Genomic DNA, 57,671 nt, shown 5'->3' with positions numbered 1-57,671 from the left:
TCTCCAGCGCCTCCCCGGCCAGCAATTCGAGGCTGTCCACCAGGCTGCGATTGTCGGCCTTCATTTCGAGATGGGATCGTACCAGCACCCGCGCCGGCTCGGGCAAGGAACCGGCGACATAGTGCGCCATCAATGCATCGATCGTGTCGATCTGCTCGTGAATCATACCGGTTTCGGTCACGCCCTGTTGCCGCGCTCCGTTTTCGCTTTGTCGTCATCCGTACGGGGAAAGTCAATCTTCGGATCACCCCACACATGGCGGGATTGCGGGCGATGCATCATTTCAGGGGAGGAAGGCCAAATTTTATCGTGCCCGACAGGGGCGTGGAATAGCATTTCTTGCCAACTCAGCCTTGTGAAGGGAAAAGACCGTTCCTAAAGTAAGAGTTCGAATAGAGGCAGATTCCATGACCTTCCACCCTTCCGTCCTCGAAGCCATCGGCAATACGCCCCTGATCAAACTCAAGGGGGCGTCGGCGGCGACCGGCTGCACCATTCTCGGCAAGGCGGAGTTCCTGAACCCCGGCCAGTCGGTGAAGGATCGTGCCGCGCTCTACATCATCCGCGACGCGGAACGGAAAGGGCTGCTTCGGCCCGGCGGCGTCATCGTCGAAGGCACGGCCGGCAATACCGGCATCGGGCTGACGCTGGTCGCCAAGGCGCTCGGCTACCGCACCGTCATCGTCATTCCGGAAACGCAGAGCCAGGAAAAGAAGGACGCGCTGAAACTGCTCGGCGCCGAACTCGTCGAAGTGCCGGCCGTTCCCTACAAGAACCCCAACAACTACGTGAAGGTCTCAGGCCGGCTCGCCGAGCAACTGGCGAAGACAGAGCCGAACGGGGCGATCTGGGCGAACCAGTTCGACAACGTCGCCAACCGCCAGGCGCATATCGAAACCACCGCTCGGGAAATCTGGAACGATACCGACGGCAAGGTCGACGGCTTCATCTGCTCCGTCGGTTCCGGCGGCACGCTGGCCGGCGTCGCTGCCGGCCTGAAGGCATTCAATGCGGACGTCAAGATCGGCATCGCCGATCCCGAAGGTGCTGCTCTTTATGAGTTCTATCAGAACGGCACGCTGAAATCCGAGGGTTCCTCGATCACCGAGGGCATCGGCCAGGGCCGCATCACCGCCAATCTCGAAGGCTTCACGCCTGATTTCTCCTATCGGGTCTCCGATGCCGAAGCGCTGCCCTATCTCTTCGACCTCGTCGAAAACGAAGGCCTGTGCCTCGGCGGCTCGACGGCGATCAACATTGCCGGCGCAGTCAAGCTCGCCCGGGATCTCGGACCCGGCCACATGGTGGTGACGATCCTCTGCGACTACGGCAACCGCTATCAGTCGAAGCTCTTCAATCCGGATTTCCTGACCTCGAAGGGACTGCCCGTTCCGGGCTGGATGGCCAAGTCGCCCGAGATAGACGTTCCCTACGAACCCGCGTGAGACCCCATGCCCGTCAATGCCCTCTATCGTGACGACTTTTATCTCTCGACATGCGAGGCGGTCGTCACCGCCGTCCACGAAGACGGGGGCATCGAACTCGACCAGACCTGCTTCTATGCGACATCAGGCGGTCAGCCGGGTGATACCGGCGAGCTTGAACGCGCCGACGGCACCAAGATTGTGTTGGGCCAGACGAAGCACGGCTCGAGCAAGGATATCGTCATCCACGTGCCGCTCGAAAACGAGCCGCGGCCTCTGGTTGGCGAAACGCTGGTGCTGCACGTCGACTGGCAGCGCCGCTACAGGCTGATGCGCATGCACACGGCCTGCCATCTGCTGTCCGTCGTCTGCTCCTATCCGATCACCGGCGCTGCCGTCGGCGAGGAGGAAAGCCGTGTCGACTTCGACATGACCGAGACGATCGACAAGGACGAAGTGACGGCCAAGCTGATGGAACTGGTCGGCGAGAACCATCCGGTCTATCTGCAATGGATTACCGACGAGGAGCTTGCGGCCAATCCCGACATCGTCAAATCGAAGAACGTGCGCCCGCCGATCGGGCTCGGGCGCGTCAGCCTCGTCTGCATCGGCGAAAACTCCTCGATTGACAGCCAGCCCTGCGGCGGCACACATGTCTCCGAGACACAGGAAGTCGGGCAGATTCACATCGCCAAAATTGAGAAGAAGGGCAAGGAGAACCGGCGCTTCCGCATCCGTTTCGGCACGTCCGGCGACGAAGCCTGACCATCAAGGGAGAGCATCATGAGTGAGACCAAGAGCCGTTTCGTCGTCTCCGCCGACTGGCTGCAGGCCGAGCTCGGCAAGCCGGATCTGCGCGTACTGGACGCCTCCTTCTATCTGCCGGCGCAGAAACGCGATGCCGATGCCGAATATGCGGCCGGCCATATTCCCGGCGCCATCCGCTTCGACCAGGACAAGATCGCCGACCATTCGACGTCGCTGCCGCACACGATCCCCTCGCCCGATTATTTCGCCACTGAGGCCGGCCGGCTCGGCATCAGCGAGAACGATCGCATCGTCGTCTATGACGGCATCGGCCTGTTCGCCTCGCCGCGCGTCTGGTGGCTGTTCCGGGTGATGGGCGCAAAGAACGTCTTCGTGCTCGATGGCGGTCTCGACGGCTGGAAGGCCGAAGGCCGCCCGCTCGAAACCACTGTGCCCAGCTATTCGCCGGCGCGTTTCACGCCCGATTTCGACGAGAGCCGCGTGGTGACGCTCGATCGCATGCGCGACATCGTCTCCAGCGGCGCGATGCAGATCGCCGACGCCCGCAGCGCCGGCCGCTTCGCCGCCGCCGAGCCCGAGCCGCGCGCCGGCATGCGCTCTGGCCATATGCCCGGCGCCCGCAACTTGCCCTCCGGCGTTTTCGCCAACCAGGGCCGGTTCAAGTCGCTGCCCGAACTGCGCCAGACGATCGAGGATGCCGGCATCGATCTTTCCAAGCCCGTTGTGACCTCCTGCGGTTCGGGCATCACCGCCGCGATCATCACGCTGGCGCTGGAATCGCTCGGCCATCACGACAACAAGCTCTACGACGGCTCGTGGAGCGAATGGGGCAGCCGTGACGATACGCCGATCGTCACCGGTCCGCCGACGCCGGTTAAAGCCTGATCGCCATGGGGAAGACACCCGCTTCTTTGAAAGCTCACATCACCCGGCTCGAAATGACGGCGGCGCCGAAGGCGAGCATGCCGGTGCCCGTCAATATCCAGACGGCGATCATGCGCGCGCCTGCGATCCCACTGCCCTTCTATCGCTACCTCTACCGGCAGGTGGGTGCGCGCTGGCAATGGGTGGATCGGCTGCGGATGAGCGACGAGCAGCTTACCCAGACGCTGAACGACAAGCGCAACAATATCAGCGTCCTCTACGTCAACGGCGCGCCCGCCGGCTTCTACGAATATTTCTGCGAGGACGAGGATACGATCGAGCTCAGCCATTTCGGCCTGATCGAACATGCGCTCGGCCTCGGCATCGGCAAATGGTTCCTGCTGCAGGCGCTCTACGCCATCTGGACGCTCAATCCGAAGCAGGTGATCACCACCACCAACAATCTCGACCATCCGCGGGCGCTGCAGCTTTACCAGATGTTCGGCTTCTCCCCGGTCTCGACCGGCACCGGCATCGTTCGGCCGCTCAGCGACAAGGAGCTGCTGGAGTTGGCGCGGAAAGGCTGAGAGGTTGGTTTGCTTTTCCGGTGCATGTGTCTGCGTGCTGACCACCTCAGGTACCCAGCTACGCGATGAAACCGCCCCACCCCGCCGCCGTCATCCCTGTGACGAGCACATGTGAGGGCGTAGCAACTGCCGGCCTAATGAAGCACCCGCTGTGGTGTGTCTCTCTACGCTGGCGGCGAGTTTGGCGAGAACGCCCACCACACTCTCCGTCATCCCAGGCCTTGAGCCACTGCTGTCCGGTTTAGCAAAAACGGTTGCGGAAGCTTTGGAGACTCGCAGTAGATGTGCCGCTTTACTGTTTTGACTCATTATTTTCGCGACAAGACGAATGATGGCGAGACTTGCCATAGGCGTCGGAGAGAGTTCCGAGGCGAAAATTTTGCTAAGCATTCGGTTTTTGCCTACGTCACGCACTATAAAGTCGATACTTATTTCCCTGTAACCATTTGTTTTAAAAGGCTTTCAGAAGGGAAAATTTAAACCGGACAGCAGTGGCCTTGAGCCTGGGATCCATGCGGCTGCCGCCGATGCATGCGGCGTGGATGCTCGGCTCAAGGCCGAGCATGACGGAGGGTGGGGTGGGCAGGAGAAACCCGTTCAGAGCGCAGATGCCGTCACGGCCCAAACTGACTTGGTGGGGAAGAGAGGTGGAATTCCCTCAAACGTTGATGAATTGGCATGCCTGACGTTTTGCAGCGCTGATCTGGACAAACAATAGCACACGCAAGAAACGGGTGGCTTGGACTGCGGTCCGGGCGCAATTTCATGGCGATCACAAAGGAGATTTTCCATGACCGCCATTCGTTTTGCCGCCATGCCGACTGCCGATGCGAGAGCTCTCTGGAACGGTGGCCGCGACGCCTATGACAACCTGCCCGAGACGGTGGTATCCGACGGTGACGGCAACCCTTGCCGCCATTGCCTGCAGAATATCGAAGAGGGCGAGGACATGTTGGTCTTCGCCTACCGGCCGTTCCCCGCGCTGCAACCCTATGCCGAAACCGGGCCGATTTTCCTGCACAAACAGCCTTGCCGGCGTTATGCCGCCGAGGAGATCCAGCCGCCGATGCTGACGATGAGCCCCGACTTCATCGTCCGCGGCTATGGCGCCAATGACCGTATCGTCTACGGCACCGGCGTGGTGACCGGGATCGCCGATATTCCGGCCTATGCCGAGACATTGCTGGCGCGGCCGGAGATCGCCTATGTGCATGTGCGCTCGGCGCGCAACAACTGCTTTCAGTGCCGGATCGACAAGGTAAAGGCGCCAGCCCCTGCAGAGACTGGCGCCCTCGCCTAACGCAGAGTCAGGCAGCTTACGCTACGTTCAGCACGCTTTCCGGCGCGAAAGCCTCGTAGCCGAGCGCGTCGGCGACGGGCTTGTTGGTGATGCGGCCCTTGTGAACGTTCAGACCGTTCCTCAGATGCTTGTCTTCGGCGATGGCGCGCAGGCCGCGATCGGCAAGCGCCAGGCCGTGGACGAGCGTCGCATTGTTCAGCGCATGCGCCGAGGTGACGGGAACCGCGCCCGGCATGTTGGCGACGCAATAATGCACCACCCCGTCGACCTCATAGGTCGGATCGGAATGGGTGGTTGCATGCGAGGTCTCGAAGCAGCCGCCCTGGTCGATGGCGACGTCAACAATGACGGAGCCCTTCTTCATGCCGGACAGCATCTCGCGGGTGACGAGCTTCGGCGCCGCCGCACCGGGGATCAGCACGGCGCCGATGATGAGATCGGCCGAGAAAACCTCCTCCTCCAATGCCTGGATGCTGGAATAACGGGTGTGAACGCGGCCTGAGAAGATGTCGTCGAGCTGGCGAAGGCGCGGCAGCGACCTGTCGAGGATGCTGACATCGGCGCCGAGGCCGGCGGCCATCCTGGCGGCATGCAGACCGACGACGCCGCCGCCGATGACCGTGACCTTGCCCGGCAGCACGCCCGGCACGCCGCCGAGCAGGACGCCGAGGCCGCCATTGGCTTTCTGCAGGGCGGTCGCGCCCGCCTGGATCGACAGGCGGCCGGCAACCTCCGACATCGGTGCCAGCAGCGGCAGGCCGCCGCGCTCGTCGGTAACCGTTTCATAGGCGATCGCGGTCACGCCGGAGGCGATCAGACCCTTGGTCTGTTCGGGATCGGGCGCCAGATGCAGATAGGTATAGAGAAGCTGACCGTCACGCAGCTGCGCCCATTCGGCGGGCTGCGGCTCCTTCACCTTGACGATCATGTCGCATTTTTCGAAGATATCCTTGGCGGAGGCGGCGATCTTCGCGCCAGCCGCGGCATAGGCAGCGTCATCGGCGCCGATCCCGGCGCCCGCCTTGGTTTCCACCCAGACCTCGTGGCCATGGGCGACGTATTCGCGCACCGAAGCCGGCGTCAGGCCGACGCGATATTCATGGTTCTTGATTTCCTTCGGGCAACCGACACGCATTGGCGTTCCTCTCATGTCATCTCCGCAATCGCGGATCTCCTCAGATGATGAATCCAACCACCAAGGCGATGAAATGTCCTTGCAAAGACGATTTGCGGAAACGCGATTTTTCGGAGATTATTGCGTTGTCATCGTTATTTTTCGAAAGTTCTTCGAATGGCCGATCTCGACACCATCGATCTTGCGATTCTTAAGGTGCTGCAGGCCAATGCCCGCATCACCAACGCCGAGCTTGCCGAAAAGATCGGACTGTCGCCTTCGGCCTGTTCCCGCCGGCTCAACATTCTGGAGAGAAGCGGCGTCATCGGCGGCTATCATGCGCGGCTTTCGCATAAGGCGCTCGACTATAAGATGATCGCCATCGTGCATATCTCGCTCTCCGGCCAGTTCGCCAAGACGCTGGCGGAATTCGAGGCGGCGGTGAAGCTCTGCCCCAACGTGCTCGTCTGCTACCTGATGTCGGGCGAATATGATTATATCCTCAGGGTCGCCGCCCGCGATCTCGAGGATTATGAGCGCATCCATCGCGACTGGCTGTCGGCCCTTCCCCATGTGGTCAAAATCAATTCGAGCTTTGCCCTCAGAGAAATCATCGACAGGCCGAATGTCGGGCTTTGAGACCTTGCATCTTCGCTGAAAGCCTGACCAGACTCTCGGTGTTTCCCGCTCAACGGCATATCATGACATCGAAGACCCACGGTTATGTTTTCGCTCTGCTGGCGATTACCATCTTCTCTCTCCAGGACGCCATCTCGAAACATCTGGCGTCTGCCTACCCGCCGATCTTCGTGACGATGATCCGCTACTGGGCCTTCGCGCTGTTCACGATCATCCTCGCTTCGAAGATGCGCGGCGGCCTCAAGGCAACGGCCCGCACCAAACGCCCGCTTCTTCAGGTGGTGCGCGGCGTCCTGCTCGCCGTCCAGGTGGTTCTGGCCATCACTTGTTTTGCCATAATCGGCCTTGCCCGTTCACAAGCGATCTTTTCAGCGACGCCGATCCTCATCGCGTTGCTGTCAATGCCGATCCTTGGCGAGCGTGTGGGATGGCGGCGGTGGATGGCAATCGGCGCCGGACTTTTCGGGGTGTTGCTGATCCTGAAGCCGGAAGGCGAGTTTTTCGATGTGAAACTGCTTCTGGCTATCACTTCCTGCTTCAACTTCGCCTTCTATGTCATCGCGACCCGTCTCGTCAGTCGTGACGATTCGGCGATGACCAGCTTCTTCTATACCGGCGTCATCGGCGGCATCACCATGACCATCATCGGCCCGTTCTATTGGAGCTGGATGTCGCCCGGAGACTGGGGCTGGATGGCGCTTGTCTGCATGACCAGCATTTCCAGCCACTATTTCCTGATCCGCGCCTATGATCTTCTCGATGCCGCCGCCGTCCAGCCGCTGACCTATTTGTCACTGGTCTACGCCTCGATCATCGGCGTGACAATCTATGACGAAACGCTCAGTCTCAACACGATCATCGGCTCGATCGTCGTCGTTGCCGCCGGCATCTTCACCGTCTGGCGCGAGCATGTGGTGGGGCGAAGGGCCACCGTTGCCAACTGAAGTTTCATTGCAATTTTAGCCAAGCCACTAAAACCATTTCAATTTTCCGGCGCTATGCTCCCCTGATGTATCCAAGGGAGACAGTATGACCCGCAACTTGAAAATCACGGCGCGAAAGGCCGACCGGCAAAACTGCCGGGTCTTCGGCAGCGTCAAATATCTGAACAGCGAAATTGATGCCCGCATTCTCAATCTGTCGGTGACCGGCGCCGCCCTGGAGACGAAGACGCCGCTCCATGCTGCCTCCGGCAGCAAGGTGCGCATCGAAGCTGAAAATCTCGGTCTGCTCGAAGGCATTATCCGCTGGAAGCACAACGGCCGGGTCGGCATCCAGTTCGACGTGAATTCGAATGCGCGGGCACAGGTCTCCTCCTATTTCCGCTTTTTCCATAAGGAAATACGGCCGGTGCTGGCGGTGCGTCAGCTTAGAGCCGCGACCAGCGGCGACCGCCCATCTCCCTTGGCGCCGTCGACGCTGAAATCGTAAGGCTGCGCCGCTTTTGCGCCGAAGGAGCGGCCGAGATCGCTCGAGTCGTTGCGGTTGACATTGACGTCGAGCGCAACGGGGCCTTGCGTCGGCGGCAGCCTGGCGCCGATGTTCCTGATGTCGATAGCGGCGTTACGCGATGACGCCCTCTGCTCATGATACCTGTTGGATTTAAGCCGGAACGCTGCACCATAAATTGCATTTCATTACCACATCGCCCTTGCAACTCATTGTTTTGCCGTCCTGTCATTTTTGCAGTGTACTCCTCGCCAAATCGTCCTAATTCTGACGGGCCGGACGATGCATGATCCTTCAAGGAGAGTTTCGATGTCTTCCATTTTCGATGAGGGTGTGATGAGCCGCCGTTCCCTGCTTGGCGGCCTTGCCGCCACCTCCGCCCTGGTGCTGCTGCACCCCTTCAGCGCGCGCGCCAGCGCCAACCAGGCGCATCTCCGGCTGATGGAAACGACGGATATTCACGTCAACGTCTTCCCCTATGATTATTACGCCGACAAGCCGAACGACACGATGGGGCTTTCCCGCACCGGGACGATCATCGACAATATCCGCGCCGAGGCCGTCAACTCGCTGCTGATCGACAATGGCGACGTGCTGCAGGGCAATCCCATGGGCGACTACATGGCCTACCAGCACGGCATGAAGGACGGCGACGTCCATCCCGTGATCAAGGCGATGAACACACTCGGCTACACGGTGGGAACGCTCGGCAATCACGAGTTCAATTACGGGCTCGACTTCATGTTCAAGGTGCTATCAGGCGCGAACTTCCCCTTCGTCTGCGCCAATCTGACCAAAGGCCAGCTCGCCTCGGACCCGAAGCAGGACGATCTGTTCTTCAAGCCCTATGTCATCGTGGAAAAACAGATCAAGGACGGCGCCGGCAATGAGAGCCCGGTCAAGATCGGCTTCATCGGCTTCGTGCCGCCGCAGATTATGCTCTGGGACATCAAGAACCTCGAAGGCAAGGCGCAGACACGTGATATCGTCGAGGCCGCCAAGGCCTGGGTTCCGGCCATGAAGGAAGCCGGCGCCGATATCGTCATCGCGCTTTCCCATTCCGGCATCGACGGAGCCGCGCCGTCCGAAAAGATGGAAAACGCCTCGCTGCATCTCGCCGCCGTCGAGGGGATCGACGCGATCTTCACCGGCCATCAGCATCTCGTCTTCCCCGGCCCGAAGAGCTGGGACGGCATTGCCAATGCCGATCCGGTCAAAGGTACGCTTCATGGCAAACCCGCCGTGATGGCAGGCTTCTGGGGCTCGCATCTCGGCCTTATCGATCTGCTGCTCGAAAAGGACGGCAACAGCTGGAAGATCGTCGATTTCACCTCGGAAGCACGGCCGATCTATCATCGCGACGACAAGAAGAAGGTGGTTGCAGACTACGCCGACAAGAAGGAAGTGGTCGAGGCGGCAAAGGCCGAACACGAGGCGACGCTCACCTATGTCCGCACCCCCGTCGGCAAGACGTCGGCGCCGCTCTATTCCTATTTCGCGCTCGTCGCCGACGATCCTTCGGTGCAGGTCGTCAGCCAGGCCCAGACCTGGTACATCAAGCAGATGCTGGCCGATACCGCGTTCAAGGATCTGCCGGTGCTTTCAGCGGCGGCGCCCTTCAAGGCCGGCGGCCGCGGCGGCGCCGATTACTATACCGACGTTCCGGCCGGCGATATCGCCATCAAGAACGTCGCCGACCTCTACCTCTACCCGAACACGGTGCAGGCGGTCGCCATCACCGGCGCTCAGGTGAAGAACTGGCTGGAAATGTCGGCCGGCATGTTCAATCACATCGAGGCCGGCTCGAAGGATGCGCCGCTGCTCAACAACGACTTCCCGTCCTATAATTTCGACGTCATCGACGGCGTGACCTACCAGATCGACCTGTCGCAGCCACCGAAATATGATTCCTTCGGCAAGGCGATCAATCCGGATGCCAACCGCATCCAGAACTTGGCCTTCAGCGGCAAGCCGATCGATCCCGCCCAGAAATTCGTGGTCGTCACCAATAACTACCGCGCCGGCGGCGGCGGCAATTTCCCGGAGATCGCTGCTGATAAGGTGATCTTCCAGGCGCCGGACACCAACCGCGACGTCATCGTCCGCTATGTCCACGACCAGGGCACTATCAATCCGTCGGCCGATGCGAACTGGACCTTTAAGCCGCTGCCGGGCACGACCGCGACCTTCGAGAGCGGCCCGAAGGCCAAGCAGTTCCTCGCTGCGGTCAAGAGCGTCAAGATCGAAGATGCCGGCGACGGTGCCGACGGCTTCTCGAAGTTCAGGCTGGTGCTTTAAGAATAAAAGGAAGGTGCGTCGGCCGCGCCTTCTTTATTCAGCCGCGAGCGGGATTGCGGGTTCACGCAGTTCCGCGATCTGGGCGTGGAAATCCGCCTGGCTCGGGCAATGGGTAAGCCGGGCGCGGAAGGCGTCGATCATCCAGGTGGCGGCAGGTCCGGGCGGGTTGGCGAGCCGGCGCATCGAATAGATGGGATACTCCCCCTGTTCGTAGGCATCGAGATCAAGATGGACGAGCGCGCTGCTCAGGAGATCGTCATGGATGAGCGACGCCGGGAGGCCGCCCCAGCCGAGGCCGGCCTTGATCAGTTGATGCTTCGTGGTGATATCGCTGACGCGCCATGTCTTGTAGGACAGCACGTTGAAATCGCGCCCCTTCGTCAGGCCCGACGCATCGGTGACGACGAGCTGCACCTCATCGCGCACGTCGCCGAGGGTCAGCGACCGGTCGAGCCCGGCAAGCGGGTGGTTAGGCGCGGCGACAGGCATCATGAAGGAGTGGCCGATGCGCTCGGTGACGACCGAATCGTCCTGCTTCAGAACCGCTCCGCCGATCCCGATCGTCGCCTTGCCACTCATGACCAGATCCATGACCATTCCGAGCTCACCGACATTGAGGTTCAACGAGACGGACGGGAACATCTCGCGGAATTCGTGGAGCACGTCGACCACGGCCTTTGACGGCACCATGACGCTGATGGCGACGGAGACCTCCGCTTCGAGCCCTTCCTTCAGGCTCTTGACGCGCGCCCGCATGACTTGGAGATCGCCGAGGATACGGCGCGCATCCTCCAGCATCGCCTTGCCTGCCTCCGTCAGCTTTGGCTGGCGGGCGCCGGAGCGCTCGAAAAGCGGCACTTCAAGCTGCGCCTCCAGATTGGCGATCGTATAGCTGACCACCGACTGAGCCCGGTTCAGCGCCCGCGACGCAGCCGAGAAGCTGCCGGTCTCGGCAACGGTCAAAAACACCTGCAATTGGTCCAAGGTCGGGTTCGGAAGCATATCCATCCATTCCATCGATAGTTTCGATCGACATTATCACCGTTTTTTCGATAGCAAGCCAGACCTATTTTCCGCTTCGAGACTGCGGCTCACCTCCCAAAACGGGCCGACAAATCCAATTCGAAAGGAAATGCACCATGTCGTCCATCCTTCTTCTGACGTCCAGCCCGCGTGCCGAATCGCTCTCGACGCCGATCGCCGTCGAACTCGCCGAGAAGCTGAAGAACCAGAATCCGGGCAGCGTTCTCGTTCGCCGCGACCTTGCCGCCAGCCCGCTGCCGCATATCGACGACCTCTTCACCGGCGCGATCCGTAAGCCGGCCGAGGCCCGCACCGCCGAGGAAGTCGCCGCCGTCAAGACCTCCGACGAACTCGTCAATGAACTCTTTGCCGCCGACACGATCGTCATCAGCACCGGCCTCATCAACTTCAATATCTATTCGTCGCTGAAGACCTGGATCGACAACGTCGCCCGCGCCGGCCTGACGTTCAAGTACACGGAAAGCGGCCCGGTTGGCCTGCTCACCGGCAAGAAGGTTTACGTGGTGCTCACCTCGGGCGGCGTCTACTCGCAGGGACCGGCTGCCCCCTTGAACCACGCCGTACCGTACCTGAAGTCGGTTTTCGGCTTCCTCGGCATCACCGACATCGAGACCATCTATGTCGAAGGCCTCGCCTTCGGTCCTGAAGCTGCCGAAAAGGCCATCGACGCTGCCAAGATGCGCGTCCAGGAAATTGCGCTGGCCGCTTAATCGGTTCTTCAACGCTTATTATAGTGCAGCGGCCGGCATTCGCCGGCCGTTGTCATTTGTCGATAGCAGCGACAAAATCCCGGACCGTCTCGAGGATTTCGGCCGACAGAGCCTCATCGGAGGAAATCCTGGCAAGGCCGACACCGCCGGCCATCATCGCGAAGGCGATGACCGCCTTGCGCCGTCTTTCCGCGTCGGCCCCCGACGCCTTGCTCGCCAAAGCCTGGAAATTGCGCTGGAGCCGCTGCGTCGCAATCCCCCGCGCCTTGTCGCCGCTGCGGGAGATGTCGGAGGTCAGCGCGGCGAAGGGGCAGCCTTCGCCGGGATTGTCGCGATGATAGGCGCTCAGATAACGGTCGGCGACATCGGCGGCCGTCATCTTCGCCGGGTCTATCCCTTCAGCCTCCAGCTTGCGTCCCCATGAATCGGAAGCCGCCTGGATCGCCTCGGCGACGAGATCGTCGCGGGAGGCGAAGTGCTTGTAGAAGCCGCCGACGGTCAGTCCGGCCTCCTTCATCAGGTCGGCGACGCCGATACCTTCCAGCCCCTCCTCTCGCAGCCGCTTCGAGGCCGTCTCGACGATCTTCTCGTGCGTCTTCTGTTTTTCCAGCTGTGAACGCCCCATACGAATCTCCCCGTATTAATTTTGAATGAGCATGATGTCGGCCGAAAACCGCTTACACTTTTCGGCATCATGCTCCTTGACTCACGTAGATTACAGTCATAATCCTTCTGGATAACGATCATAATCCAGATCGTTGCTATTTCCAAGAGGAGCATGAATCATGCGTCTAAGAAACAAGGTCGCGCTGATCACCGGCGGCAACAGCGGTATCGGTCTTGCGACTGCCAAGGTCTTTATCGACGAGGGTGCAAAGGTCGTCATCACCGGCCGCAATCCCGAAACGCTTGCCGCGGCCGAAAAGGCGCTTGGGGCGGGCGTCGTCGCGTTGAAGGTCGATGTCACCGATGCCGCCGCCACCGAGAAGGCCTTTGCGGAAGCCGCCGCAAAGGTCGGCAAGTTCGATATCGTCTTCGCCAATGCCGGCATCGGCGGCATGACACCGCTCGGTGACACGTCGCCGGAGCAGTTCAATCAGATCATCAGCACCAATCTGACGGCCGTCTTCTTCACCGTGCAATCGGCTCTGCCGCATCTCAGCGACGGCGGTTCGGTCATTCTCAACGGTTCGGTGCACGCCGTGCTCGGCGCTCCCGGCTGGTCGGCCTATGCGGCGACCAAGGCTGCGGTCCGGGCGATGACACGCAATATGGCCTCAGAACTCGCGCCGCGCGGCATCCGCGTCAATCAGGTGACACCCGGCGGCACGAAGACGCCGATCTGGTCGCCGATGGCCCAGACGGAAGATGCGATGTCGGCGCTCGAAGCCCGCATCGGCGGCATGAGCCCGCTCGGCCGGATGAGCGAAGCCGACGAAATCGCCAAGGCGGCGCTCTACCTGGCCTCGGATGATTCTGCCAATGTCACCGGCATCGAGATCACCGTCGACGGCGGCATGACGAGTGCCCCGTCCGGCGCCAAGATCTTCCGCGCCGCGTGAGTGAACTGGGGCTGCCTGTGAAAGGCAAGCTCGCCTGATGACAAGTTTACTTCGAGCGCAACGCAACCGCTATTCCTGCGGCTGCGTTGCCTCAGGCCAAACTTAACTGAACAGAGTTCCCGAAACCTGCGTGCCATCCGCAAGGTAGAAGAACTCGATGCTGTTTGCTCCGGCGTACCAGTCTTGCAGTATCACCGTAGCGTTTTCATAGCCTGTGCCGGCCGTCGCGTCGGCATGAGATTGAAGAACAAGATCATCCCCCACTCTCATGTTATCCAAATCCGCAAAGGACAGAACCCTGTCCAGATACACGGCGTCACTTCCTCCGACACCGGTGTCCTTGATTGTCGCAGCAAGAGCCATGTTCACATGGTAGGTGTCGCCATCATTGCCGCCATCGGCGAAGCCTTGGCCCAATATCAGGTTCAACGTATCGCTGCCGTCGTCGCCATAGAGGTGGAAATCGCCAGTGCCGCTGAAGAGCGTGTCATCGCCGCTGCCGCCATGCAGCTGATCGGCTCCGCCGCCGCCATTCAGCGTATCATTGCCGGTGCCGCCGGTGATGATGTTGTCGCCGGTGTTGCCGGTCAGTGTTGCGTTGCCGGTGCCGGTGAAGGTCAGCCGCTCGACGTTGGTGTCGTTCGCCATCGAATAGGTTGTCAACGTGGTGCGGATCTCGTCCGTCCCCTCTCCAGCAGCCTCCGTGATCGTCACGCCCTGGGCGTCGACAAGGTAGATATCGTCTCCCGCGCCTCCGACGAGGGCGTGTCCTGATGTCGAAGAGCCCAGAGTGTCGGCGAAGGAAGAGCCGACGACCCGTTCGAAGTTGGCGAGAACATCACCCATTGCATCGCCACCGCTGACGACATTGGTCGTCAGGTTGATATTGACCGCATCACTGGAGAGCGAATAATCGATCGTATCCAGAGTGCCCGCTCCGCCATTCAGATGGTCCGCCGAAGCTGAACTGAAGAAGGTGTCGTTGAAGTTCGAACCGATGAACGTCTCGATGCTGTCGAAGCTGTCGCCGGCGGCGTCACCTGTATGGACCCCGGTCTTCAAATCGAGAGTGATCGCGGCTGTCGCATTGGCATAGCTGGCGGTATCCGTCCCGGCACCACCGATCAACTGGTCGGCTCCGGCACCGCCGATCAGCGTATCGTTGCCCGTTCCACCTGATATGACGTTGTCGCCGGCATTGCCGGTCAGGGTCGCGTTGCCGGTGCCGGTGAAGGTGAGATGCTCGACATTGGCGTAGGCCGCCATCGAGTAGGAGGTCGCGGTGGTGCGGATCTCGTCGTCGCCGGCGCCTGACGATTCGGTGATGACGATGTTCTGGGAGCTGACGACATAGGTATCGTTGCCGCCGCCGCCCTGCAGCGTCTGGGTGGCCGTGGCGGTCGAGCCGAGCGTGTCTGCGAAGGCCGAGCCGATGACCTGCTCGATGCTGATGAGTCTGTTGCCCTCGGCGTCGCCGCCCGATGCGATAGTCGTCACGCCGCTCGCCCCAAGGATCACGCTGACCGCTGCAGCCGAAGAGGAATAGCTGACGGTGTCGGTGCCGACACCGCCGTTGAAGGTGACGGCCGTACCGTTGCCGACGAAGGTGTCCTTGGAGGAAGAGCCGATGAACGTCTCGATACTGCTGAAGGTATCTCCGGCGGCATCGCCAATGTGGACGCCAGTCTTCAGATTGATCGTGATTGCGGCCGCTGCATTGGCATAGCTGGCGGTATCCGTGCCGGCCCCGCCGATCAGTTGATCGGCGCCGGCGCCACCAATCAGCGTATCATTGCCGGTTCCACCTGATATGACGTTATTGCCGCTATTGCCGGTCAGGGTCGCGTTGCCGGTACCGGTGAAGGTCAGCCGCTCGACATTGGCGAAAGCCGCCATCGAATAGGTTGCCAGCGCGGTGCGGATTTCGTCCGTGCCCCCGCCAGTGGCCTCCGTAATCGTCACGCCTTGGTTGCCGACGAGATAGATATCGTCTCCCGCTCCTCCGACGAGGGCGTGCCCAGAAGTCGAAGAGGCCAGGGTGTCGGCGAAAGAAGAACCGACGACCCGTTCGAAGTTGGCCAGAACGTCACCCGCCGCATCGCCACCGCTTACGATGTTGGTCGTCAGGTCGACGTTTACCGCATCACTGGAGAGCGAATAATCGATCGTATCCAGCGTGCCTGCTGCGCCATTCAGAGTGTCCGCCGAAGCCGAGCTGAAGAAGGTGTCGTCGAAGTTCGATCCCTCGAATGCTTCGATGCCGGTAAAGGTGTCGCCGGCGGCGTCGCCCGTGTGGACCCCGGTCTTCAGATTAAGCGTGATCGCAGCCGCCGCGTTGGCATAGCTGGCGGTATCCGTCCCTGTGCCGCCAATCAGCTGGTCGGCGCCCCCGCTGCCGATCAGGATATCGTTGCCGCCAGCGCCGTCCAGGATATCGTTGGCCGCGCCTCCGGTGAGGATGTCATCGCCGGCGCCACCGGTCAGGTTCACTGCCCCGGTGCCGGTGAAGGTCACCCGCTCGATATTGGTGTAGTTCGCCATTGAAAAGGTTGTCAGCGAGGTACGGATCTCGTCCGTGCCCCCGCCAACGGCCTCGACGATGGTGACGCCCTGGTTGTCGACCAGATAGATATCGTCTCCCGCTCCGCCGACGAGGTTATGTCCAGCCGTGGAAGAGGCCAAGGTATCGGCGAAGGCTGTGCCGATGACCCGCTCGAAGTTGACCAGGCTGTTGCCCTCGGCATCGCCGCCCATTGCAACCGTCGTCACAAAGGCAGCCCCAAGGGTCACGTTGACGGCTTCGGCCGAGGTGGAATAGTCGATGGTATCCAGAACACCGGCGCCGGCATTGAAGGTGATGACCGTGCCATTGCCGACGAAGGTGTCGCTGCCGGTCGAGCCGGCGAATGCCTCGATGCTGTCGAAGATGTCGCCGGCGGCATCGCCGGCGTGGACGCCGGTCTTCAGATTAATAGTGACCCCGGTGGCCGTATTGGCATAGCTGGCGATATCCATCCCGGCTCCGCCGATCAACTGGTCGGCATCCGCGCCCCCGATGAGGACGTCGTTGCCGATGCCGCCGATCAGCACGTCAGTGCCGATGCCGCCAAACAGCGTATCGTCCCCCGCGCCTCCGGTGATGATGTTGTCGGCGCCATTGCCGGTCACATTGACGGCTCCGGTGCCGGTGAAGGTCAGCCGCTCGACATTGGCGAAGCCCATCACATAGGTTGCCAGCGAGGTGCGGATCTCGTCCATCCCCCCGCCAACGGCCTCGACGATGGTGACGCCCTGGTTGTCGACCAGATAGATATCGTCTCCCGCTCCGCCGACGAGGTTATGTCCAGCCGTGGAAGAGGCCAAGGTATCGGCGAAGGCTGTGCCGATGACCCGCTCGAAGTTGACCAGGCTGTTGCCCTCGGCATCGCCGCCCGTTGCAACCGTCGTCACAAAGGCAGCCCCAAGGGTCACGTTGACGGCTTCGGCCGAGGTGGAATAGTCGATGGTATCCAGAACACCGGCGCCGGCATTGAAGGTGATGACCGTGCCATTGCCGACGAAGGTGTCGCTGCCGGTCGAGCCGGCGAATGCCTCGATGCTGTCGAAGATGTCGCCGGCGGCATCGCCGGCGTGGACGCCGGTCTTCAGATTAATAGTGACCCCGGTGGCCGTATTGGCATAGCTGGCGATATCCATCCCGGCTCCGCCGATCAACTGGTCGGCATCCGCGCCCCCGATGAGGACGTCGTTGCCGATGCCGCCGATCAGCACGTCAGTGCCGATGCCGCCAAACAGCGTATCGTCCCCCGCGCCTCCGGTGATGATGTTGTCGGCGCCATTGCCGGTCACATTGACGGCTCCGGTGCCGGTGAAGGTCAGCCGCTCGACATTGGCGAAGCCCATCACATAGGTTGCCAGCGAGGTGCGGATCTCGTCCATCCCCCCGCCAACGGCCTCGACGATGGTGACGCCCTGGTTGTCGACCAGATAGATATCGTCTCCCGCTCCGCCGACGAGGTTATGTCCAGCCGTGGAAGAGGCCAAGGTATCGGCGAAGGCTGTGCCGATGACCCGCTCGAAGTTGACCAGGCTGTTGCCCTCGGCATCGCCGCCCGTTGCAACCGTCGTCACAAAGGCAGCCCCAAGGGTCACGTTGACGGCTTCGGCCGAGGTGGAATAGTCGATGGTATCCAGAACACCGGCGCCGGCATTGAAGGTGATGACCGTGCCATTGCCGACGAAGGTGTCGCTGCCGGTCGAGCCGGCGAATGCCTCGATGCTGTCGAAGATGTCGCCGGCGGCATCGCCGGCGTGGACGCCGGTCTTCAGATTAATAGTGACCCCGGTGGCCGTATTGGCATAGCTGGCGATATCCATCCCGGCTCCGCCGATCAGCTGGTCGGCGTCCGCGCCCCCGATGAGGACGTCGTTGCCGATGCCGCCGATCAGCACGTCAGTGCCGATGCCGCCAAACAGCGTATCGTCCCCCGCGCCCCCGGTGATGATGTTGTCGGCGCCATTGCCGGTCACATTGACGGCTCCGGTGCCGGTGAAGGTCAGCCGCTCGACATTGGCAAAGCCCATCACATAGGTTGCCAGCGAGGTGCGGATCTCGTCCATCCCCCCGCCAACGGCCTCGACGATGGTGACGCCCTGGTTGTCGACCAGATAGATATCGTCTCCCGCTCCGCCGACGAGGTTATGTCCAGCCGTGGAAGAGGCCAAGGTATCGGCGAAGGCTGTGCCGATGACCCGCTCGAAGTTGACCAGGCTGTTGCCCTCGGCATCGCCGCCCATTGCAACCGTCGTCACAAAGGCAGCCCCAAGGGTCACGTTGACGGCTTCGGCCGAGGTGGAATAGTCGATGGTATCCAGAACACCGGCGCCGGCATTGAAGGTGATGACCGTGCCATTGCCGACGAAGGTGTCGCTGCCGGTCGAGCCGGCGAATGCCTCGATGCTGTCGAAGATGTCGCCGGCGGCATCGCCGGCGTGGACGCCGGTCTTCAGATTAATAGTGACCCCGGTGGCCGTATTGGCATAGCTGGCGATATCCATCCCGGCTCCGCCGATCAACTGGTCGGCATCCGCGCCCCCGATGAGGACGTCGTTGCCGATGCCGCCGATCAGCACGTCAGTGCCGATGCCGCCAAACAGCGTATCGTCCCCCGCGCCTCCGGTGATGATGTTGTCGGCGCCATTGCCGGTCACATTGACGGCTCCGGTGCCGGTGAAGGTCAGCCGCTCGACATTGGCGAAGCCCATCACATAGGTTGCCAGCGAGGTGCGGATCTCGTCCATCCCCCCGCCAACGGCCTCGACGATGGTGACGCCCTGGTTGTCGACCAGATAGATATCGTCTCCCGCTCCGCCGACGAGGTTATGTCCAGCCGTGGAAGAGGCCAAGGTATCGGCGAAGGCTGTGCCGATGACCCGCTCGAAGTTGACCAGGCTGTTGCCCTCGGCATCGCCGCCCGTTGCAACCGTCGTCACAAAGGCAGCCCCAAGGGTCACGTTGACGGCTTCGGCCGAGGTGGAATAGTCGATGGTATCCAGAGCGCCGGCGCCGGCATTGAAGGTGATGACCGTGCCATTGCCGACGAAGGTGTCGCTGCCGGTCGAGCCGGCGAATGCCTCGATGCTGCTGAAGGTGTCACCGGCGGCGTCGCCGGTGTGGACGCCGGTCTTCAGATTAACAGTGACCCCAGTGGCCGTATTGGCATAGCTGGCGATATCCATCCCGGCTCCGCCGATCAGCTGGTCGGCGCCGGCGCCCCCGATCAGGACATCGTTGCCGTCGAGGCCGGAGATTTGGTCTTCTCCGGTCGTGCCATTCAAAGTGTCATTACCTGCCGTCCCCGTAATAACTGCCATCTTAGCCCCTAGCGATTCAAACAATGAAAAGAAATGATGTTATTCGTCCCGAAACACGTGCCGACATGGTTGCGGATTGGCTTCATGAGATAGGAGAGGACCGTTCGATCGGTCGTGCGGAAACCTCCGCGGACATGCCGGGCTTGAGCGCAAGATCGGAGCGCCAATGCATTGATTATACATCAAGAAATAACGCGCCGCTTAAAGTGGCCAGACATTCCGATACCTGTCAGGCTGCTCCTATCCAAGCACCGCATCCCCCCCAGAACAGTTCCCGCAATCGTTACGGCGACAGAAACCCAGATGCAACTTTTAATTTAAAATCTTGACAGCGCACGAAACCTATGCCTGCCGTATCTCAACCCCAACCAATGACGACCGAGTTGAACCGCTATTTCCGATTGAAGTCAGATTTTTAAGGTAAACCTTCTCATTCAATGAATGAGAAATTCGGGTGCAGCACATTTCGTCCCCGAAAAAATATCCAATAATGTTTTGCACGGTCCGCCGCCGCGGCAAGCGCTGACGCCAATTCATGCAGCAAGATTGGAATTTTGTCGGCGAGCCGGGACAAAGGCGAACCTGTCTCCACGCACTCTTCCGGACTATTTCATAACAATCGAAAGCCGGAATGATGCCGAGCGTAATCGCGAGATAACCAGCATGACATGGCCCGCACATCGAGTTTTCCGCGCCGCGTGAGTGAACTGGGGCCGGGCAAGTCGGACTTACCCGGCCTCGATCAGCGGTTCCTTGCGCGGCGGGCCACACGAAACAGGACGATTGCCAAATTGGCGACGGCAAGCAGCAGCAGGACATGCAGCATGGCTTCAATGCCGGAGGAAACGATCAGGTTGCCGGCGATCAGCGGAAAGCCGAAGACGCCGATGAAATAGGACAGCGAGAACAGGAGAAGCGATTGCGGCATGAGACCCGCCGGCGCTTCATTTGCTGCCAGCCCGTTGATGACGGAATAGGTCAGCCCATAACCCAGGCCCAGCATTGCCGCGGCTCCGAGGTAGGCCAGCTGATTTGATGTCACCACCAGGAACAGCAGGATGGATGCCAGCGTCAGGCTCGTCAGCACCAGAAGCGAATAGAATGGATCCTTCTTGACCACATATCCCGCCACGAACAGCCGGCTCAGGATGGCGGCGGACATGAAGCCGATGAAGAACAGCGAATAATCGAAACCGTGCGCCTTGGCGTAGCTGGTCTGAAAGCTGGAGAGCCCGCCGAAAATCGCGCCGCCGATGCCGACCATGGCGATGGAATAGATCGCCCGCGACCGGATCACCTGACGCGCTGCGGCAAAGGAGATCTTGTTGACATGCGGCAAGATCTTGCCGGCATTGGTCAGCCTGAGATGCAGCAGGAAATAAAGCGCGCCGCCGGCGAGACTGGAGAGGAATGCAAAAGCGAAGGCCGTCTCGATCGGCAAGGACCAGCCGGTGGCAATGCGGCCGATGATCGGTCCGGCGCCGATGCCCGACATCATCGATCCCGACAGCAGGGCGAAGAACCTGATGCGGTGCTCGGGTTCGGTGATCGCCGCGACCAGAATTGGTCCGAGCGCATAGAAAGTGCCCCAGCCGATGCCGAGGACGAAACCGACGGTCATCAGGCTCAACCCGGCCGCGGGAACCGTGGCAAATCCCAGCCCTGACGCCGCCAGAAAGAGCGCTGAAACCGCCACCGCCCGCGCCGAGCCGATGGCATCGGCGATGTGACCGGACAGGATCACGAGAATGACGGTGCTGACGGTCGCGGCCGAAATGATCAGGCCGGCGAGCGCCTCGTTGCCGCCGCGTTGCCCCACCAGGACCGGGATCAGAAAGGTCACGCCATAGGCGATCGACAGAAGAAATCCGCCGATGCACAAAACGGCAAATTCGCCGCCATCGACCTTCGTTCGCACAGCTGTATCACTCATGTCTCCACGCCCCTCGCAGGAAAGCTCATCCATTGCGGCAATGGAGATCACGTTTGCAACAGGCTAACAACCCGTTTTTATTGTCCTTATAACATATTGAAAAATCATGATGTCGGCGGCAGATGTTTCGGTTTATGCAACATCACAAACACCGGCAACCGACGCACTGCGTTGATCGGGTCAACCGAGTTTCACGACACCGGAACGGCCGACCACACAGTTGCGGCCGCTCTTCTTTGCCGCGTAGAGCCTGCCGTCGGCAGCCGTCAGCACGGCGGTGAAATCGACGCCGTCCTCGTCGGCGGTCGCCACGCCGATGCTGACCGTCACCGGCTTGTCATCCGGCGTCTTGACGCTGGTGGCAATCGTCCAGCGCAGCCGTTCGGCAAGCAGCAAAGCTTCCGCGTGATCGGTGCCTGGGCAGACGGCGACGAATTCCTCGCCGCCGAAGCGGAAGATGCGGTCGCTCGAGCGCAGCGTCGTACCGAGCCGGGCGGCGATCGCCTTCAGCACCTCGTCACCCTGAAGATGCCCATAGCCGTCGTTGACATCCTTGAAGTGGTCGGCATCGATGATGAGCACCGTGGCGTAGAGACCCTGCCTCAGCGCCTCACGCATCATCAGCGGCGCCTCCACCTCCATGCGCGTCCGATCATAGACGCCGGTCAGCATGTCGCGACCGGTACGCTCCAGAAGATCGTTGTAGCGCTCGCGGAACGTCAGGTCGCCGAATACGTCGCTGATCGAACGCGCGGAGACGGCCTTGCCGCCGCGGCGAATACGATATTCATAGATTGCAAACATTGCCGCATAGAGGCAGACGGCAAGCATTTTCGCCTTCCAACCTGCCCAGAATGCGGCGATCGGCACGTCCAGAAAATAATGCAGCGCCGCAAAGAAGCCGATCTGGTCGAAGGTCAGCAGCACGAAGCCCGAAATCAGGAAACGCAGGACGACGCGCCGACGGAAGAAATCGCCGAGCTTTTCGTAAAGCAGAATGATGCCGAGCGAATCGACATAGAGCAGCGCCGTGCCCCAGACCATCAGCCAGCCCATCTCCTGCAGGAAATCGACATCAGGCGTGTGGGCGGGCGACATCTGCAGCGGCAGGTGCAGCTGCAGCACCCAGGCAATGCCGACGGTGAGCAGGTTACCAAGGAACAGGCCATAGATCGGCTGGCGCACCGTCGCGGCATCCTCCTGCCGGTAAAGCATCAGGATCATCATCAACTTGCCGGAGAAGAAGACCGACGAGCCCGGCGACACATCGCCGAACGGCAGCGAGACATAGAAGACCGCCGCCAGATAGGTTTCCATGAAATGCATGACGCCGAGCGCCGTCAGGAAAACCCCGAGCCCGAGCCGATGACGGAAATGCAGAAGCGTCACCATCAGCACGAAATAGGCGACGGCTTCGACGACGAAAAGAGCGAGGTTGAGCGTCTCCATCACCATACCCCGGCTTCAGGCCGGCGCCCTGGACGGAATGCGGGCGCAACGGTCGCGACAGCGGATGCTTTGGTCGATTGTCCGAAAAAGTCAAACACGAGGGCGGCCCTGCATATGCTGCAGGCGATAGCTTTGACTGCAATCCTTTAAGATTGCGTGAGCGAAATGCCGATCCGCGACGGTGTCGCCGCGTCACAGGATTGAAAAACAAGAATAATTGCGGCCGGTATCACGTATGAATGCAGCGGATCCCGGTCTCAGACCTGACGAAGCTTCTCACCGTCACCAAAGAGTGACGAACCGTGCTGATCGATGATCTGCTGCGCCTTGCGCACCGTGCATTCGAGCGCGTCGTCGGAGGAGGAAAACAGATCGGCGCGGATGAAATTGCGCACCAGCACCTCGTCGCCGACCTTCTTTTCGATGCGGCCGGCAAGGCGATACTGGCTGCCTTCCCTGCGCGGCTCCGCATAGATCGTGCAATCATTGTAAAGCTGCGGCTCGCCGGAAGGGCCTGCCGCCTCGGAAGCCGGTTTGCCGCCGCCGGAGAACATCGAAAAGAGATTTGAAAGGAACGAAGCCATGATCCGCCTTTAGCACGATGGCATTGCTGTCGCCAAGTCAAATGATCAGGTTGGCGAGGATCTCGTTTTCGGTGATATCCTCGTAACCCATGCCGGCGGCTTCGAAATTTCCGATCAGCCGGGCGAAATTCTCCGGCGCCCTGGTTTCGATGCCGATCAGGATCGAGCCGAAATTGCGCGCCGATTTCTTCAGATATTCGAAGCGGGCGATATCGTCGTCAGGGCCGAGCAGATTGAGGAAATCCCGAAGCGCGCCCGGGCGCTGGGCGAGCCTGAGGATGAAGTACTTCTTCAGCCCCGCGTAGCGCATGGCTCTTTCCTTAACGTCAGGCAGGCGCTCGAAATCGAAATTGCCGCCGGAAACGACGGCGACGATGGTCTTGCCGCGGATCGCCTGAGCGTCCATCGCAGCGATCGCGGTCAGCGACAGAGCGCCTGCCGGCTCCAGCACGACGCCTTCGACATTCAGCATCTCCTGGATGGTGACGCAGATGGCGTTCTCCGGCATCAGCTGCACTTGGCTTGCCGGGAAATCGCGAAGAGCGGCGAAATTCAAGTCGCCGATGCGGGCGACGGCAGCGCCGTCGACGAAGTTGTCGACCTTGGCAAGCGTCGTCACCTCACCTGCCTCGATGCTGCGCCTGAGGCTCGGTGCGCCGGCGGGCTCGGTAAAGACGAAGGCCGATTTCGGCACGGTACCGTCGAGATAACCGGTGATGCCGGCGGCAAGACCGCCGCCGCCGACCGGCAGGACGACCATGTCAGGCACCGTTCCCTCAGGCAGCTGCTGCATGATCTCGGCGGCGACCGTCGCCTGCCCTTCGATAATATCGGCATGGTCGAAGGGCGGCACCATGACGCCGCCGACCGCTTCGACATGGTCGCGCGCGGCCTGGTAGCACTGGTCGAAGAAATCCCCGAACAGCCGGATGGTGATGAATTCGGCGCCGAACATGCGGGTCTTGTCGATCTTCTGCTGCGGCGTCGTTACCGGCATGAAGACGACGCCCGGCACGCCGAAATGGCGGCAGACGAAGGCGAAGCCCTGGGCGTGATTGCCGGCCGAGGCGCAGACGAAGGTCTTGCCGGAAGCACCCTGCCCGATCGCCTTGCGGAAGAAGTTGAAGGCGCCGCGGATCTTGTAGGAGCGCACCGGCGATAGATCCTCGCGCTTCAGCCAGATATCGGCCCCATAACGCGCCGAGAGATGATCGTTGAGCTGCAGCGGCGTTGCCGGAAAAAGGCTGCGCATTGCCTCTTCGGCACTTTCGACATCAAGTCTCGTCACGGGCGTGATCCATTCTCGTCATGATACCGCCGCTATCGCACAGGCCGGCCGGCACAGGAAAGGCCGCTTCAGCCGTTTACGGTTCGGCCCAGGCCTGTTTGCGAAAGCTTTTCTTAAGCCAACCGCGAAATTGGCGGCACATGAACTGATTTTAACTGTCAATGAAAAGGCGAGCGACTAAATATGAAGCCATGATCCTGTTCAAATTCGCAAGGCCGCTCGCCTGGCTGCTGCTCGCCTTCATCATCTTCGTCACCGTTTCGCCGATCGGGCTGAGGCCGGAGACCGTTACGACTGTCGATACCGACCGCGCGAGCGCCTATATTCTTGTCGGCCTCGCCTTTGCGCTCGCCTATCCGAAACAGTGGAAATTGGTGGCCGTATTGCTGATCGCTGGTACCGTCGCCATCGAATATCTGCAGTATCTCTCGCCGACGCGCCATCCGCGCCTGCATGATGCCGGGATCAAGGCCATGGGCGCCGCCATCGGACTGCTGGCCGGCTGGGTTATCAATAGATGGCGCGAGACGCTGATTATCTCAGGCTAGAAACCGCGAAACTCCACGGCCCAGAAGAACAGCGGTATTGCAGCAATCGCGGTTCCCAGAACAAGCGCGACACTGGTCTTGAATATCCGGATGCGCCGAACCCTGGCACCAGTCCAATCGTAAACCATCGCCTTACTCCCACAAGACAACACTTACTCAACCGCCGCGGCGCAATCCTTACACCGAAAATGCTCTTGTCAAGCAATAACACGCTTATATCCACAATATATATGCATATTCAACCGGTATTATGCAGGTATGGGCAAGCAGAATCGAGCCCCGTATTGCCAGGGCCGATAGACTGTCGCTGAGATCCGTTACACTTGATCGGCACTGGGAACGACTATGATCCCTTCAGTGCAGCGCCGGATTGGTGCTCGGCGGCGAAGAGGTCAATACCCCCTCGCCGTCTCTCGCGCTTGTGCACGAATTCCTAAGATCGCAATCCGGAACGCAACGGCGCTATGGCGCCAATCATCAAGTCTAGCCGTCATAATGGCCGGAGAAGGCCGCTTCCGCAGACTTGACCGTGACAGCCACATTCACGCCCTTTGTCACCGTCGCGCCGGTGGCGCGAAGATCGGTCACCACTTTCAGGCCGCCCGCCTTGGGGGCCGGGAGCGGCAATACGGTACCTGCGTCCAGATCAGCGACCCAGAGCCCGTCTTGACCATCAACACTAATAACAACAACTGTAGCCATGTTTTTGCCCTCTAACGATTGATGTTTAAAATCCAGCTTTCTTCAGGCCTTCACGATAAAGATCTTTATGCCATTGCTCTTTACTTGGTACTGCGGACAACCACTTGTCCACATCGAAGTCCGGATTGCCTTCACGAAACCTTCTTACGAAAATCCGCGCCTTGTCCTGATGACCCAACATGGCCCAATTTGCAGCGGACAACCTATCCGCTAAATGAGGATCGGCCATCTGCCCGATATAGTCCAGCGAAGCTTCGAATTCGCCGAGGGCATAGTTTGCTCCCGCAGCCGTCCAGAAATAGGTGTCGGGACCGAGCGGGTTCAGCTCGATTGCCCGTTCGATCTTTCGCAATGCCATGGCCGGGAGCGAACAATGAACCAGCGTGTCGGCGTAGTCGGCAATCACGTCGGCGTAGTGTGGCGCGAGGCTTTCCGCCACTTCCATGGCTTCGGCGCTTTCATCGAACGCGCCCTGCAGTAATTTGGCGACGCCGAGCTCGCGATAGCCGTCAGCGAAGTCCGAGCGCATCCCGGTGACCTGCTTGGCGAAGGTCTCCGCCAATTGCAAAAGATCGATATCTCCCCGGGCCGTCAGCAACCATTCCTTGGAGTAGGTCCGCGCCATCGAACTTAGCGCCGGTGCGAAATCGGGGCTGACGCTGAGCGCCGCCTTCATTTCCTTGCGGACGCGCCGCAGGTTCGGAAGCGTCAGCCGCGCCAGGTGCCGCCTGCCGACAAGATATCTGTGGTAGGCAACCGGGTTCAGATCTTCGCGCAACGCCTCATGACGCTCGATTTCGCTGGATACGGAAAGAGCGATCTGCCGGGCAACAACTCTTCTGTCTCTGGCGAGATCCATACGATCGAGACTGAACCTTTCGGCCCAGACAATCTGATTCTGATCGAAAAAGATCAGTTGGGCAAAGAGCGTCACCTCATCGCCCATATTGCTGATCCGGGTGTCGAGGATGTAGTTGACGCAATGGCGTTCGAAGAAAGCCTTCTGCGTCTCCACCTGGTGGCCGATTTGAACCGCCGAATACGGGGCTATGACCTCCAGGCTGTTGAAGACGCAAAATCCGATCGTGATATCCTCCACCAAAGACGCGGCTAAGAAACCGGCTTGTGGCCGAGCGGATTGATTTCTGGGGGGAAGCAGCACCAGGCGGGGAATGGCAATGCGGATATCTTCGGGCTCAAGGGGAAGAGAGGCCTCAAGTTTCGCCGTTGACGACGCGGATGGCGGGCGCAGGAATTTCGCATCACCGTCGTCGGATCCGGTGCGCGCGGCGCTGCCTTTCGATGTCGCACTGCGCCGCTGTTCAAAATAGCTCCGAAGTAATTCGACTTCCCCTTCCGCCTTGAAGATCTTTATGAGCAGTTGCAGCGTCTCGGGATCCTTCGGCTCGGTCCGAAACAGGATAACCGCGGCCTTCCTCAGGAGCTCGGCGTCCTTTCGCGACTGGGCCAGCTGCGAGGCCGTTCTCAAAGTATTGGCGAGAAGCTCGTTATGGTAATTTTCACGTTCGGCGAGCCAATGCTGAAACTGGCGGCTATGGCTGTGAACCGGCTCGAGAAAAGGCTGGTTCATCAGCGTCACCAGCTGTCTCAGCCGGGAGAACGGCTCAACCTCTTCCCCCTCGCCGGCCAGCAGCATGTCGGACGACAGTGCCCCCCGGTCGAGAGTGAGCACGTTGCCCTGAGATGAAAGGATGTTTACCCCGAGATCGATCTGACGGGCCTTAATTCTCGAAATCACCTTCCGTAAAGTCGACTGTGCAACGTCCCGGTCGGCCTCGCCCCAAAGGAAGCGAGCCAAGGTCGTTCGATCCGCCGAACCTTGATCGGTTGTAAACAAATAGGCGAGCAGCAGCAGGCCTTTCTCGGGAAACGCGACAGCGTTCCCCTCCTCGTCGACGAGCTGCAGCCTCCCGAAGGTCTTCAGAACAAAAGCCATTTTGCCTTTTAAGTCACCACATGTCCCGGCGCTCACAATGAAAAGTGAAGTGCACGTATTGCAACAGTAAAAATCACGAACTCTACCCCAGCCAGCACTTTGTCCCAATGTCCTGCGAAATTCAACAAGCTTCTGTCGCAAGGGTTGTGGTAAGTTTTCTACGCTGACCGGGAGGAAATTTCACAATCGACTGTCGCGCTCTGCATGGGCATAGCGTTACTTTAAGGTTTCCTAATGTGCAGTTGCTTGTCGGAGCTTTGATCGGCGCGCCGGAGCGTCGCTTTACTCCCGAACGCAGCTGGACATTCGAGCGACCAGGTGCTGGAGGGTTTCCAGCGTTTAAACGGAATCGCACCTCGCCACTGAATATCGGTTGAGAATGCCGCCTCTCTTTGTTAGCAGGGAGAACCACGCGGACGTGGTGGAATCGGTAGACACAAGGGACTTAAACCAAAATTGAGTGCACTGGCGGAAACGCCTGATGTAGAACTGCTCAAAGTCGGGGAAACCTGTCAGATGGCAATCCCGAGCCAAGCCCCGCAAGGGGAAGGTGTAGAGACTAGACGGGCAGCACCTAAGGCAGACGCTAGGGTGAAGGTATAGTCCAGACCACAAACGCCGGAAGGCGGCGGCGAAAGCCGTAGCGGTAAGAAAATCCCTCGGCCTAGGCTATGCGGGTTCGACCCCCGCCGTCCGCACCATATGCCATAATATCAGGCCACCGATGAGACGATGGGCGTCACCGCAGGCCTGTGGGTTTCATTGCGAGGGAAAACCGTTGAACCGGTACAGTTCCCATCCAAACCCGTCTTTCAGCAGCAAAGTCGAGTCCGGCAACATTCGCGATATGGTTTTTTCCGCCAACGCAAACTTGGCGGCGCCGATGCGATCGGCCAACAACGGCTGTTTCTCGGTCTCGCGGATAAAGTACCGGATGTTGTCGCGTTTGACGAAGGCGTCCACGTCATTTTCGGAGTCAGGAAATATATAGGGCGGCAGCAACCATCCCTTATCTCTGCCGCCCGTGTAGGCGGCCTCATATAAGGTGCTGCCCGTGTCGAACGGTTGAAATACGGTCCTCAAATCATTTGCCGCGACATAGCGATAGATGATGTAGCCTTCACGCTGGGCCCCAAGAAAATCATCGAGTTTTTGCCGACCGATCAGGACATCCATGACGCCCTGCTCCATCCAGGAATATGGCTGCCGATTGGGGCGGTAGATGAATTTGACGGCAGGACGACAGAAAACCACAAGAGCGATAACCGCCACTGCAAACGTAACCAAATGGCCATTGATGGCCCTGTGTCCGGCCAGCACGCGTCCGGACACAGCAAACACAACCCCACCCGGCTGAGCGGATTTGCTCACTGCCATTTTTTCCACAATCAAGCTCGCGCCGATGTAAGCGGTAGAAAAATATAACAAATAGGCCGGCGTCGCCCATCGGATATGATTGAACATGACGGCGTACCAGATGATGAACATCGCCGCAGTTGTCGCTACGAGCACAAATATCCTTCTGAACGACACCAGCAACGCGCCAATGATCAGGATGAGAGCGACGGTCGCATATTGCCGGCGATCCAGAAACCAATCATGCAGGATGAAGAAAAAGTCGTGCCAGCCCTGGCGGGTCGTCAGATCGGTCACGAAAACCCGGTTTGCCGGATCGAAAGCACGGCCGAGTTCAAGCCTGTAGTCCGCCATCCACTGGTCTGAAAGTCCGGGATGCCCGAAGATGAAAGGATAGATAGGATTACCGAGCACGATGAGATTTTTGACGTACCAGTAGCCCGCAAGGGATAAGAACGCGGCCAGGCAGGTCAAAAAAAGCGAAAACGATATTTTGCCGCGATAGATCGACGGCAAGAGCGCCAAACCGATCAAGCCAACCATCTGAAGCTCGGTGTATTTGCCGCCGACTGCCCCACCCAAGAGCAAAGCACAAGAGACGATCTCGGAGGGCCTGCTAGTCTCAAGGTAGCGCCAAAGATAAAGGACGGCTGCAACCGAAAAACAGGATCTGGGAAGGTCTGTCAGAGAAACTGCCGCGCCTGGTGTAAAAAAGCCCTGGAACGCGATCAGATAGAAAACCAGCAACAATCCAGCCGCCCGTCAGCGGTGCGAACAGCTTGTGAGCAATAACAAAAATCCGAGGAAAATCGCCGCGTTCATCAGACCCGCCGCCAGCCAGTGATCGACGAACAGCAATGCACTGGCGAAAAGCACATTGAAGAAAAGCGGTATGTTTCCGTAAAAATTGCTGTCTATCTGCGGCGTGACAAATCCAGCATGGGAAACGATGCTTTGCGCGAGCGGAATCTGAAAAGCCCAAACGTCCGCTGATCCTGCCGGGAAAAGCGCTGTTACCGACATTACCCCAATCAAGCCAATCAATGCGGCGGACGCCAAAAGGGGAAACGGATTGCCCCTGGCAGTCGCCCACACACCCATCACCGCCAGATTGCGCAAATCGACAAAAATCGCCAGAACATCGTTCCGTCGCCAGATCATTAAAATCGCGGCAAGAGGCAGCACGATTTCTATGCGCAGCAGATGGATCACTCCGAGAGCGGTTGCCAAACCACCGACGAGGGCGATCCCCGGCAAGATACCGCTTAAGAGCAGATCCGTTGCGTCACGAACAGGCGGATAAACGCCGCGGTTTAACCAAAGCACCAGAGCGCGATTGAGGGTCAGGCCAAACAGCAAAATCGCTGCAATGACCAGCCAGGCGGCAACGACAGTCATGACCGGATGTATTCCTCTCACCTATTGCGCTTCCCGCTTCATCAGCGGCATCGATGCAGCTCGCGAACCCTCCGATCGGAATGAAATTCGACACGGCGACGACCAGTCACGGCTCGCTCTCGATCGCCAAGGCCGGAGGGATCATTCTCCCAGCCGCCGCTGGCACCGCTCGGCATAAATGGGAAATTTTCCCATTTGTCAATTATTGACGAAGAGAGACCTGCAGCCGTCGCGTAAACGATTGAATTTATTAGTGGGAGCGAGATGGACCACGATTCCGGAAGACGCTTCGCTCTTCGGCATCATGCTCGAGTGTTTGCAAAGCGGCCGAAGGGCGCTACCTATTCACCAGCCTCACATCACGGAACATCCCATGAGCCACGCCACCGTTGTTACCGCCGCCATGCTCGCCATTGGCGACGAACTTCTTTCCGGCCGCACCAAGGACAAAAATATCGGCCACCTCGCCGATCTGCTCACGCTTTCAGGCATCGATCTCAAGGAGGTGCGCATCGTCGCCGACGATGAGGAGGCGATCGTCGAGGCGCTGAACGCGCTTCGCGGCAAATATGATTACGTCTTCACATCGGGCGGCATCGGGCCGACGCACGACGACATCACCGCCGATGCCATCGCCAAGGCCTTCGGGGTGCCGTGCGAATATGACGAAACGGCGATGACGCTGCTGGCCGATATGTACCGTCGCCGCGAGATGGAATTCACCGAGGCGCGCCAGCGCATGGCGCGCATGCCGCGCGGATCCGTCCATATTGCCAATCCGGTGTCGACGGCGCCGGGTTTCATCATCGGCAACGTCCATGTGATGGCCGGCGTGCCGCAGGTCTTCCAGGCGATGGTCGACAATGTGCTGCCGACGCTTCGAACCGGAACGCCGGTGCTCTCGCTTGCCATCGCCTGCCCTTACGGCGAAGGCGAGATCGGCACGCCCCTGACGGCGATCCAGAAAGCCCACCCGGAGACCAGCATCGGCTCCTACCCCCGCTATATCGGCCAGAAATTCTCGACCGAGATCGTTGTTCGCGGCCGCGCGCAGGCGGCAATCGATGCGGCCGGCGCCGCGGTGCAAGACATGATCGACGCCATCCGCCAGAGGAAGGACATCGCCGAAAACCATTCCGCCGAGGCTTGAGGACAATGCCGGAACCGGGGATCAAGCTTGATCCCCGTCAAGGAGCGGAAGGACGATCCGGTGCATTCCTTGCCTCGCGCCTGCCATTTTCAGAGCAAGGAGAATTGATATGTCTTACAAAACCATTCTCGCCATTCTCGATACAGCAGACAATAGCGCCGCCGTTGCCGATTTCGCCTTCGCCATTGCCGCCGAAAGCGGCGCGCATGTGATCGGCCTGCATGCCGAAACCATCTCCGCCGTGCCGCTGGTGGCGCCGATGGAAATCCCCGATCCCGTCGCCGTGCAGGCGCTGCAGGACATGGCGCATGGCGAGACGATCGCGGTGGAGCGGATCTTTCGCGCCAAGGCGCAAGCATCGGGCGTCGCCTCCGAATGGCGCAGCTTTACCACGTCAACCGGCTACGGTTCCGCACCGCTGATCGAAAGCGCGCGGAGCGCCGATCTCTTGATCGCCTCGCAGGCCGACCCCGCCAGACCCTCCGACAGCCATGTCGACGTCGACAGCTTTCTCTTCGAAAGCGGCCGGCCGGTACTGATAATCCCCTACATCATCCGTCAGCCGAAGCCGATCAAGCGTGTGCTGATCGCCTGGAACGGCTCGAAAGAAGCAGCGCGCGCGACCTTCGACGCGCTGCCGATCCTGAAGGCGGCCGACGCGGTGGAGATCTTCTCGGTCGATCCGGCCGACACGGCGCTGCAATCGCCGCTGACGGCAGGCGCCGATATCGCCGCGACACTTGCCCGCCACGGCGTGAAGACGACGCTTTCAACCGCCCGAAGCGTGGATAAAAACACCTCGCATGTCATCGAGAACCGGCTTTCGGACGACAGCATCGATCTTCTCGTGATGGGCGCCTATACCCATTCCTGGCTCTGGCAGATGATCTTCGGCGGCACGACGAGGACCTTGCTGCACTCGATGACGGCGCTGACGCTTCTGTCGCGTTGATCGGCTGCTCTTGCCTTTTGCCGGCAAATTCCGTTAATTGCGCCGACCGATGACGGCTTCGGGCCTCGGCACAACTCGCGCAGTGCAGCGCGCGATCTCGCGCAGTTGCAACTCGCGCGATTTCTTGTTTTGCCGATCGCCGCCTCAAGCCCCTCCGGTCGCCGGCAAACGGCGTGTTGATTTTTCATGCCGCGGAGCAGCCCGATGTCCCTTCCCGATAAAGCCTTTCCCGTTTCCTGGGATCAGTTCCACCGCGATGCGCGCGCCCTTGCCTGGCGGCTTGCCGGCCTCGATCAGACGTTCAAGGCGATCGTCTGCATCACCCGCGGCGGCCTCGTTCCGGCCGCGATCATCTCACGCGAACTGAACATCCGGCTGATCGAGACCGTCTGCGTCGCCTCCTATCATGACTATGTGAACCAGGGCGACATGACGCTGCTGAAGGGAATAGCGCCCGAGCTTGCCGAAAACGGCGGCGAAGGCGTGCTCGTCGTCGACGATCTGACCGATACCGGCAAGACCGCCGTCCAGGTGCGCGCCATGCTGCCGAGGGCGCATTTCGCCTGCGTCTATGCCAAGCCGAAGGGTGTTCCTACCATCGATACCTTCATCACCGAGGTGAGCCAGGATACCTGGATCTACTTCCCTTGGGACATGGGCTTCACCTACCAGGAGCCGATCGCCAAGGGCGCCCGCTGATCGCCGATCAGAGCGCGTGATCCTCGCATTTACCACTTGAAATTGTTCCAGATTTTGTCTGCGGGTTTCGCGATTCCGCTATCGGGATTCACACATCTATTTTACCTTATGCTCATATACTAAAGCGCATCGCATCAAATTCGATTGATGCGACGCGCTTTCGTTCTTTGCTTGATGCATGTCGTGCCGGGAACCTCTGCACACGTCCGGCCGACATTCACGAAGCGACGTGCGAATCATATCAAATTGCGCTTAAAGCGTGCGGCGACGATACGGGCATGGGGAAACAAGATGGCGCGATGGGTGCATGTGGGAGCCGGTGTAACCGTCGGTCTGGCGGCATGTCTGTTTCTCCAGGCGCCTGCCCGCGCCGAGCCTGCCTATATTCCCCTGGTGCGCGACTATGTCGAGACGCGAATCCGGCCGATGGTGGAAGCACCGCTGGTGCTGAAGGCCATCGCCGAGCAGAATGCGGAATTCGGCGATGTCAGCGAAATCGACATGCGGGTCCTCGACGAGACCTACCGGTCGGAGGTCGACCGGCACCATCTGCAGATGGTGCAGCTGCTGCTCGACAAATCCGTGTCGACTTACCTGAAAACCAGGCAGGACGCCTCGCAGGGAGCGATCGTCGAATTTTTCGTCACCGACAGTCACGGGCTGAACGTCGGGCAAAGCACCATCACCGCCGACTACTGGCAGGGCGACGAGGAGAAATACCTCAGAACCTTCGCCGACGGCTCTCGAGAGATCTTCATCGACCGGGCGGAACGCAACCAATCGACCCAGATGCTCGAAACGCAGGCGAGCTTCGTCGTCATTGACGAAGAGGACAAGCCGATCGGCGTCGCCACCGTCACCATCGCCATCGATGCGCTCTGAAGAGGGCCGAATTCTACGCCGAATCGGCATGCGCATTTGCACGGGAAATGCCATCACAAGATTTGCCGCAGGACGCTTTTTTGTGGTTCCGGCTTTTTCCTTAGCCGGCAGCGCCTGCAAGCCATTGTAATTTCAGGGCTCCCCGGCTTTCCCCAATCTCCACAGGCGCATCCACAAGATGTTGTGGTTAGCAATCAATTAACGGCCAGCCCTTGACGGAATCACCCGTTTCAAACTTACTGTCCCTGATGTTGCGGCGGCGACAGGACCGGAGGTAACGAGACCGGTTCCCTATTGAAAATTAGGACGCGGAATCAGGGCGATGTGCCGGCAACGGTGTCAGGCCTGACAGGATCTCTGCGCGATTTTCGGCCTCCAAAAAAAGTGACGTCGGGACTGGCGATAATAAGCTGTTAATACTATATTTAGCGTTTGCAGCCACCATCACCACAAGATACAGGAAGGACATCTCCGGATGACACCCCTGTGACAATACGGAAACGAGACTGGCTGCACGACGACAATGTGCCGCCGGATAGGAATTTTGCGCCCCGGTCGTGGGGACTGGGCGCCAACACGAGGTCAAGACCATGCGCATCGAACGTCGTTTCACGAAGGCCGGCCAAGGCGCCTATGCGGATATCGAATTCCGCAAGGCGACCAGCGAGATCAAGAACCCCGATGGTTCGATCGTGTTCCGCCTCGAGAATATCGACGTTCCCGCCCAGTTCTCCCAGGTCGCGACCGACGTTCTGGCGCAGAAGTATTTCCGCAAGGCCGGCGTCCCCACCCGGCTGAAGAAGGTCGAGGAAAACGACGTTCCTTCTTTCCTGTGGCGCTCTGTTCCCGACGATGCGGCGCTGAAGACCCTGTCCAAGGATGAGCAGACCGGCTCCGAGATCGATGCACGCCAGGTCTTCGACCGCCTCGCCGGCACCTGGACCTATTGGGGCTGGAAGGGCGGCTATTTCTCTTCGGAAGAAGATGCTGCCGCCTTCAAGGACGAGCTTGCCTATATGCTCGCCACCCAGCGCGTCGCGCCGAATTCGCCGCAGTGGTTCAACACCGGCCTGCATTGGGCCTACGGCATCGATGGCCCCGGCCAGGGCCATTTCTACGTCGACCCCTTCACCGGCAAGCTGACCAAATCCAAGTCGGCCTACGAACATCCGCAGCCGCATGCCTGCTTCATCCAGTCGGTCGAGGACGACCTCGTCAATGAAGGCGGCATCATGGACCTCTGGGTGCGTGAAGCGCGCCTGTTCAAATACGGCTCCGGCACCGGCTCCAACTTCTCGATGCTGCGCGGCGAAGGCGAAAAGCTTTCCGGCGGCGGCCGCTCCTCCGGCCTGATGAGCTTCCTGAAGATCGGCGACCGCGCCGCGGGCGCTATCAAATCGGGCGGCACGACGCGCCGTGCCGCCAAGATGGTGGTCGTCGATATCGACCATCCCGATATCGAGGAATACATCAACTGGAAGGTCAAGGAAGAGCAGAAGGTAGCGGCCCTCGTCACCGGTTCGAAGATCGTCGCCCGCCACCTGAAGGCGATCATGAAGGCCTGCGTCAATTGCGACGGCGGCGACAACGGCGATTGCTTCGATCCCACCAAGAACCCTGCCCTGAAGCGCGAAATCCGCGCCGCCAAGAAGGACCAGGTTCCTGAAAATTACGTCCAGCGCGTCATCCAGTTCGCCCGCCAGGGCTACAAGGATCTCGAATTCAAGACCTACGACACGGATTGGGATTCGGAAGCCTATCTGACGGTCTCCGGCCAGAACTCCAACAACTCCGTCTCGATCAAGGACGATTTCCTGCGCGCCGTCGAAAATGACGGCGAATGGAAGCTGACCGCCCGCAAGGACGGCCGGGTGATGAAGACGCTGAAGGCGCGCGATCTCTGGGAAACGATTTCCTACGCCGCCTGGGCCTCGGCCGATCCTGGCATCCACTTCAACACGACGATGAACGACTGGCACACCTCGCCGGCGGGCGGCCCGATCCGCGGCTCGAACCCGTGCTCGGAATACATGTTCCTCGACGACACGGCCTGCAACCTCGCCTCGCTGAACCTCTTGCAGTTCAAGGACAAGGCGACCAAGCGCATCAACATTGCCGACTACGAACACGCCGTTCGCCTGTGGACCGTCGTGCTCGAAGTCTCGGTCATGATGGCGCAGTTCCCGTCGAAGCGCATTGCCGAACTCTCCTACGAATACCGCACGCTCGGCCTCGGCTACGCCAATATCGGCGGCCTGCTGATGTCGTCTGGCATTCCCTATGACTCCACTGAGGCCCGCGCTATTGCCGGTTCGCTGACCGCGATCATGACCGGCATCTGCTATGCGACCTCCGCCGAAATGGCTGCCGAGCTCGGGCCCTTTCCGAACTTCGCGCCGAACCGCGAGAGCATGCTCAGGGTCATCCGCAACCATCGCCGCGCCGCTTACGGCGAAACCTCCGGCTATGAGGCGCTGTCGATCGACCCGGTCGCGCTGATCCATTCGGAAAACCCGGATCAGGATCTCGCCGCCCACGCCAAATCAGCCTGGGACAAGGCGCTCGCGCTTGGCGAACAGCATGGCTACCGCAATGCCCAGGTGTCGGTGATCGCGCCCACCGGCACGATCGGTCTCGTCATGGATTGCGACACCACCGGCATCGAGCCCGACTTCGCCCTCGTCAAGTTCAAGAAGCTCGCCGGCGGCGGCTACTTCAAGATCATCAACCGCGCCGTGCCCGACGCGCTGCGCACGCTCGGCTATTCCGAAAGCCAGATCGCCGAAATCGAAGCCTATGCCGTCGGCCATGGCAACCTCAACCAGGCGCCGGCAATCAACCCGTCGACGCTGAAGACCAAGGGCTTCACCGACGAAAAGGTGGACGCCGTCAATGCTGCGCTGAAGAGCGCCTTCGACATCAAGTTCGTCTTCAACCAGTGGACGCTCGGCGCCGATTTTCTCAAGGAGACGCTGAAGGTTTCCGACGAACAGCTGGCCGATATGAGCTTCAGCCTGCTCGACCATATCGGCTTCTCGAAGAAGGACGTCGAGGCCGCCAACATCCATGTCTGCGGCGCGATGACGCTGGAAGGCGCGCCCTTCCTGAAGGCCGAGCACCTGCCGGTCTTCGATTGCGCCAACCCCTGCGGCAAGATCGGCAAGCGCTACCTCTCCGTGGAAAGCCATATCCGCATGATGGCGGCTGCCCAGCCCTTCATCTCCGGTGCGATTTCCAAGACGATCAACATGCCGAACGAGGCGACCGTCGAGGATTGCAAGAACGCCTACCTGCTCTCCTGGAAGCTCGGCCTCAAGGCCAATGCGCTCTATCGTGACGGCTCGAAGCTGTCGCAGCCGCTCAATGCCTCGCTGATCGAAGACGAGGGCGATGAGGATGCGCTGGAGGAACTGATCCAGCAGCCGCTCGCAGCACAGGCCGTGACGGTCACCGAAAAGATCATCGAGCGGGTGATCGAACGCGTCTCGCGCGAACGCGAGAAGCTGCCGAACCGCCGCCAGGGCTATACCCAGAAGGCCGCCGTCGGCGGACACAAGGTATATCTCAGAACCGGCGAATTCGGTGACGGCCGCCTCGGCGAGATCTTCATCGACATGCACAAGGAAGGCGCTGCCTTCCGTGCGATGATGAACAATTTCGCCATCGCCATCTCGCTCGGCCTGCAATATGGCGTGCCGCTCGAGGAATATGTCGAGGCCTTCACCTTCACCAAGTTCGAGCCGGCCGGCATGGTCATCGGCAACGACGCGATCAAGAACGCCACCTCGATCCTCGACTATGTCTTCCGCGAGCTGGCCGTCTCCTATCTCGGCCGTCATGACCTCGCCCATGTCGATACGTCTGACTTCTCCAACACGGCCCTCGGCAAGGGCATCCAGGAAGGCAAAACCAACCTGCTTTCCACAGGCTGGACCCGCGGCTACAAGCCGACGCTGGTTTCCGGCACCGGCGGCGAACGCCAGGCGGGCGAACCCAAGGGTGCCGCCACCGCGGCCCCTGCCCGCGCCGCCTCCACCGGCACCGTAACTGCCTTTGCCGGCAGTGCTGCCCGCAAGCTGGAGCCGACGGTCGCCATCTCCACCTCGGAAATCGTCGCCTTCAAGCGCGATTACGAGGAGCGCGCCAAGGAATTGGCCGAAGAGATCGCCGAAGAGGTAACCGAGGAAATCACCAGCGACGCCACCGCCCTCTTCTCCGACAAGGCGGCAGCGGACGCGGCAACGGCCAAGACCGAAGCCAAGAAGGTGGAAGCCGAACGCCGCCAGCGCTCGATCATGCAGGGCTATACCGGCAACATGTGCTCGGAGTGCCAGAACTTCACGATGGTGCGGAATGGGACTTGCGAGAAGTGCGACACGTGCGGCGCGACGAGCGGGTGCAGCTGAGCGGGCTTCTTACTCCTCGTGTGCGTGCGACGACATGAACTTTGTCATTTTGACGTAATCCTTGCTACAATGGCGGTTCTCTCGCAGCGAAGATCTTTCCGGGTGCCGATGGCGTCCGGAAAATCACCTCGGGAACGAAAGGGGGAATAAGATGGCTTCAGGGGTTTGTTCGTCAGTATCGACCGCTATGAGTCGCCAGCTGTCCGTGATCTGTCGTGCGCGACTCGCGATACGACCGCGCTCGAAGCTCTCTGCGCCGATACCCTTGACGGCCTGTTCGTTCTAGGCTGAGTTCGAGGCGCGTTCCCAGTGCGACGCCGACGATACCATCGTCATCGCATTCTTCGGGCCCCGGTTCGGAGACTCACGAACTAAGCAACCATCCGTCCGTCAGTCGTTTGCTAATTGTGACGCACGTCGCTGTCCCACCTGGAATCGGACGGTGAGCGTCCTTCACTAATTCCGGCACCACCTCGTGCACCCTGCTCGCGTAGCCGTCAATGGAAATAGGCTTCCGCTCCTCGGCCGTCACCAGCGCATCTCGGCACCGGTTGGGAAGCGCGTTGACGTCAGGAAGGTAGATCTCGGCTGTTCTAACGGTCGAAGCGAAGGGGAGCCATAGTTTGGAGCTCAGCCATGCAATGCGCTTTCCGTCAAACAGGCCGAAAACCACCGGGACCCGCATAATCTTATTTTTTTCGAGACCCCGCTGCCGAACCGCCGATCCTTGGTGTAAAAGGAAGCGCGCTCCGGCGCGTCTCTGAGTCTTAGAATTGGTACGGAAATGACGCTAACTTGCGGTGCTTTGTTCTCGGGAATCGGCGGATTTTGCCTCGGCTTCGAGCAGGCGGGATTCGAATCCTCTTGGGCAGTTGAGATCGATGATCATGCGGCGGAAACCTACCGGAAGAACCTTCCGCACGTTCGTCTGATAACGAAGAGCGTGTCTGAAATCGATGTCGTTGAGGATGCGCTGTCACCAGTGGACATTCTTCATGCCGGTTTTCCCTGCCAGAGCTTCTCTCAGGCCGGAGAAAAGAAAGGCTTCGAGGATCCGCGAGGTCGCCTGTTTTTCGAGATCATTCGGATCATCGAGCAGTTCGGGGACCGGAAGCCAAAAGTTCTCGTATTGGAAAACGCACCGTTCCTCCGGTATGGCGAGGGTGGAGCATGGTTCCTGGAGGTTCAACGCGCCATACAGAAGGCAGGTTACTGGTTTCGGCCGGAAAACGCCCAAGAACTGAGCGCCTTCGAGCTGACAGAGTTGCCACAGCAACGAACCCGCTTGTTCATGGTGGCCCTTTCCATGGAGCACTTCAACAGCGGGCGGTTCAACTTTCCAGCCGAGAAAAATGCGACGCCGAAGCGGCTGAGGGACTACATCAGCTTCGATGAGAGCGTGGCGGACGAATATTATCTCGATAGCGAGAACCGCTACTACAAGATGATTTCCGAAGCTGTGACTGACCGCGAACGTCTATATCAGCTCCGGAAATACGAGGTGCGGGCGAAGGAAGCGGGAGTTTGCCCGACACTGACGGCGAATATGGGTCTCGGCGGCCATAATGTGCCTTTCATCATGAACGGCCACGGGTTGAGAAAGCTTACTGAAGACGAATGCTTAAGATTGCAGGGTTTTCCAGAGGATTTTTCGTTTCCCGACGTTGTGCCACGTGCAAAACGCTATACACAAGTTGGAAACGCGATCGCTGTTCCCGTGGCGAAACTTCTAGCGGAACGCGTAAAAGCCAAGCTTGTGAATGGGGTGTCGTAATTGGCGAAGGTGGGGTTCGAATTTCCAATTGACGCATCGGGTCAATGGGACGGGTTTAACGATTCCGCGATGGAGCACTTCAGCGGCAATCCGTTCCAGCATCTCGGCCGCGAGGTTCCTCAAAACACGATAGACGCAAAAGCCGGAAATCCTGCACGCATCCGCGTTTCGCTCAAAAAGATCCCGCCGTCTCAGATCCCGGGTTTTGATGGGTTCTCGAAGACGATCGACAAGTGCCTTGAGTCTGCGAAAGCGGAGCAGAACGAGAAGGCTGTTAAGTTCTTCGATAACGCACAGGCATTGCTGAAGAAAAAAGATCTTATTGTCCTGCAAATCGAAGATTCCAACACGATCGGCGTGAAAGGTCCCTGTGAAAATGGACAGCCCTTCTTTGCTCTGCTGAAGGCCACGGGCCAGAGCCGGAAAGCCGACACCTCAACTGGCTCCTACGGCATCGGAAAGTTCGCACCGTTCACGGTTTCAGGTCTACGTACGGTCTTCGTGACGACGATATGGAAAGACGACGCCGGTGGCTGGCATCACTATGTCCAGGGCAAATCGGTCCTCATGTCGCACCTCGACAAGAAGAAGGTGCGTAGAGGTACAGGGTTTTGGGGCGTCACCGAAGGATGCATGCCCATCACCTCACTCACAGACGACGTGCCTGACTGGCTCCGAAGAACGCATGACGGCGAGATTTCGGGCTTTGCCGGAACCACGCTGAGCATCCTCGGCTTCGACGCGGTGAAGGATTGGCAGAACGTTCTCACCGCGAACATCCTCATGAATTTCTTTGGCGCCATCCAACGCGGCGAACTAGAAGTTTCCATCGACGGAAGCCACGACATCAATTCGGCAAGCCTGACGACACTGCTGAACAACGGGGCACTGGCAAAGGTGGCCGACGAGCAAGAAGGCGAAGCGGGCCGTTTCCGGACGATCCTAAGCTACCTGGAGGCTCTGGAAGGCGGCGAAGGCGTCTCCATCGAGAACTCACAAAACCTACATCTTGGCGATTGCCAAGTACGAATCCTTGTCGGGGAAAAGCTGCCGAAGAAAGTTGCTGTGCTGAGAAACGGCATGCTGATCACTGAAGAGCTTGCCGGATTAAAGCGTTTTGGTGAATTCAAAGACTTTGTTGCCGTACTTGAGTGTTCCAGCACCAAGGGTCAGGCACTGTTGCGCGGAATGGAGCCGCCACGCCATGATGCCTTCGAACCAGAACGACTTCCGCCCGACAGGCGTAGCGCTGGTAAGACAGCGCTCAAGGAACTCGCGGTTTTTGTTCGCGAGATGCTAAAGCGCCACGCCCAGGACCCTGTCACCGAGGTGACGAATCTTGACGAGCTGGCGGACTTCTTCGCTGACGAAGAAGACGAAGGAGACGGAAAGAAGCGCGATGAAAACCCTGCGGGCAAGATCGTCATTCGCGCGCGGCAGGTGAAGTCGAAGATCCGCGCGCCGAGCTACCTACCAGCTCCCAATGCGGTCGCCGCGGATGTCGACGACGACCTCGACAGTCCGGACAAGGCCGATGCACAAGGCGAAAATGCAGGACCCGGCGAAGGAGGAGTAGGAGAGCCAAAACCAAACGACAGCTCGGGTGGAGACGACGCCAGCGGGGGCGGAATGGGCAACGCGCAACACGGAGCGTTCTCCTCGGCCCCGGTCCGGGATGTTCGTGCCGTTCCCCTCGCCGACAAACGTCGTCGTCGAATCGCTTTCACTCCGCTGAGAACAGGTATGGGACGAGTTGTGCTACAGGACTCCGGCGCTGATACCGACAGAGCACTTAACGTGGTGAGTTCGACGATCGGCAAGGTAGCCGCCGGAATGGTCGGTTCGCTCCCAATGATTTCGGGGGAACGTCTGATGTTCGAGGTCGAACTCGACCGCGAGTTCGTCGGCACGATCAAGGTCGTAGCAGATGCAATTTGATCTTCTCAGGGCATTCCCCTACCCCGTTCTTCGTCCATCGGTCGACGACTATATTGACGGAGACATCCAGGCAACCGTCGACTTCACACAATCGGACGACGGTCTGACGCTGACGGCACACGTGTCCTTCGCGCTCTCGGTTCCGGAAATCGTGGCGGAGATCGAAGCTGGGCGCGCCGCTTATTCAGTGGTGTTCGCCTGCCGTGACACCTACTTCCGGAAGGCTGTCCTCAGCGATGTCCCGACCCTACTCCCATAGTTTCCCGGCGGGTTCGATTCGCGGCGAAGTGCTCATCTACCCCTACGTCGTGGCGAGAACGAATATCGATAACTTCACGTGCAAGTGGATCAACGCCGAATTCGGCGCAGGCCCGTTCGCCTTCGAAGAAGGCGCGGCGCTGGGGCTCGAGGTGCCGCAATCGATCTACGTCGACCGCGACGCCTTTAAGCCTATCAGCTCGGCATTTCAGCTGGTCAAGAATTACGATGTGCCTGACAACCAATGGCGCGTGGAGCCTTACGGCGACAAGGTCACGATCTTGGTCAGTCCGGACACCAAAGCCAAAATCGACCTCGCTCGCAACGACAGCGGAAAGAAGGCGATTCTTCTCAACTCGATCTATCTCGGCGCGGTGATCCAGTGCGTTTCGTTGCTGAAATACGAACCGCAGGAGGTCGAGGATTTCAGATGGGCGCATATCTTCAGGAAGAGGTGCGACGACCTGTCGATAAACCTAGACCATGAGAGCGCATCTTTCGTGGCCCAGGAACTGATGAAACATCCAATGAAGCTCATCGACGCTTATTTCTTTAAGGCGGATTCATGAAGGCCAGACTCCTGAAGGGCACGACCCTCGAAGAACTTCGCCAGGCAGTCCCAACACACCTCCAGCAATATCGAAGCGGAAACTTCGAAAGCATTGAAGTTGATGACGCCCTCTGGTTTGAACTTGACCGCGAGGTAAACGAGTCACGATTCAAGGACATGACGTTTTCGAAGGCTGGTGACCACTACGAAGTGGACAACTGCATTGTCCTCTACGATGCGTTCAACGGCCTGACAGCTTACGAAGCTCGCGATGAGCGGCTCTGGGCCTACTATGTCCACACGCATCTCCTCGAATATTCGAGACGCCGATGGCCGATTCCGAACGACGACGACCAGGCAGTCGCGCATATCCGGCGGCACTTCTTCGCCCGCGACAAGCGCCAGAGCGAACGGGACAACGCAGCGTCGCGACTCTGGTGGATGGCGCACCTCTGCGCGCGAGTGCCAGAGCTGGACAGGGAGGTCGCTCTCGAAGCTTTCCTTTACAAATCCGACGTCCGGGCAAACCTCGTTGAAAGGCCTACCACGTCGCAGTCAACCGAACTTTTCGGAGCCATACTGGAAAAGCTCGTCACGTCCTACAGAGGCAACAAAAAGCTGTTCGAGCGCCAGGCATTCCGACGTCTGATGGCAGAAGTCAATTCGATCGGTGGCTTCAAGCTGATCGACTGCTTCGATAACGCCCAGGCGTCGAACGTTATCTCTGATCTGATTTCGACTAAGCTAACGCTCAGCGACATCTAGACTAGTCAGCCGTTTTGAAGATGATGCCGCAGTGACGAACGTCGTCAATGATCGCCAGGACCGTTCTGACAACGGCCGTCAGGTCCTGTCTAATCTCGTGCTCCCATACCCGATGAACCCTCCATCCCTCCGAAGCGAGCTTTGCTGTGACCCCGAGATCACGTGCGCGATTACGCTCAAGCTTCGGAAGCCAGTAGTCTGCGTTAGATTTGGGTTTCGTGGCATGAATCGGACAACCGTGCCAAAAGCAGCCGTCAACGAAAATAGCCAGCCTGTAGCGCGGGAAGATAATGTCCGGTTTACCCTCCAGCGTTGATCGGATGCGATATCGGTGTCCCAATGCCCATAAGGCAGTGCGCAGCTGCAATTCTGGCTTAGTATTCCGCGAGCGTATCTTTTTCATACACGCCTGACGCTGTGTCGTCGTAAGATTGTCAGCCATATCCGCATCCCGTCGCTTCGCGAATCGGTATCTCGTTTCGGACAGCGCCTCCGGAGTGGTGCTGTGTTCGTCCGGAGCCGGCCCTAAGCTAGCGTTGGTCATCTTAGCCTAATCTTGCTGATTGATGACAATTGGGTTCCCGAATTTCCGGTGCCCTAGGTGCAGCGGCGCGAAAGAGGGAATATTTGGCGGCACGCGTTCCGCAACAATCACCCCACCCCGCCAGCAATCTGGCGCAGTCCGTTGGCGACTGCGATGACGGCCCGGTCGTTGCGGCTTTCCGGCAGCATCCATGCCGTGATCGAAAGGCCGAGCGGAACGCGGCGGTCGAAGGGGGCGACGAGGGCGCCGCTGTTGAGATGAGGTTGCACCAGCGATTGCCGCCCCATCAGAACCCCTGCGCCGGATAAAGCTTCCTGCACGGCAACTGCATAGAGTGAGAAGCCGGGTCCGGTGGGGATTACCGGGCTGTCGGGCATGGCGGTTTCCGCCCAGATCCGCCAATCCTGCCAGACCACATCCGAGATGCAGTTGACCGTTGCAAGATCGGCGGGGTCGGCAAGCGTTGCGGCCAATCCAGGCATGCAGACCGGCAGCAGCTGTTCGTCCCACAAGGTGATCTTGTCCGGGCCGGGCTCGGCATAGAACAGGCACAGATCGAAGGGTGTGCGCTTGAGATCCGGCGGCTCTTCGAGTGCAGTGACCGAGATATCGACATCGCGCAGCGCCGCGCGCAGAGGCAGCAGGCGCGGCGCCAGCCACAGCTGGGCGAGCGCCGGCGAGGTGACAATATGGACTTTGCGCGGGGCCGCGTGACGCCGCAGCTCGCGCACCGCACCGCCAAGCGCATCGAAGGCGGCGCTGAACCGGGGAGCGACGCGCTGTCCGAGGGCGGTCAGGGTGACACCCCTCGCCTGCCGGTGAAACAGCTCGGCGCCGAATTCGGCCTCCAGCGCCTTGATCTGCGCGGCCACGGCGCCTGGCGTGACCATCAGTTCATCGGCGGCGCGGCGAAAGCTGCCCAGCCGGGCGGCGGCCTCGAAGGCGCGCAGCGCGTTCAGCGAAGGCAATCTGTCGAACGGCGGCGCGATGGACATGAAATTGAGGCCTAGATTTTCTGACCCTTTTATCGCTGAAAACTGGTTTGTCGCAAGTCCGCCCGCATGAAATCTTGATTCATGCAGCAACCAAGTCGCGCCGCCTCAAGCGGAAGCGACATTCAGCAGGGATGATGACAGCCATGAAGATTTCGGCCATCGAGCTTTACGAATACGACCTGACCTACTCCCACGGAACCTATGTGATGTCCAAGGGCCGGTCGGCGAAACAGCAGCCGTCCAATCTCGTGAGGGTCATCACCGACAGCGGCATCGAAGGCTGGGGCGAGGCTGCAACGCTTTCCGGCAATTATCTGCCGGTCTTTGCCGGCAGCACGCGTGCGGCGCTGCGCGAACTCGCGCCGCTGCTGATCGGGCAGGATCCGCGCAGGAGCACGCACCTGCAGCGCCTGATGGCCAGTGTGCTGATGGGACAAGCCAATGCCAAGAACGCTTTCGACGTGGCCTGCTGGGATATTTTCGGCAAATCCGTCGATCTGCCGATCGCGGCGCTGATCGGCGGCGTGCTGAGCACCGACCTGCCGATCTTCGAGGCCGTGCCGCTGTCCTCGACCGAGGAAAGCCTCGACTATGTCAGCAAGCGCAGCGCCCAGGGCATCATGCGCTACCAGATCAAGATCGGCGACGATCCGGTAAACGACGCCGCGCGTGCCCGTGCCATCGTCAAGGCCTTCCCGGATATCTTCTTCTTCGTCGACGCGAATGCCGGATACACGCTGCTCGAAGCCCAGATCGCCATGCGTGCGCTTGAAGATATGAACCTCTACGTCGAACAGCCCTGCCGGGATCTCGCCGATTGCGCCATGCTGCGTAAGATCAGCGGGCTGCCGATCGTGCTGGATGAAGCGATCCTCACCCATGCCGACCTCTATCGCGCCAAATACGAGGTGAATGCGGCTGCGGTCAACATCAAGCTCGGGCGTCTCGGCGGCATCACGCCGGCGGTTGCCATGCGCAACACGGCGCAGGATCTCGGCATGCATTTCTGCATCGAGGACGTCTGGGGCGGCGATGTTACGGCGGCGGCGGTGTCGCATGTAGCAGCCAGCGCCTTCCCGGAAAATCTGATGCACACCTCCTTCTTCAACGATTGGACGAACGAGCATGTGGCCGGCTATCAGCCGCGCACGCGCAATGGCCGGGGTGCTGCACCGACCGGCCCCGGTCTCGGCATCACGGTCGACCGCTCGCTGCTCGGCGCGCCGGTGGCCAGCTTTTCCTGATGGAGGCCACGCCATGCTCCCTGCCCTCCTGACCTATGAAGCAAGCGTATCGAAGCTGAGCTGGCCCGCTGCGGTCGATGCCTTGCGCCGCGGCCATCAGCGGCCCCGGCCAGAACAGGGAGACCTGCTGCTCGGCTCGGACGATGCACGGCTTTTGAACCGCGCCACCCGGATCGATGGTCTCGGCTTCGCGGTCAAGGCGGACAGCGTCTTTCCCGGCAATGCCAAAAGGGGACTGCCCTCGGTTCAAGGGGCGGTTCTGCTGTTCGATGCGGATTGCGGGGCCGTGCGGGCCGTCATCGATAGCCGGTTGGTCACGCACTACAAGACGGCGGCGGATTCCCTTCTCGGCGCGCAATGCCTGGCGCGCGCCGACAGCCGCCATCTGGTCATCCTGGGGGCCGGCGCTGTGGCCGCCACTCTCGCGCGGGCCTATGACGCCGCCTTTCCCGATATCGAGCGCATCTCGATCTGGTCGCGCCGCCCGGAACAAGCCGAAGCGCTTGCCGCCACGCTTGGCGATCTGCGCGCTAAGGTCACGGCCGCTGCCGACGTGGCGGAGGCGGTTCGGACGGCCGATATCGTTTCGGCTGCGACGATGGCGCGTTCCCCGATCCTTCGGGGCGAATGGGTCCGCCCCGGCACCCATATCGATCTGATCGGCGCTTTCACGCCCGATATGCGCGAGGCCGATGACGCGCTGATCGCCGCGGGGCTGGTCTATGTGGATTTCATGGAGACGGTGATGGACCGGATCGGCGAGATCATGCAGCCGATCGCGGCCGGCGCCATCAAACGCTCCCATATCAGGGGAGATCTCTATGATCTCGTGACAGCAGGCACGACGAGCCGCCAATCCGACGAGCAGATCACCGTCTTCAAGAATGGCGGCGGCGCGCATCTCGATCTGATGATGGCGAGCTACGTGGTCGATGCGGTCAATGCTTAGCCATCGCCCTCCGTATCCGGCCACAAGGCCGGAACGGTAGCGAAATCGCCTCCGGGCATAGCGAATTTCGAGATCGCCGGCGAGTGCGTCCGCCGAGCGCTTGGCCGTGCGCGCTCTGAGGTTGGAACGACCATTGTTTCCAGAAATTGCAAGCCGGGCGGTTATCACCCAGCCGCGCAATAGCGAAAGCTGAAAAATCAGCCTTCGATAATAACAGGAACCGCAAACTAGGAGAGAACCGTGAAGATCTTATGGAAAGCACTTTGTGCTGCCGCAATGGTCGGGATGACCATGATGCCCGCACAGGCCGAAGAAAAGACCATTTCGATGGGAACGATGACGTGGGAAGACCTTACCCCGATCACCGAAATCACCAAGAAAGTCCTCGAGGATGCGGGCTACACCGTCAAGGTGACCCAATTCTCCGAGTGGGGCATTGCCTATGCCGCTCTTGCCAAGGGCGACATCCAGGTTCTGACCTCCCAGACGGACTACGCCGCCCAGGACTACTGGGACAAGAATAAGAACAAGCTGGAGAAGCTGTCGCCAGTTTCGCACGGCCTTTACCAGGCGGTCGCAGTGCCGAAATACGTCACCATCGACTCGCTGGATCAGCTCAACGACAATGCCGACAAGTTCGGCGGCAAGATCGTCGGCATCGAGCCCGGCGCCGGGCTGATGCGTGACACCGCCAACGCGGTCAAGGACTATGGTCTGAAGCTCCAGCTTATCGAGGGCAGCACGGCCGGCATGACGGCGGCGCTGAAGTCTGCGATCGACCGCAAGGAATGGGTGGCCGTGACCCTGTGGACGCCATCCTGGATGGCCCAGAAATACGACATCAAGTTTCTGCAGGACCCGAAGGGCGTCTACCCGCCGCCGCAGAGCTACTACTGGATCGGCCATAGAGGCTTTTCGGCAGACTATCCGCATGCCCGCGAGGTCTGGCCAGCGTCTACCTGCCGATTGACGACATCACCGCCATCAACGGCGCCGTCAAGGACGGCAATTCGATGGACGAAGCGATCAAGACCTGGATCGACGCCCATGCCGACCTGATGAAACGCTGGGAAAACGTCAAGTCCAAATAAGAGAACCAGGCTGGTCGTCCGGCCGCAAGCCGGGCGGCCAGCATTCCGATAAAAATCGCGCTTGGCGCTTTGCCGGGATGCCACCTCCGTTCAAAAGGGCAGGAAGTCGAACAAGCGATTGCTGGCGCTCGCTGCCCAGGAGGGCTTGACGCTCCCGGCGATCAATGGCGGGCCGGACGAAGGCGCCAGCGGCGATTGATAGAACCGATTGAGCATCGCGTCGCAGACATGGTGACCCCAAGTCGTCAGATACTCCGTCTCCTTGGCGCCGAGGAAATGAAGGTAGGTGCCGACGTCGGAAGGATCGACCGACGATGGCGGCAGCGTGTAAGAGGCATAGGGCGCGAGTTCGGCCTCCTTGCTGTCGATCGACCAATAGACGCCGCGCGTACTCGCGCGCAAAGCCGATTTCGAAGGAGCGTCGAGGCCGAGCATGTCGGCCTGTTCTGCTGCCTTGAAGCCACCGATCAGGTCTCGCCGCCGCAACGACCTCACCTGATTGTCGGTGGTGTCGAGAACACGCTTCAGCTGGCTGAGATAATTCCAGTATCCGCGGGTGGAGGAGCGCCAAGGCGCGCCGGCATCGCTGACAAGCAGGCAATCGCAGCGTTTCAGCGCCGGCTCGATGCCGTGATTGTCGTAAACGCCGCCATCGCTGAGGATTGCCCGGCCCGGCGCAACGGGTTCGCCGACGGTATCGTCGAGTTTTTCCCTCGTCCAGGAAAACTGCGACAGGTCCAATCGCAGCGGGGACAGCACGGGCGGGAATGCCGCCGAAGCCGCAACTGCGGTCGCGAGCGAAAGTGCGGGATGAAACGACACGCCAATCCTGTAATCCGCGATATAGCGGTTCGACATGCGGAAGAGCGAACCGGTGCTGAGATTGCTGGCGCAGAAGACGAACCAGGGCGCGTTCGGAAGATCTTTCAGGCTTGGCGATTTTCCGTCGAACAGATGTCGCTCATAGAGTTTGGCGGCCTCCTCCGCCGCGCTCGAGAAGGGATTGAACACGCCCTTCAGAAAGCTCGGGCCATCGGCAAAGACCTGGCTGAAGGCCAGAATGCGATCGACATATTCTGTTCTGAAGTTGACGGCGACACCGTTCTCAAAGACCAGCCGCGGCCAGATATAGGCGAGCAGGCCGGAGGCGATCGATCCGCCTGAGACCGAGGAGATCATATCGAGCTTCGCCAGAAGACCGGCCTCGTTCAGCCTCGCCAGCGATCCCGCATGAAAGAGCATGGCCCGACAGCCGCCGCCGGAAAGGCAGAGGCCGAGTTGATAGCGCTCCGCCGGCTTGTCGGGTTCGTCGGGTCCCGGCAGAACGGTGTTCGATCGGGAATGCTCGCCTTCTGACATGCTCGGCCTCGCTTAGGAATGTGAGTTTCCCAACATTTCTTCCTCCGGGCAACGACCGGTTGCTTGTTTTTGGGCCTGCGCGCTACCTGCTCGTATATCGGCGGGAATTGGCATCGCATTTTTGCCACTCCCAGTTTATTTCGGCTTCGCCTTCATGGCCGTAGCACCAGTCGACGCGGTTGAGCAGCGGACCGAGTTCGTCGCGCCGTTTGCAGGCCCGTAGCACCTCGGTGCCCTGGCGATCGACACTCGTGCGGCAGAGGTCGTCCAGTCCTGTCCACTGATGGATCAACCGGTCCGGCGCTTTTGCCCCCTTGTCCGTGGTGAGTACCTTTCCGCTCTCGGACTCGATCTGCAGAGAGGCCGTGTTCCACACGAAGGAGAATTCCGCCATGCCGGAGGAAGTCTTACCCGTGTCCCTGTTTCCGGCAAACCACTCGATAACTCCCGACATCTCGCATTTTCCGGCACAGCTGGCAGTGACGGAGCCTGGCTTGACGCTGTAGATGCGCTGCGGCCAGCGTTGGGCGAAGGTCGCCTTGTCTTTTAGCACGACGCCTTTGTCGACCGGATTTCCGAAGAAGGAGACCTCGTCGGCATAGACGTCCTTCATGAAGGCCAACGCCGAGGCGCTGTCTTTCGACCATTCGTCATTGTATCGGTTGACGAAATCAACCGCCTCCGTGGTCAGGTCGCCGGGTTCGGCTGCGGCCACCTCCTCAGAATCGCTTGAGTCCGGTAGCATGACGGCGGGTGTTGCGCTCACCTCAGGCGCGGCGTCCGATGGCGGTGCCGCGCCTTCCTCTGGCGAGGGCATATCCTCGGGAGTGTTGATGTTCCAGTCCCGCATTTCCGCAGCGGTGAGATACCTGATATCGGAGCTGTCGATCGACAGGCTGAGCTGCAGCAGATTGGGGCTTACCCCCATGTCGGTGAGATAGCCGATGATCTCGCCGGTCAGTGCTTGAACAGTCGAGATGGCCAATTGGCTGTCGATGGCAACATCGTCGGACAGGGAAACGCGATGCACGCCGATGGAGCCCGGCTGGGCAAATCTTTCAACGCCACCGACAAAGGCGAAGGCGCAAGCCGACGCGCACTCGGCGGCTCTGATCTGTATCGTTTTTGCATTCAGGAGGCGGAGGGCCCGACCGAACCTAATCGCTGCGACCACGTTTCCGCCGGGCGAATCAAAGGTGACATAGCTCGGCTGGTATTGCGTATATTCGTCGACAAGCGTCATCGCATCGTCGGAACTCTCGAACACGCCTTTTATCGTCAGGGCGCGTTCTCCCGGCGCGGTCTCCAGACGTTGGTAGGAAATGGCCGCATGCCCCTTTCCGGCCATGGCAACGAACGCCAGCAGCATCGATATCAACGAGACGAATTTCCGCATTCTTCCCCAGCCCTCGAGCACCCTTACTTCTCCTGTCGTCATTCGCAGCATAGCTTGCGCAGGTCTGTATAGCCGGATGATGAAAATCCCCTGCTCCACCAGCCTCATCCGTGACCGGCCGACGCCAATTACGGTCCGAAGAACAATAGCTTCGCAGAGAATGTTGACAGCTGCCCCAGCAGCTTAAGATCAATGCACAAGGGCGATCTTCTGGCAAGCGCCACAATCAGAAGTGATGAGACAAGGTAAATGCCGCCCCTTCGCAGTTCTCGAGGCATCATAGACGCGTGCAATTGATATCGGCTATGTCGCCTGCACCGACACATTTGATCAGCGAGGCCGTTCGTGACTTCCACCTATGACACCCACGTCCTCGACCTGAGGAATGATCTTGGTTTCTTCGCCCTTCTTACCGGAAGCTACCTGCGCATCACCGGCCGCCGTCTTATCGAGGAGGGGCAAGGGCCGAACTGGCTTTACAATGATGCGCCTTTCGTGGTCCTTGCCCACAATACCCTGCCCGACCCGCGCTTCATCTATGCGAATAGGACTGCGCAGAAGTGCTTCGAATACAGCTGGGATGAATTCATCACGCTGCCGTCGCGGCTTTCGGCCGAACAGCCTGATCGCGCCGAGCGCCAGCGGCTGCTCGATTCCGTCACGCGTGATGGTTTTGTCGATAGTGGCCGCGGTGTCAGAGTCGCGAAATCGGGCCGCCGTTTCTGGGTCGACAACTTCACCGTCTGGCAGCTCATCGATGAAGCGGGCAAGCTGTTGGGTCAGGCTGCGATATTCTCTTCATGGCGGGACGCGTAGTCTCTACGGTTTCACGCGGTCGGGATGCGCCGCCTGAAAGGCGGGAAGTTCGGCGCATCTGGCGTCGATGTCGGTGATGCGGCTGAAAGCGGTCACAACAACGCCCCAGCGGCGGGCATTGTAGAGCTGGGGAATAAGGCAGAGGTCGGCCATCGTCGGCCTATCGCCAAAGCTGAACTTTCCATCGGCCTCGCCGATCATGGCCTCCACTAGGCGAAGCCCGTCGCCGATGAAATGCTTCATCCATTCCTCGCGGGCATCGGCCTTTTCCGTCAGCGTCATGAGATGCGAGACGACATGCAGATTGCAGATCGGATGGATGTCCATGGCGACCGCATAGGCCAGGGCGCGGACTCTCTGACGATCGGCGCTATCGGTTGGCAGCAATCCGCATTCCGGGCGAAGCTCGGCCAGATATTCGATGATGGCAAGCGATTGCGTCAGCGGCCTTCCATCGATTACCAGGGTCGGCACCAGCCCCTGGGGGTTGAGCGTGAGATAGTCCGGCGTTCGGTGCGCGCCCTCCAGCAGATTGACCGGCACCGTCCTGTAGTCGATCTCCAGCAGGTTGAGCGCGATGCGGACACGATAGCTCGCCGACGATCTCCAGTAGTCGTAAAGAACGACCTCGCTCATTGCGCCCTCGCTCCGCCATAACGTTCGACGGTCTGCTCGATCGCCCCGAAGATCGAATGGCCGGCGCGGTCCTTCATCTCGATGCGGACCTGATCGCCGAACTGCATGAACGGCGTTTTCGGCGCGCCGGTTTCGATCGTCTCGATCATCCGGATTTCGGCGATGCAGGAATAACCGTCGCCGCCGTCTTCGATCGGCCGGCCCGGGCCGCCATCCAGCTTGTTGGAAACCGTTCCCGAGCCGATGATGGTTCCGGCCGTCAGACTGCGGGTTTTGGCGGCATGGGCGACCAGCTGGCCGAAATCGAACGTCATATCCACCCCGGCATTGGCCTTGCCGAACGGCCTGCCGTTCAGGCTGACGAGCAGCGGCAGATGCAGCTTGCCGCCATCCCACGCCTCCCCCAGCTCGTCCGGCGTCACCGTCACGGGCGAAAATGCCGATGCCGGCTTGGACTGGAAGAAACCGAACCCTTTGGCCAGTTCGTCGGGGATCAGGCCGCGCAGCGATACATCGTTGACCAGCATCACCAGCCGGATGGCGTCGCGCGCCGCGTCCGGACCCACCCCCATGGCAACGTCGCCGGTGATGACGGCGACCTCGCCCTCCATGTCGATCCCATAGGCCTCGTCGGCCACCAGGATCGGATCGCGCGGCGCGAGGAAAGCATCCGAGCCGCCCTGATACATCAGTGGATCGGTCCAGAAGCTCGCCGGCATTTCGGCGCCGCGGGCCTTGCGCACCAGTTCGACATGGTTGACGTAAGCGGAACCGTCCGCCCATTGATAGGCCCGCGGTAGAGGTGACGTAGCGTCATGCTCGTGAAAGCGGATCGTCGGCTGGGCTCCGGTTTCGATGCCTTCGGCAATCAGCTGAAGTCTCGGTGCCACATGCTCCCAGTCATCGAGCGCTGCCTGCAGGGTGCGGGTGATATGGCCGACTTCCGAGCAGCGGGTCAGGTCGCGGGAGACAACGACGAGGCGGCCGTCCCTGGTGGAGTCCTTCAAGGTCGCAAGTTTCATGTTCCAATTCCGATGCTATCACTTGATACCGGGGGTGCCGTCGAACTTGCGCTCCAGCCCGTCCCAGCACTCGAGGTAATCCTCCTGCAGCGTTTCCAGCTCGGCCGCATATTTCGTCAGCTGTTGCGGGTATCGGGTCTCGAACATGAAGGCCATGGTGTGGTCGAGCTTCACCGGTTTCAGCTCGGCATTGGCTGCCTTTTCGAAGGCGAGCGCGTCCGGCCCGTGGGGAAGCATCATATTATGAAGGCTCATACCACCAGGCACGAAGCCCTCCTCCTTGGCATCATACTGGCCGTGGATCAGGCCCATGAACTCGCTCATGATGTTGCGGTGGTACCAGGGTGGACGGAATGTGTGCTCGGCGACCAGCCAGCGCGGCGGAAAGATCACGAAATCGACATTCGCGGTCCCGGCATCTTCGGTCGGGGCGGTCAGAACCGAGAAGATCGACGGATCGGGGTGATCGAAGCGGATGGCGCCGACCGGAGAAAATGTCCTGAGGTCGTATTTGAACGGGGCGTAGTTGCCGTGCCAGGCCACCACGTCGAGCGGCGAGTGGCCGATCTCCGTGACATAGAATTTTCCGCACCATTTCACGTGGACGCGGCACGGCGTTTCCTTGTCCTCGAAGGCGGCGACGGGTGTCTTGAAGTCGCGCGGGTTTGCCAGGCAGTTGGCGCCGATCGGCCCGCGGTCCGGCAGCGTGAATTTGGCGCCGTAGTTTTCGCATATATAGCCGCGCCAGACCGCCTGCTCGCCGGTCTTGAGGATCTTGAACATCATGCCGCGGGGGATGAGGCATATCTCCAGGGGCTCGACATCCATGATGCCCATTTCGGTGAACACCTTGATGGCGCCGAGCTGCGGCACGATCAGCAATTCGCCATCGGCATTGAAGAAGTAATCGTCGACCATGTCCTGGTTGAAGACGTAGGCATGGGCCGACATGCCGACCTGGGTAGCGGCATCGCCTGCCGTCGTGATGGTCCGCACGCCTTCCAGAAACGTCAGTTTCTCCTCGGGTGCGGGGATGGGATCCCAGCGAAGCTGGCCGAGAGGCAGCGAATGCTCGTCCAGGCAAGGCGCGGTTTTCCAGAGCGGATAGGAAGCGTTGGAGAAGCGGCGGGTGTGGCGCACGCTCGGGCGAATGCGGTAAAGCCAGGATCTTTCGTTCGTCCCGCGCGGCGCGGTGAAGGGCGAGCCGGAAAGCTGCTCGGCATAAAGACCGTAATTGCATTTCTGCGGGCTGTTCTGACCCTGCGGCAAAGCGCCGGGAAGCGACTCGGTCTCGAAGTCATTGCCGAAGCCCGGCATATATTTCAGCGTGCTTGCCGTCGCAGCTTCACCGCCGGAAGTCTGGATCGATGTCTGGTCCATTGCTCAACTCCTCCCTCAATCCCTCCAGCGCCGCGCATCGTTCAGAGACGCGGCGCTCAGGAGTTTACTCCGCTGCCGTCCCGATGACACCACGCTTGATCTGATCGGCCTCGATCGACTCGAACAGCGCCCGGAAGTTGCCTTCGCCAAATCCCTCGTCGCCCTTGCGCTGGATGAATTCGAAGAAGATCGGGCCGATGACGGTTTTGGAGAAGATCTGCAGCAGGATTTTTGTCATGCCGCCATTCACCACGCCCTCCCCGTCGATCAGGATGCCGTGTTTCTTCATGCGTTCGATGGGTTCGCTATGGCCGTTCACCCGTTCATAGGACATGTCGTAATAGGTCTCCGGCGGACCCGGCATGAAGCGCAAGCCGTTATCGGCGAGCTTGTCGGTCGCGCCGTAAATGTCCTCGGTGCCGACGGCGATGTGCTGGATGCCCTCGCCCCGGTACTTCTTCAGATATTCCTCGATCTGGCTGGTGTCGTCCTTCGATTCATTCAATGGAATGCGGATCTTGCCGCAGGGCGAGGTGATGGCGCGGCTGACCAGACCGGTGATGCGGCCGTCAATATCGAAGAAGTGGATCTGCTTGAAGTTGAACAGCTCGCGGTAGAAATCCCACCACTTGTCCATGTTGCCGCGGAAGACGTTGTGGGTGAGATGGTCGAGATAGTAGAAACCGATCCCCTCGGGTCGCGGGTTGCGCTCGCCCAGCCAATCGAACTCGGCATCGTAGGCCGAACCCTTCGCCCCATAGGTTTCGACGAAATAGAGCAGCGAGCCGCCGATGCCAGTAATGGCCGGGACGTCGAGCATCTTGTCGTCGCCTTCGTAGGGAACAGCACCCTTCGACACCGCATGGTCGAAAGCATGTTTGGCATCGACGACACGCCAGGCCATCGATGCGGCGCAGGGACCGTGTTGCCCAACGAAGCGGGCGGCATGGCTGCCGGGCTCGGCATTCACCACATAATTGATGTCTCCCTGGCGCCAGACGGTGATGTCTTTCGTCTTGTGCCTGGCGACAGCGACATAGCCCATGCGCGTGAAAAGTTCGCTGAGCTTCTCGGGTTCGGGATGTGCGAATTCGACGAATTCGAAACCGTCGGTGCCGGCCGGATTGTCGGCGGTGATTTCGGATGGCGGCGCATCGTGCGGGAAAGGACCCATTTTCTCCTCCTGAAGAGATGGAGTTTGACTGTGCAAAGTGTGGCGCAAAACACGTGCAAAATCCTTGCATTCTTCATGTTCGAAGAAGATATTATGCACGGTTCGTGAGCATAATGGAGATTTCGTGCAATGGATGAACAGCTCGACAAATTGGATTTGCGCCTGCTCGAGGAACTGCAAAAGGACGGCAGGTTGACGAACAACGAGCTGGGGGATCGCATCGCGCTGTCACCGTCGCAATGCTCGCGCCGGCGCACGCGGCTGGAAGCCGAGGGCTATATTCGCAGCTACCGGGCCTATCTCGATCGAGAGAAGCTGGGCCTGGATATGCTGGTGGTCATTTCCGTGACGCTTGCGACCCACAATAGAGACAATGCCCGCCGATTTTCCCAGTTGATCAACGGGTTGCCGGAAGTTCTCGAAGCCTATGCTTTGACGGGGGAAATGGACTACCACCTGAAGGTGGCGGCCCGCGGCCTCGCCGATCTTTCAAAATTCGTCAACGACGTTCTCTTGCCGCACGAGTCGGTCCAGCACGTGAAGACCTCGATCGTGCTCGACACGCTGAAGACATTCGAGGGCTTTCCGGTGCACATGCCGGGCAGCCGCCATGGCGACAGCATGCGATAAGTTTGAAGACATCCCCTGCCCCGCCGGCGGTAGGCGTCAGAGCGGCAATTCGGTCGAGAATTTCAATTCGCGCAGCACGAAGCTCGAGACAACTGTGCGCACATGCGGGTTGCGCATGAGGTAGCGCGTCATGAAGGCTTCGTAGCTTTCGACGTCCCTCGCCCGGATCTTCAGCATATAGTCGAAGGCGCCCGACAAGGCGTAACACTCCAT

At 60.0% G+C, this 57,671-nt stretch carries 46 protein-coding genes and 2 pseudogenes (2 of these 48 running past the window's edge); 27 read left to right on the top strand and 21 right to left on the bottom strand.

Annotated elements, in window-relative coordinates:
• A protein-coding gene (locus CO657_RS07310) for a ChrR family anti-sigma-E factor (protein WP_197283891.1) crosses the window boundary here: on the bottom strand, positions 1–181 show its beginning. Its footprint begins 479 nt before the window's first position; the window shows 181 of its 660 coding nt (coding positions 1–181); the start codon lies at positions 179–181; its stop codon lies off the left edge, out of view.
• Between the two features lie 226 nt (positions 182–407).
• On the opposite strand from CO657_RS07310, the gene CO657_RS07305 reads away from it, so the two are divergent.
• The 5 genes from CO657_RS07305 to CO657_RS07285 all read left to right on the top strand — a co-directional run bounded on the left by CO657_RS07305 (position 408) and on the right by CO657_RS07285 (position 4,943).
• The gene (locus CO657_RS07305) at positions 408–1,445 is read left to right on the top strand and encodes a cysteine synthase A (protein WP_054183280.1); all 1,038 of its coding nucleotides are present in this window, start codon (positions 408–410) and stop codon (positions 1,443–1,445) included.
• A gap of 6 nt (positions 1,446–1,451) precedes the next feature.
• Positions 1,452–2,189 carry an alanyl-tRNA editing protein gene (locus CO657_RS07300; protein WP_054183281.1) on the top strand — a complete coding sequence of 246 codons (738 nt, stop codon included), beginning with the start codon at positions 1,452–1,454 and terminating at the stop codon, positions 2,187–2,189.
• An 18-nt stretch (positions 2,190–2,207) separates the two neighbouring features.
• On the top strand, positions 2,208–3,077 hold the full coding sequence (gene sseA / locus CO657_RS07295) for a 3-mercaptopyruvate sulfurtransferase (RefSeq protein WP_054183282.1): 870 nt from the start codon (positions 2,208–2,210) through the stop codon (positions 3,075–3,077).
• A 5-nt stretch (positions 3,078–3,082) separates the two neighbouring features.
• A complete protein-coding gene (locus CO657_RS07290; RefSeq protein WP_054183283.1) occupies positions 3,083–3,643 on the top strand; it encodes a GNAT family N-acetyltransferase in 561 nt (186 codons plus the stop codon).
• A gap of 790 nt (positions 3,644–4,433) precedes the next feature.
• A complete protein-coding gene (locus CO657_RS07285) occupies positions 4,434–4,943 on the top strand; it encodes a DUF1203 domain-containing protein (RefSeq protein ID WP_054183284.1) in 510 nt (169 codons plus the stop codon).
• A gap of 16 nt (positions 4,944–4,959) precedes the next feature.
• On the opposite strand, the gene ald is transcribed toward CO657_RS07285, so the two are convergent.
• Positions 4,960–6,078, bottom strand: coding sequence for an alanine dehydrogenase (gene ald / locus CO657_RS07280; protein WP_054183285.1), 1,119 nt, complete (start codon positions 6,076–6,078; stop codon positions 4,960–4,962).
• 156 nt (positions 6,079–6,234) lie between these two features.
• Here ald and CO657_RS07275 point away from each other — a divergent pair, with 156 nt between their 5' ends.
• The 4 genes from CO657_RS07275 (at position 6,235) to CO657_RS07260 (ending at position 10,443) form a co-directional block, all read left to right on the top strand.
• A complete protein-coding gene (locus tag CO657_RS07275) occupies positions 6,235–6,696 on the top strand; it encodes an Lrp/AsnC family transcriptional regulator (RefSeq protein WP_054183286.1) in 462 nt (153 codons plus the stop codon).
• Positions 6,697–6,758: 62 nt separating this feature from the next.
• Positions 6,759–7,640, top strand: coding sequence for a DMT family transporter (locus tag CO657_RS07270; RefSeq protein ID WP_054183287.1), 882 nt, complete (start codon positions 6,759–6,761; stop codon positions 7,638–7,640).
• A gap of 85 nt (positions 7,641–7,725) precedes the next feature.
• Complete coding sequence (locus tag CO657_RS07265) at positions 7,726–8,127, top strand: PilZ domain-containing protein (protein WP_003587053.1); 402 nt, start codon at positions 7,726–7,728, stop codon at positions 8,125–8,127.
• Positions 8,128–8,454: 327 nt separating this feature from the next.
• Positions 8,455–10,443 (top strand): bifunctional 2',3'-cyclic-nucleotide 2'-phosphodiesterase/3'-nucleotidase, encoded by a 1,989-nt coding sequence (locus CO657_RS07260; RefSeq protein WP_054183288.1) that lies wholly within the window; start codon positions 8,455–8,457, stop codon positions 10,441–10,443.
• A 33-nt stretch (positions 10,444–10,476) separates the two neighbouring features.
• On the opposite strand, the gene CO657_RS07255 is transcribed toward CO657_RS07260, so the two are convergent.
• On the bottom strand, positions 10,477–11,445 hold the full coding sequence (locus CO657_RS07255; protein WP_054183298.1) for a LysR family transcriptional regulator: 969 nt from the start codon (positions 11,443–11,445) through the stop codon (positions 10,477–10,479).
• Positions 11,446–11,582: 137 nt separating this feature from the next.
• Between CO657_RS07255 and CO657_RS07250 the strand changes: the two genes are divergently transcribed.
• Positions 11,583–12,197: an FMN-dependent NADH-azoreductase gene (locus CO657_RS07250; RefSeq protein WP_054183289.1), complete on the top strand. Its 615-nt coding sequence runs from the start codon at positions 11,583–11,585 to the stop codon at positions 12,195–12,197.
• 52 nt (positions 12,198–12,249) lie between these two features.
• Here CO657_RS07250 and CO657_RS07245 read toward each other — a convergent pair whose 3' ends face one another.
• Positions 12,250–12,822, bottom strand: coding sequence for a TetR/AcrR family transcriptional regulator (locus tag CO657_RS07245; protein WP_054183290.1), 573 nt, complete (start codon positions 12,820–12,822; stop codon positions 12,250–12,252).
• A gap of 160 nt (positions 12,823–12,982) precedes the next feature.
• Between CO657_RS07245 and CO657_RS07240 the strand changes: the two genes are divergently transcribed.
• Complete coding sequence (locus tag CO657_RS07240) at positions 12,983–13,759, top strand: glucose 1-dehydrogenase (RefSeq protein WP_054183291.1); 777 nt, start codon at positions 12,983–12,985, stop codon at positions 13,757–13,759.
• Positions 13,760–13,861: 102 nt separating this feature from the next.
• Here the strand turns inward: CO657_RS07240 and CO657_RS07235 are convergent, their stop codons facing one another.
• The 5 genes from CO657_RS07235 to ilvA form a co-directional block, all read right to left on the bottom strand.
• Positions 13,862–19,633 (bottom strand): calcium-binding protein, encoded by a 5,772-nt coding sequence (locus tag CO657_RS07235; protein WP_128715527.1) that lies wholly within the window; start codon positions 19,631–19,633, stop codon positions 13,862–13,864.
• Positions 19,634–20,375: 742 nt separating this feature from the next.
• Positions 20,376–21,566 carry an MFS transporter gene (locus tag CO657_RS07230; RefSeq protein ID WP_054185764.1) on the bottom strand — a complete coding sequence of 397 codons (1,191 nt, stop codon included), beginning with the start codon at positions 21,564–21,566 and terminating at the stop codon, positions 20,376–20,378.
• 180 nt (positions 21,567–21,746) lie between these two features.
• On the bottom strand, positions 21,747–23,018 hold the full coding sequence (locus CO657_RS07225; protein ID WP_082366371.1) for a GGDEF domain-containing protein: 1,272 nt from the start codon (positions 23,016–23,018) through the stop codon (positions 21,747–21,749).
• Between the two features lie 254 nt (positions 23,019–23,272).
• On the bottom strand, positions 23,273–23,599 hold the full coding sequence (locus tag CO657_RS07220; RefSeq protein ID WP_003587069.1) for an HlyU family transcriptional regulator: 327 nt from the start codon (positions 23,597–23,599) through the stop codon (positions 23,273–23,275).
• Positions 23,600–23,636: 37 nt separating this feature from the next.
• Positions 23,637–24,887, bottom strand: a complete 1,251-nt coding sequence (gene ilvA / locus CO657_RS07215) for a threonine ammonia-lyase (RefSeq protein ID WP_054185763.1) — start codon at positions 24,885–24,887, stop codon at positions 23,637–23,639.
• Between the two features lie 191 nt (positions 24,888–25,078).
• Here ilvA and CO657_RS07210 point away from each other — a divergent pair, with 191 nt between their 5' ends.
• On the top strand, positions 25,079–25,435 hold the full coding sequence (locus CO657_RS07210; RefSeq protein WP_054185762.1) for a VanZ family protein: 357 nt from the start codon (positions 25,079–25,081) through the stop codon (positions 25,433–25,435).
• Positions 25,436–25,918: 483 nt separating this feature from the next.
• Here CO657_RS07210 and CO657_RS07205 read toward each other — a convergent pair whose 3' ends face one another.
• The 3 genes and pseudogenes from CO657_RS07205 to CO657_RS07195 form a co-directional block, all read right to left on the bottom strand.
• Positions 25,919–26,137, bottom strand: coding sequence for a hypothetical protein (locus CO657_RS07205; RefSeq protein ID WP_003587075.1), 219 nt, complete (start codon positions 26,135–26,137; stop codon positions 25,919–25,921).
• A 25-nt stretch (positions 26,138–26,162) separates the two neighbouring features.
• The gene (locus tag CO657_RS07200; protein WP_054185761.1) at positions 26,163–28,094 is read right to left on the bottom strand and encodes a hypothetical protein; all 1,932 of its coding nucleotides are present in this window, start codon (positions 28,092–28,094) and stop codon (positions 26,163–26,165) included.
• A 759-nt stretch (positions 28,095–28,853) separates the two neighbouring features.
• Positions 28,854–30,848: pseudogene (locus tag CO657_RS07195) on the bottom strand (hypothetical protein).
• 373 nt (positions 30,849–31,221) lie between these two features.
• Here CO657_RS07195 and CO657_RS07190 point away from each other — a divergent pair.
• From CO657_RS07190 to CO657_RS07145, 10 genes are all read left to right on the top strand, one after another.
• A complete protein-coding gene (locus CO657_RS07190; protein WP_012557423.1) occupies positions 31,222–31,998 on the top strand; it encodes a competence/damage-inducible protein A in 777 nt (258 codons plus the stop codon).
• A gap of 109 nt (positions 31,999–32,107) precedes the next feature.
• Positions 32,108–32,950 (top strand): universal stress protein, encoded by an 843-nt coding sequence (locus CO657_RS07185; RefSeq protein ID WP_054185760.1) that lies wholly within the window; start codon positions 32,108–32,110, stop codon positions 32,948–32,950.
• A gap of 204 nt (positions 32,951–33,154) precedes the next feature.
• The gene (gene gpt, locus CO657_RS07180; protein WP_054185759.1) at positions 33,155–33,649 is read left to right on the top strand and encodes a xanthine phosphoribosyltransferase; all 495 of its coding nucleotides are present in this window, start codon (positions 33,155–33,157) and stop codon (positions 33,647–33,649) included.
• Positions 33,650–33,940: 291 nt separating this feature from the next.
• Positions 33,941–34,531 carry a hypothetical protein gene (locus CO657_RS07175; RefSeq protein WP_054185758.1) on the top strand — a complete coding sequence of 197 codons (591 nt, stop codon included), beginning with the start codon at positions 33,941–33,943 and terminating at the stop codon, positions 34,529–34,531.
• Positions 34,532–35,121: 590 nt separating this feature from the next.
• Entirely contained in the window at positions 35,122–38,937 is a 3,816-nt protein-coding gene (locus CO657_RS07170) for a vitamin B12-dependent ribonucleotide reductase (RefSeq protein ID WP_054185757.1), read from the top strand.
• Between the two features lie 784 nt (positions 38,938–39,721).
• Entirely contained in the window at positions 39,722–40,711 is a 990-nt protein-coding gene (locus CO657_RS07165) for a DNA cytosine methyltransferase (protein WP_063856466.1), read from the top strand.
• The gene (locus tag CO657_RS07160; protein ID WP_054185754.1) at positions 40,712–42,649 is read left to right on the top strand and encodes a hypothetical protein; all 1,938 of its coding nucleotides are present in this window, start codon (positions 40,712–40,714) and stop codon (positions 42,647–42,649) included.
• Complete coding sequence (locus CO657_RS07155) at positions 42,639–42,908, top strand: hypothetical protein (protein ID WP_054185753.1); 270 nt, start codon at positions 42,639–42,641, stop codon at positions 42,906–42,908. The genes CO657_RS07160 and CO657_RS07155 overlap by 11 nt, the downstream gene beginning before the upstream one ends.
• Complete coding sequence (locus CO657_RS07150) at positions 42,886–43,476, top strand: hypothetical protein (RefSeq protein WP_128715526.1); 591 nt, start codon at positions 42,886–42,888, stop codon at positions 43,474–43,476. The genes CO657_RS07155 and CO657_RS07150 overlap by 23 nt, the downstream gene beginning before the upstream one ends.
• Positions 43,473–44,222 carry a DUF6339 family protein gene (locus CO657_RS07145; RefSeq protein WP_054185751.1) on the top strand — a complete coding sequence of 250 codons (750 nt, stop codon included), beginning with the start codon at positions 43,473–43,475 and terminating at the stop codon, positions 44,220–44,222. Before CO657_RS07150 ends, CO657_RS07145 begins: the two co-directional genes overlap by 4 nt.
• A 1-nt stretch (position 44,223) precedes the next feature.
• Here CO657_RS07145 and CO657_RS07140 read toward each other — a convergent pair whose 3' ends face one another.
• Together CO657_RS07140 and CO657_RS07135 are read right to left on the bottom strand one after the other, a co-directional pair.
• Positions 44,224–44,625: a very short patch repair endonuclease gene (locus tag CO657_RS07140; protein ID WP_245293054.1), complete on the bottom strand. Its 402-nt coding sequence runs from the start codon at positions 44,623–44,625 to the stop codon at positions 44,224–44,226.
• 248 nt (positions 44,626–44,873) lie between these two features.
• Complete coding sequence (locus CO657_RS07135; RefSeq protein WP_054185750.1) at positions 44,874–45,761, bottom strand: LysR family transcriptional regulator; 888 nt, start codon at positions 45,759–45,761, stop codon at positions 44,874–44,876.
• Between the two features lie 143 nt (positions 45,762–45,904).
• Between CO657_RS07135 and CO657_RS07130 the strand changes: the two genes are divergently transcribed.
• From CO657_RS07130 to CO657_RS07120, 3 genes and pseudogenes are all read left to right on the top strand, one after another.
• Positions 45,905–47,005, top strand: a complete 1,101-nt coding sequence (locus CO657_RS07130) for a mandelate racemase/muconate lactonizing enzyme family protein (RefSeq protein ID WP_054185766.1) — start codon at positions 45,905–45,907, stop codon at positions 47,003–47,005.
• Between the two features lie 13 nt (positions 47,006–47,018).
• Entirely contained in the window at positions 47,019–47,954 is a 936-nt protein-coding gene (locus CO657_RS07125) for an ornithine cyclodeaminase family protein (RefSeq protein ID WP_054185749.1), read from the top strand.
• A gap of 240 nt (positions 47,955–48,194) precedes the next feature.
• Positions 48,195–49,045: pseudogene (locus tag CO657_RS07120) on the top strand (glycine betaine ABC transporter substrate-binding protein).
• 90 nt (positions 49,046–49,135) lie between these two features.
• On the opposite strand, the gene CO657_RS07115 reads toward CO657_RS07120, so the two are convergent.
• Together CO657_RS07115 and CO657_RS07110 are read right to left on the bottom strand one after the other, a co-directional pair.
• Positions 49,136–50,404, bottom strand: coding sequence for a patatin-like phospholipase family protein (locus CO657_RS07115; protein ID WP_054185748.1), 1,269 nt, complete (start codon positions 50,402–50,404; stop codon positions 49,136–49,138).
• 82 nt (positions 50,405–50,486) lie between these two features.
• Positions 50,487–51,821: a COG3904 family protein gene (locus CO657_RS07110; RefSeq protein WP_054185747.1), complete on the bottom strand. Its 1,335-nt coding sequence runs from the start codon at positions 51,819–51,821 to the stop codon at positions 50,487–50,489.
• A 324-nt stretch (positions 51,822–52,145) separates the two neighbouring features.
• Here CO657_RS07110 and CO657_RS07105 point away from each other — a divergent pair, with 324 nt between their 5' ends.
• Positions 52,146–52,616: an MEKHLA domain-containing protein gene (locus CO657_RS07105; protein WP_003587103.1), complete on the top strand. Its 471-nt coding sequence runs from the start codon at positions 52,146–52,148 to the stop codon at positions 52,614–52,616.
• 3 nt (positions 52,617–52,619) lie between these two features.
• On the opposite strand, the gene maiA is transcribed toward CO657_RS07105, so the two are convergent.
• The 4 genes from maiA to hppD form a co-directional block, all read right to left on the bottom strand.
• Positions 52,620–53,252 carry a maleylacetoacetate isomerase gene (maiA, locus tag CO657_RS07100; RefSeq protein WP_054185746.1) on the bottom strand — a complete coding sequence of 211 codons (633 nt, stop codon included), beginning with the start codon at positions 53,250–53,252 and terminating at the stop codon, positions 52,620–52,622.
• On the bottom strand, positions 53,249–54,274 hold the full coding sequence (locus tag CO657_RS07095; RefSeq protein ID WP_054185745.1) for a fumarylacetoacetate hydrolase family protein: 1,026 nt from the start codon (positions 54,272–54,274) through the stop codon (positions 53,249–53,251). The genes maiA and CO657_RS07095 overlap by 4 nt, the downstream gene beginning before the upstream one ends.
• Before the next feature lie 18 nt (positions 54,275–54,292).
• A complete protein-coding gene (hmgA, locus tag CO657_RS07090) occupies positions 54,293–55,654 on the bottom strand; it encodes a homogentisate 1,2-dioxygenase (protein ID WP_054185744.1) in 1,362 nt (453 codons plus the stop codon).
• A gap of 64 nt (positions 55,655–55,718) precedes the next feature.
• A complete protein-coding gene (gene hppD / locus CO657_RS07085; protein WP_054185743.1) occupies positions 55,719–56,828 on the bottom strand; it encodes a 4-hydroxyphenylpyruvate dioxygenase in 1,110 nt (369 codons plus the stop codon).
• A 129-nt stretch (positions 56,829–56,957) separates the two neighbouring features.
• Here hppD and CO657_RS07080 point away from each other — a divergent pair, with 129 nt between their 5' ends.
• Complete coding sequence (locus tag CO657_RS07080) at positions 56,958–57,458, top strand: Lrp/AsnC family transcriptional regulator (RefSeq protein ID WP_003587110.1); 501 nt, start codon at positions 56,958–56,960, stop codon at positions 57,456–57,458.
• Between the two features lie 36 nt (positions 57,459–57,494).
• Here CO657_RS07080 and CO657_RS07075 read toward each other — a convergent pair whose 3' ends face one another.
• Positions 57,495–57,671, bottom strand: the final stretch of a protein-coding gene (locus CO657_RS07075) for an Lrp/AsnC family transcriptional regulator (RefSeq protein WP_012557411.1). The gene runs 285 nt beyond the window's last position; the window shows 177 of its 462 coding nt (coding positions 286–462); its start codon lies off the right edge, out of view — the gene reads right to left on this strand; its stop codon occupies positions 57,495–57,497.

The sequence above is a fragment of the Rhizobium acidisoli genome (genome assembly GCF_002531755.2).
Classification (GTDB): domain Bacteria; phylum Pseudomonadota; class Alphaproteobacteria; order Rhizobiales; family Rhizobiaceae; genus Rhizobium; species Rhizobium acidisoli.
This window is presented reverse-complemented; position numbering and strand designations above follow the sequence as displayed.

What these genes read in the sequence shown, in the direction of transcription:
- CO657_RS07305 (WP_054183280.1), top strand. Translation starts at nt 408, where the DNA reads ATGACCTTCCACCCTTCCGTCCTCGAAGCCATCGGCAATACGCCCCTG.
- CO657_RS07300 (WP_054183281.1), top strand. Translation starts at nt 1,452, where the DNA reads ATGCCCGTCAATGCCCTCTATCGTGACGACTTTTATCTCTCGACATGC.
- sseA (WP_054183282.1), top strand. Translation starts at nt 2,208, where the DNA reads ATGAGTGAGACCAAGAGCCGTTTCGTCGTCTCCGCCGACTGGCTGCAG.
- CO657_RS07290 (WP_054183283.1), top strand. Translation starts at nt 3,083, where the DNA reads ATGGGGAAGACACCCGCTTCTTTGAAAGCTCACATCACCCGGCTCGAA.
- CO657_RS07285 (WP_054183284.1), top strand. Translation starts at nt 4,434, where the DNA reads ATGACCGCCATTCGTTTTGCCGCCATGCCGACTGCCGATGCGAGAGCT.
- ald (WP_054183285.1), bottom strand. Translation starts at nt 6,078, where the DNA reads ATGCGTGTCGGTTGCCCGAAGGAAATCAAGAACCATGAATATCGCGTC.
- CO657_RS07275 (WP_054183286.1), top strand. Translation starts at nt 6,235, where the DNA reads ATGGCCGATCTCGACACCATCGATCTTGCGATTCTTAAGGTGCTGCAG.
- CO657_RS07270 (WP_054183287.1), top strand. Translation starts at nt 6,759, where the DNA reads ATGACATCGAAGACCCACGGTTATGTTTTCGCTCTGCTGGCGATTACC.
- CO657_RS07265 (WP_003587053.1), top strand. Translation starts at nt 7,726, where the DNA reads ATGACCCGCAACTTGAAAATCACGGCGCGAAAGGCCGACCGGCAAAAC.
- CO657_RS07260 (WP_054183288.1), top strand. Translation starts at nt 8,455, where the DNA reads ATGTCTTCCATTTTCGATGAGGGTGTGATGAGCCGCCGTTCCCTGCTT.
- CO657_RS07255 (WP_054183298.1), bottom strand. Translation starts at nt 11,445, where the DNA reads ATGCTTCCGAACCCGACCTTGGACCAATTGCAGGTGTTTTTGACCGTT.
- CO657_RS07250 (WP_054183289.1), top strand. Translation starts at nt 11,583, where the DNA reads ATGTCGTCCATCCTTCTTCTGACGTCCAGCCCGCGTGCCGAATCGCTC.
- CO657_RS07245 (WP_054183290.1), bottom strand. Translation starts at nt 12,822, where the DNA reads ATGGGGCGTTCACAGCTGGAAAAACAGAAGACGCACGAGAAGATCGTC.
- CO657_RS07240 (WP_054183291.1), top strand. Translation starts at nt 12,983, where the DNA reads ATGCGTCTAAGAAACAAGGTCGCGCTGATCACCGGCGGCAACAGCGGT.
- CO657_RS07235 (WP_128715527.1), bottom strand. Translation starts at nt 19,633, where the DNA reads ATGGCAGTTATTACGGGGACGGCAGGTAATGACACTTTGAATGGCACG.
- CO657_RS07230 (WP_054185764.1), bottom strand. Translation starts at nt 21,566, where the DNA reads ATGAGTGATACAGCTGTGCGAACGAAGGTCGATGGCGGCGAATTTGCC.
- CO657_RS07220 (WP_003587069.1), bottom strand. Translation starts at nt 23,599, where the DNA reads ATGGCTTCGTTCCTTTCAAATCTCTTTTCGATGTTCTCCGGCGGCGGC.
- CO657_RS07210 (WP_054185762.1), top strand. Translation starts at nt 25,079, where the DNA reads ATGATCCTGTTCAAATTCGCAAGGCCGCTCGCCTGGCTGCTGCTCGCC.
- CO657_RS07205 (WP_003587075.1), bottom strand. Translation starts at nt 26,137, where the DNA reads ATGGCTACAGTTGTTGTTATTAGTGTTGATGGTCAAGACGGGCTCTGG.
- CO657_RS07200 (WP_054185761.1), bottom strand. Translation starts at nt 28,094, where the DNA reads ATGGCTTTTGTTCTGAAGACCTTCGGGAGGCTGCAGCTCGTCGACGAG.
- CO657_RS07190 (WP_012557423.1), top strand. Translation starts at nt 31,222, where the DNA reads ATGAGCCACGCCACCGTTGTTACCGCCGCCATGCTCGCCATTGGCGAC.
- CO657_RS07185 (WP_054185760.1), top strand. Translation starts at nt 32,108, where the DNA reads ATGTCTTACAAAACCATTCTCGCCATTCTCGATACAGCAGACAATAGC.
- gpt (WP_054185759.1), top strand. Translation starts at nt 33,155, where the DNA reads ATGTCCCTTCCCGATAAAGCCTTTCCCGTTTCCTGGGATCAGTTCCAC.
- CO657_RS07175 (WP_054185758.1), top strand. Translation starts at nt 33,941, where the DNA reads ATGGCGCGATGGGTGCATGTGGGAGCCGGTGTAACCGTCGGTCTGGCG.
- CO657_RS07170 (WP_054185757.1), top strand. Translation starts at nt 35,122, where the DNA reads ATGCGCATCGAACGTCGTTTCACGAAGGCCGGCCAAGGCGCCTATGCG.
- CO657_RS07165 (WP_063856466.1), top strand. Translation starts at nt 39,722, where the DNA reads ATGACGCTAACTTGCGGTGCTTTGTTCTCGGGAATCGGCGGATTTTGC.
- CO657_RS07155 (WP_054185753.1), top strand. Translation starts at nt 42,639, where the DNA reads ATGCAATTTGATCTTCTCAGGGCATTCCCCTACCCCGTTCTTCGTCCA.
- CO657_RS07150 (WP_128715526.1), top strand. Translation starts at nt 42,886, where the DNA reads ATGTCCCGACCCTACTCCCATAGTTTCCCGGCGGGTTCGATTCGCGGC.
- CO657_RS07145 (WP_054185751.1), top strand. Translation starts at nt 43,473, where the DNA reads ATGAAGGCCAGACTCCTGAAGGGCACGACCCTCGAAGAACTTCGCCAG.
- CO657_RS07140 (WP_245293054.1), bottom strand. Translation starts at nt 44,625, where the DNA reads ATGAAAAAGATACGCTCGCGGAATACTAAGCCAGAATTGCAGCTGCGC.
- CO657_RS07135 (WP_054185750.1), bottom strand. Translation starts at nt 45,761, where the DNA reads ATGTCCATCGCGCCGCCGTTCGACAGATTGCCTTCGCTGAACGCGCTG.
- CO657_RS07130 (WP_054185766.1), top strand. Translation starts at nt 45,905, where the DNA reads ATGAAGATTTCGGCCATCGAGCTTTACGAATACGACCTGACCTACTCC.
- CO657_RS07125 (WP_054185749.1), top strand. Translation starts at nt 47,019, where the DNA reads ATGCTCCCTGCCCTCCTGACCTATGAAGCAAGCGTATCGAAGCTGAGC.
- CO657_RS07115 (WP_054185748.1), bottom strand. Translation starts at nt 50,404, where the DNA reads ATGTCAGAAGGCGAGCATTCCCGATCGAACACCGTTCTGCCGGGACCC.
- maiA (WP_054185746.1), bottom strand. Translation starts at nt 53,252, where the DNA reads ATGAGCGAGGTCGTTCTTTACGACTACTGGAGATCGTCGGCGAGCTAT.
- CO657_RS07095 (WP_054185745.1), bottom strand. Translation starts at nt 54,274, where the DNA reads ATGAAACTTGCGACCTTGAAGGACTCCACCAGGGACGGCCGCCTCGTC.
- hmgA (WP_054185744.1), bottom strand. Translation starts at nt 55,654, where the DNA reads ATGGACCAGACATCGATCCAGACTTCCGGCGGTGAAGCTGCGACGGCA.
- hppD (WP_054185743.1), bottom strand. Translation starts at nt 56,828, where the DNA reads ATGGGTCCTTTCCCGCACGATGCGCCGCCATCCGAAATCACCGCCGAC.
- CO657_RS07080 (WP_003587110.1), top strand. Translation starts at nt 56,958, where the DNA reads ATGGATGAACAGCTCGACAAATTGGATTTGCGCCTGCTCGAGGAACTG.